This is a genomic window from Amycolatopsis sp. NPDC001319, assembly GCF_042896185.1.
In the GTDB taxonomy this organism is placed as follows: Bacteria; Actinomycetota; Actinomycetes; order Mycobacteriales; family Pseudonocardiaceae; genus Amycolatopsis.
The window spans coordinates 522,988-580,658 of record NZ_JBIAWY010000006.1; the positions used below are offsets into that span (position 1 = coordinate 522,988).

At 71.9% G+C, this 57,671-nt stretch carries 49 protein-coding genes and 1 pseudogene (1 of these 50 running past the window's edge); 18 read left to right on the top strand and 32 right to left on the bottom strand.

What is annotated here, in order from left to right:
• Both ACFY1H_RS25900 and ACFY1H_RS25905 read right to left on the bottom strand, forming a co-directional pair.
• Positions 1–620: the start of an LCP family protein gene (locus tag ACFY1H_RS25900; RefSeq protein ID WP_366582268.1), read on the bottom strand. 622 nt of this gene lie to the left of the window's left edge; 620 of the gene's 1,242 nt are visible here — the first part of the coding sequence; its start codon is at positions 618–620; its stop codon lies off the left edge, out of view.
• Positions 621–814: 194 nt separating this feature from the next.
• Positions 815–1,558, bottom strand: a complete 744-nt coding sequence (locus ACFY1H_RS25905) for an SDR family NAD(P)-dependent oxidoreductase (RefSeq protein ID WP_386950333.1) — start codon at positions 1,556–1,558, stop codon at positions 815–817.
• A gap of 101 nt (positions 1,559–1,659) precedes the next feature.
• Between ACFY1H_RS25905 and ACFY1H_RS25910 the strand changes: the two genes are divergently transcribed.
• The 3 genes from ACFY1H_RS25910 to ACFY1H_RS25920 all read left to right on the top strand — a co-directional run bounded on the left by ACFY1H_RS25910 (position 1,660) and on the right by ACFY1H_RS25920 (position 5,229).
• Complete coding sequence (locus ACFY1H_RS25910) at positions 1,660–2,268, top strand: TetR/AcrR family transcriptional regulator (protein ID WP_366582270.1); 609 nt, start codon at positions 1,660–1,662, stop codon at positions 2,266–2,268.
• A 408-nt stretch (positions 2,269–2,676) separates the two neighbouring features.
• Positions 2,677–4,233, top strand: a complete 1,557-nt coding sequence (locus ACFY1H_RS25915; RefSeq protein WP_386950337.1) for an MDR family MFS transporter — start codon at positions 2,677–2,679, stop codon at positions 4,231–4,233.
• Positions 4,234–4,248: 15 nt separating this feature from the next.
• Positions 4,249–5,229 (top strand): RNA polymerase subunit sigma-70, encoded by a 981-nt coding sequence (locus ACFY1H_RS25920; RefSeq protein WP_386950340.1) that lies wholly within the window; start codon positions 4,249–4,251, stop codon positions 5,227–5,229.
• A 128-nt stretch (positions 5,230–5,357) separates the two neighbouring features.
• Here the strand turns inward: ACFY1H_RS25920 and ACFY1H_RS25925 are convergent, their stop codons facing one another.
• On the bottom strand, positions 5,358–5,627 hold the full coding sequence (locus ACFY1H_RS25925; protein ID WP_285974314.1) for a WhiB family transcriptional regulator: 270 nt from the start codon (positions 5,625–5,627) through the stop codon (positions 5,358–5,360).
• 518 nt (positions 5,628–6,145) lie between these two features.
• Here ACFY1H_RS25925 and ACFY1H_RS25930 point away from each other — a divergent pair.
• A pseudogene (locus ACFY1H_RS25930) lies at positions 6,146–6,361 on the top strand (sigma factor-like helix-turn-helix DNA-binding protein); the annotation flags it as partial.
• A 222-nt stretch (positions 6,362–6,583) separates the two neighbouring features.
• Positions 6,584–7,108 (top strand): RNA polymerase sigma factor ShbA, encoded by a 525-nt coding sequence (gene shbA, locus ACFY1H_RS25935; RefSeq protein ID WP_386950541.1) that lies wholly within the window; start codon positions 6,584–6,586, stop codon positions 7,106–7,108.
• Between the two features lie 278 nt (positions 7,109–7,386).
• Here the strand turns inward: shbA and ACFY1H_RS25940 are convergent, their stop codons facing one another.
• Positions 7,387–8,235 carry a LysR substrate-binding domain-containing protein gene (locus ACFY1H_RS25940; protein ID WP_366582274.1) on the bottom strand — a complete coding sequence of 283 codons (849 nt, stop codon included), beginning with the start codon at positions 8,233–8,235 and terminating at the stop codon, positions 7,387–7,389.
• Between the two features lie 98 nt (positions 8,236–8,333).
• Here ACFY1H_RS25940 and ACFY1H_RS25945 point away from each other — a divergent pair, with 98 nt between their 5' ends.
• Positions 8,334–9,374 (top strand): bile acid:sodium symporter family protein, encoded by a 1,041-nt coding sequence (locus ACFY1H_RS25945; protein WP_366582275.1) that lies wholly within the window; start codon positions 8,334–8,336, stop codon positions 9,372–9,374.
• A 187-nt stretch (positions 9,375–9,561) separates the two neighbouring features.
• On the opposite strand, the gene ACFY1H_RS25950 is transcribed toward ACFY1H_RS25945, so the two are convergent.
• Positions 9,562–10,383 carry a hypothetical protein gene (locus ACFY1H_RS25950; protein ID WP_386950345.1) on the bottom strand — a complete coding sequence of 274 codons (822 nt, stop codon included), beginning with the start codon at positions 10,381–10,383 and terminating at the stop codon, positions 9,562–9,564.
• Between the two features lie 298 nt (positions 10,384–10,681).
• Between ACFY1H_RS25950 and ACFY1H_RS25955 the strand changes: the two genes are divergently transcribed.
• A complete protein-coding gene (locus tag ACFY1H_RS25955; RefSeq protein WP_386950348.1) occupies positions 10,682–15,091 on the top strand; it encodes a DUF6531 domain-containing protein in 4,410 nt (1,469 codons plus the stop codon).
• Between the two features lie 75 nt (positions 15,092–15,166).
• Here the strand turns inward: ACFY1H_RS25955 and ACFY1H_RS25960 are convergent, their stop codons facing one another.
• From ACFY1H_RS25960 to ACFY1H_RS25980, 5 genes are all read right to left on the bottom strand, one after another.
• Positions 15,167–16,321 carry an acyl-CoA dehydrogenase family protein gene (locus tag ACFY1H_RS25960; protein WP_386950351.1) on the bottom strand — a complete coding sequence of 385 codons (1,155 nt, stop codon included), beginning with the start codon at positions 16,319–16,321 and terminating at the stop codon, positions 15,167–15,169.
• Positions 16,291–18,357, bottom strand: a complete 2,067-nt coding sequence (locus tag ACFY1H_RS25965; protein ID WP_386950354.1) for an acetate--CoA ligase family protein — start codon at positions 18,355–18,357, stop codon at positions 16,291–16,293. Before ACFY1H_RS25965 ends, ACFY1H_RS25960 begins: the two co-directional genes overlap by 31 nt.
• A 205-nt stretch (positions 18,358–18,562) precedes the next feature.
• The gene (locus ACFY1H_RS25970; protein ID WP_366582279.1) at positions 18,563–19,156 is read right to left on the bottom strand and encodes a TetR family transcriptional regulator C-terminal domain-containing protein; all 594 of its coding nucleotides are present in this window, start codon (positions 19,154–19,156) and stop codon (positions 18,563–18,565) included.
• 30 nt (positions 19,157–19,186) lie between these two features.
• On the bottom strand, positions 19,187–20,053 hold the full coding sequence (locus ACFY1H_RS25975; protein ID WP_386950358.1) for a TetR family transcriptional regulator C-terminal domain-containing protein: 867 nt from the start codon (positions 20,051–20,053) through the stop codon (positions 19,187–19,189).
• Positions 20,054–20,083: 30 nt separating this feature from the next.
• Entirely contained in the window at positions 20,084–21,472 is a 1,389-nt protein-coding gene (locus tag ACFY1H_RS25980) for a flavin monoamine oxidase family protein (RefSeq protein ID WP_386950361.1), read from the bottom strand.
• Positions 21,473–21,632: 160 nt separating this feature from the next.
• On the opposite strand from ACFY1H_RS25980, the gene ACFY1H_RS25985 reads away from it, so the two are divergent.
• Positions 21,633–23,183 carry an APC family permease gene (locus ACFY1H_RS25985; RefSeq protein ID WP_386950364.1) on the top strand — a complete coding sequence of 517 codons (1,551 nt, stop codon included), beginning with the start codon at positions 21,633–21,635 and terminating at the stop codon, positions 23,181–23,183.
• 13 nt (positions 23,184–23,196) lie between these two features.
• A complete protein-coding gene (locus tag ACFY1H_RS25990) occupies positions 23,197–24,522 on the top strand; it encodes an NAD-dependent succinate-semialdehyde dehydrogenase (protein WP_386950367.1) in 1,326 nt (441 codons plus the stop codon).
• Here ACFY1H_RS25990 and ACFY1H_RS25995 read toward each other — a convergent pair.
• Together ACFY1H_RS25995 and ACFY1H_RS26000 are read right to left on the bottom strand one after the other, a co-directional pair.
• Positions 24,509–26,689 (bottom strand): heavy metal translocating P-type ATPase, encoded by a 2,181-nt coding sequence (locus ACFY1H_RS25995; RefSeq protein WP_386950370.1) that lies wholly within the window; start codon positions 26,687–26,689, stop codon positions 24,509–24,511. The genes ACFY1H_RS25990 and ACFY1H_RS25995 overlap by 14 nt on opposite strands.
• Positions 26,690–26,694: 5 nt before the next feature.
• Positions 26,695–26,973, bottom strand: coding sequence for a DUF1490 family protein (locus ACFY1H_RS26000; protein ID WP_364067701.1), 279 nt, complete (start codon positions 26,971–26,973; stop codon positions 26,695–26,697).
• A gap of 312 nt (positions 26,974–27,285) precedes the next feature.
• Between ACFY1H_RS26000 and ACFY1H_RS26005 the strand changes: the two genes are divergently transcribed.
• The 5 genes from ACFY1H_RS26005 to ACFY1H_RS26025 all read left to right on the top strand — a co-directional run bounded on the left by ACFY1H_RS26005 (position 27,286) and on the right by ACFY1H_RS26025 (position 32,025).
• Positions 27,286–28,638, top strand: coding sequence for an MFS transporter (locus ACFY1H_RS26005; protein ID WP_386950373.1), 1,353 nt, complete (start codon positions 27,286–27,288; stop codon positions 28,636–28,638).
• On the top strand, positions 28,638–29,657 hold the full coding sequence (locus ACFY1H_RS26010; protein WP_386950544.1) for an alcohol dehydrogenase catalytic domain-containing protein: 1,020 nt from the start codon (positions 28,638–28,640) through the stop codon (positions 29,655–29,657). The genes ACFY1H_RS26005 and ACFY1H_RS26010 overlap by 1 nt, the downstream gene beginning before the upstream one ends.
• Positions 29,654–30,622, top strand: a complete 969-nt coding sequence (locus ACFY1H_RS26015) for a CaiB/BaiF CoA transferase family protein (protein ID WP_386950376.1) — start codon at positions 29,654–29,656, stop codon at positions 30,620–30,622. Before ACFY1H_RS26010 ends, ACFY1H_RS26015 begins: the two co-directional genes overlap by 4 nt.
• A gap of 1 nt (position 30,623) precedes the next feature.
• Positions 30,624–31,151: a type II 3-dehydroquinate dehydratase gene (locus ACFY1H_RS26020; RefSeq protein WP_386950379.1), complete on the top strand. Its 528-nt coding sequence runs from the start codon at positions 30,624–30,626 to the stop codon at positions 31,149–31,151.
• 85 nt (positions 31,152–31,236) lie between these two features.
• Entirely contained in the window at positions 31,237–32,025 is a 789-nt protein-coding gene (locus ACFY1H_RS26025; protein WP_386950382.1) for an IclR family transcriptional regulator, read from the top strand.
• 7 nt (positions 32,026–32,032) lie between these two features.
• Here ACFY1H_RS26025 and ACFY1H_RS26030 read toward each other — a convergent pair whose 3' ends face one another.
• A complete protein-coding gene (locus tag ACFY1H_RS26030) occupies positions 32,033–32,467 on the bottom strand; it encodes a VOC family protein (RefSeq protein WP_366582289.1) in 435 nt (144 codons plus the stop codon).
• A gap of 217 nt (positions 32,468–32,684) precedes the next feature.
• Between ACFY1H_RS26030 and ACFY1H_RS26035 the strand changes: the two genes are divergently transcribed.
• On the top strand, positions 32,685–33,320 hold the full coding sequence (locus tag ACFY1H_RS26035) for a DUF1062 domain-containing protein (protein ID WP_386950387.1): 636 nt from the start codon (positions 32,685–32,687) through the stop codon (positions 33,318–33,320).
• Here the strand turns inward: ACFY1H_RS26035 and ACFY1H_RS26040 are convergent.
• The 8 genes from ACFY1H_RS26040 to ACFY1H_RS26075 form a co-directional block, all read right to left on the bottom strand.
• A complete protein-coding gene (locus ACFY1H_RS26040; protein ID WP_386950390.1) occupies positions 33,272–34,402 on the bottom strand; it encodes a hypothetical protein in 1,131 nt (376 codons plus the stop codon). The genes ACFY1H_RS26035 and ACFY1H_RS26040 overlap by 49 nt on opposite strands.
• Before the next feature lie 10 nt (positions 34,403–34,412).
• Positions 34,413–34,805 (bottom strand): hypothetical protein, encoded by a 393-nt coding sequence (locus tag ACFY1H_RS26045; RefSeq protein WP_366582292.1) that lies wholly within the window; start codon positions 34,803–34,805, stop codon positions 34,413–34,415.
• A 1-nt stretch (position 34,806) separates the two neighbouring features.
• Positions 34,807–35,790 carry a phosphotransferase family protein gene (locus tag ACFY1H_RS26050; RefSeq protein WP_386950393.1) on the bottom strand — a complete coding sequence of 328 codons (984 nt, stop codon included), beginning with the start codon at positions 35,788–35,790 and terminating at the stop codon, positions 34,807–34,809.
• On the bottom strand, positions 35,787–36,989 hold the full coding sequence (locus ACFY1H_RS26055) for an acetyl-CoA hydrolase/transferase family protein (protein ID WP_386950396.1): 1,203 nt from the start codon (positions 36,987–36,989) through the stop codon (positions 35,787–35,789). Before ACFY1H_RS26055 ends, ACFY1H_RS26050 begins: the two co-directional genes overlap by 4 nt.
• The gene (locus tag ACFY1H_RS26060) at positions 36,986–37,861 is read right to left on the bottom strand and encodes a cyclase family protein (RefSeq protein ID WP_366582295.1); all 876 of its coding nucleotides are present in this window, start codon (positions 37,859–37,861) and stop codon (positions 36,986–36,988) included. The genes ACFY1H_RS26055 and ACFY1H_RS26060 overlap by 4 nt, the downstream gene beginning before the upstream one ends.
• The gene (locus ACFY1H_RS26065; RefSeq protein ID WP_386950399.1) at positions 37,858–39,453 is read right to left on the bottom strand and encodes a class I adenylate-forming enzyme family protein; all 1,596 of its coding nucleotides are present in this window, start codon (positions 39,451–39,453) and stop codon (positions 37,858–37,860) included. The genes ACFY1H_RS26060 and ACFY1H_RS26065 overlap by 4 nt, the downstream gene beginning before the upstream one ends.
• Positions 39,454–39,651: 198 nt before the next feature.
• Positions 39,652–40,830 carry a CaiB/BaiF CoA-transferase family protein gene (locus tag ACFY1H_RS26070; protein ID WP_366582297.1) on the bottom strand — a complete coding sequence of 393 codons (1,179 nt, stop codon included), beginning with the start codon at positions 40,828–40,830 and terminating at the stop codon, positions 39,652–39,654.
• Positions 40,827–42,005, bottom strand: a complete 1,179-nt coding sequence (locus tag ACFY1H_RS26075; protein ID WP_386950402.1) for an acyl-CoA dehydrogenase family protein — start codon at positions 42,003–42,005, stop codon at positions 40,827–40,829. Before ACFY1H_RS26075 ends, ACFY1H_RS26070 begins: the two co-directional genes overlap by 4 nt.
• A gap of 138 nt (positions 42,006–42,143) precedes the next feature.
• On the opposite strand from ACFY1H_RS26075, the gene ACFY1H_RS26080 reads away from it, so the two are divergent.
• A complete protein-coding gene (locus ACFY1H_RS26080; protein ID WP_386950405.1) occupies positions 42,144–42,908 on the top strand; it encodes a methyltransferase domain-containing protein in 765 nt (254 codons plus the stop codon).
• A gap of 15 nt (positions 42,909–42,923) precedes the next feature.
• On the opposite strand, the gene ACFY1H_RS26085 is transcribed toward ACFY1H_RS26080, so the two are convergent.
• Positions 42,924–43,211, bottom strand: coding sequence for a hypothetical protein (locus ACFY1H_RS26085; protein ID WP_386950408.1), 288 nt, complete (start codon positions 43,209–43,211; stop codon positions 42,924–42,926).
• Positions 43,212–43,523: 312 nt separating this feature from the next.
• On the opposite strand from ACFY1H_RS26085, the gene ACFY1H_RS26090 reads away from it, so the two are divergent.
• Entirely contained in the window at positions 43,524–44,456 is a 933-nt protein-coding gene (locus ACFY1H_RS26090; protein ID WP_386950411.1) for a TIGR03619 family F420-dependent LLM class oxidoreductase, read from the top strand.
• A gap of 34 nt (positions 44,457–44,490) precedes the next feature.
• Here the strand turns inward: ACFY1H_RS26090 and ACFY1H_RS26095 are convergent, their stop codons facing one another.
• The 5 genes from ACFY1H_RS26095 to ACFY1H_RS26115 are packed head-to-tail and all read right to left on the bottom strand — an operon-like array spanning position 44,491 to position 49,626.
• Complete coding sequence (locus tag ACFY1H_RS26095) at positions 44,491–45,348, bottom strand: NAD(P)-dependent oxidoreductase (RefSeq protein ID WP_386950414.1); 858 nt, start codon at positions 45,346–45,348, stop codon at positions 44,491–44,493.
• Positions 45,345–46,409, bottom strand: coding sequence for a zinc-binding dehydrogenase (locus tag ACFY1H_RS26100; RefSeq protein WP_366582303.1), 1,065 nt, complete (start codon positions 46,407–46,409; stop codon positions 45,345–45,347). Before ACFY1H_RS26100 ends, ACFY1H_RS26095 begins: the two co-directional genes overlap by 4 nt.
• Positions 46,406–47,386 (bottom strand): zinc-binding dehydrogenase, encoded by a 981-nt coding sequence (locus tag ACFY1H_RS26105; RefSeq protein ID WP_366582304.1) that lies wholly within the window; start codon positions 47,384–47,386, stop codon positions 46,406–46,408. The genes ACFY1H_RS26100 and ACFY1H_RS26105 overlap by 4 nt, the downstream gene beginning before the upstream one ends.
• Before the next feature lie 14 nt (positions 47,387–47,400).
• Entirely contained in the window at positions 47,401–48,786 is a 1,386-nt protein-coding gene (locus tag ACFY1H_RS26110; RefSeq protein WP_366582305.1) for a Xaa-Pro peptidase family protein, read from the bottom strand.
• Positions 48,787–48,846: 60 nt separating this feature from the next.
• A complete protein-coding gene (locus ACFY1H_RS26115; protein ID WP_366582306.1) occupies positions 48,847–49,626 on the bottom strand; it encodes a glucose 1-dehydrogenase in 780 nt (259 codons plus the stop codon).
• A gap of 170 nt (positions 49,627–49,796) precedes the next feature.
• Between ACFY1H_RS26115 and ACFY1H_RS26120 the strand changes: the two genes are divergently transcribed.
• Entirely contained in the window at positions 49,797–50,495 is a 699-nt protein-coding gene (locus ACFY1H_RS26120; RefSeq protein ID WP_386950419.1) for a cupin domain-containing protein, read from the top strand.
• 105 nt (positions 50,496–50,600) lie between these two features.
• Here the strand turns inward: ACFY1H_RS26120 and ACFY1H_RS26125 are convergent, their stop codons facing one another.
• The 5 genes from ACFY1H_RS26125 to ACFY1H_RS26145 all read right to left on the bottom strand — a co-directional run bounded on the left by ACFY1H_RS26125 (position 50,601) and on the right by ACFY1H_RS26145 (position 57,617).
• The gene (locus ACFY1H_RS26125; protein WP_366582308.1) at positions 50,601–51,680 is read right to left on the bottom strand and encodes an SDR family oxidoreductase; all 1,080 of its coding nucleotides are present in this window, start codon (positions 51,678–51,680) and stop codon (positions 50,601–50,603) included.
• A gap of 34 nt (positions 51,681–51,714) precedes the next feature.
• Entirely contained in the window at positions 51,715–54,228 is a 2,514-nt protein-coding gene (locus ACFY1H_RS26130) for an ATP-binding cassette domain-containing protein (RefSeq protein ID WP_366582309.1), read from the bottom strand.
• Between the two features lie 11 nt (positions 54,229–54,239).
• On the bottom strand, positions 54,240–55,349 hold the full coding sequence (locus tag ACFY1H_RS26135; RefSeq protein ID WP_366582310.1) for a substrate-binding domain-containing protein: 1,110 nt from the start codon (positions 55,347–55,349) through the stop codon (positions 54,240–54,242).
• A gap of 12 nt (positions 55,350–55,361) precedes the next feature.
• Entirely contained in the window at positions 55,362–56,447 is a 1,086-nt protein-coding gene (locus tag ACFY1H_RS26140; RefSeq protein ID WP_366582311.1) for an ABC transporter permease, read from the bottom strand.
• Positions 56,448–56,555: 108 nt separating this feature from the next.
• Positions 56,556–57,617 (bottom strand): 2,3-butanediol dehydrogenase, encoded by a 1,062-nt coding sequence (locus ACFY1H_RS26145; protein WP_386950424.1) that lies wholly within the window; start codon positions 57,615–57,617, stop codon positions 56,556–56,558.
• Positions 57,618–57,671 lie beyond the last annotated feature (54 nt).

Sequence of the window (57,671 nt, forward strand, 5' to 3'; positions counted from 1 at the left end):
ACGGCCTGGCTCAGCGCCGCGAACCCGGCGAGGTTCACCGCCGCGTAGTGGTTGATCGTGAGCCCGGTGAGCTTCTCGACGGTGGCGATCGCGGACTTCGCGCCTTCGGCGTCGGCGGCGACCTCGAGCTGCGGCCCGCTGAGCCCCTGGCCCGACAGGTGCGAGCGCGCGGACGCCCGCGCCCGGCTGTAAGCCGAGTTGATCTTGTGCTTGCCGTAACCCGGGACGTCCACATAGGAGTCACGCGGGATGGAGATCGCCGTGGCGGCCGCGCCGCCCGCCGGCACGTGCACCACGATCATGGTGTCGGTGGTGCTGCCGCCGTCGTCGCTGCTGCCGGCGTGCAACGAGTCGAGCACGTTCTGTGGCAACGGGTTCCCGTTGGCGTCGGTGCGCGAGTCGAGCCCGACCAGGAGGATGTTCTGCGCCACCTGCAGCGGTTGTCCGGTCGGTGTCTCGGGAACCTGCGCGGCGGGCGGGATGACGTCGGCCGTGACGATCCCGGTGTCGAGCCGGTGCAGCTGCGACCACGCGTACCCGGTGGCACCCAGCACCAGCGTCGACACCACCCCCAGCACGACACGGCCGCCGATCCGGCGGCCCCGGGACGTGAGCAGCACGACAGAATCCCCTTGCTTCCCCGAAAGAGCCCGAGTGGGCCTGTCTTCGAGGATCACCGCGTTAGCTGGGAATAGCCTGAGAATCCTGTCGCAAAAATGTGATGATGCCCGTTCGGCCGACCGCCGCTGGGCCGAAAGTGAGCTGTGCCACGGAGTTTCGCGACACCGCGTGGCAGTTCGGGCACGGGGAGCGCTCAGCGCGGCATGCGCCGCCACACCGCGCGCGGCAGCAGGCGCATCACCGCGAAGACCGGACGGAGCACTCCTGGCACCCAGACGACTGCGCGCTGTCGCCGCAGCGCCGCGACGGTCGCGTCGGCCACCTGGTCGGGCGTGCTGGAGAACGGCGCCGGCGACATGCCCTCGGTCATCCGGCCGATCACGAAGCCGGGCCGCACGAGCAGCAGGTGCACGCCGGTGCCGTGCAGCGCGTCGGCCAGCCCGCAGGCGAAGCCGTCGAGGCCGGCCTTGGCCGAGCCGTAGACGTAGTTGGCGCGCCGCACGCGGACGCCGGCGACGGAGGAGAACACGACGAGGCTGCCCGAGCCCTGCGCGCGCAGCAGTTCCGCCGCGTGGGTGAGCACGGCCACCTGGGCGACGTAGTCGGTGTGCACGATGGCCGCTGCGTGCTCGGCGTCGGTCTCCGCGCGGGCCTGGTCGCCGAGGATGCCGAAGGCCAGCACGACGACGTCGAGCGGACCGTGCTCGGCGACCACGCGGTCGAGGAACGGCCGGTGCCCGGCCAGGTCGTCGGCGTCGAACCCGGCGGTCTCGACCACCTCGGCACCGGCCGTCCGCAGCGTCGCGACCTGCTCACCCAGGTCGGCCCCCGGGCGGGCGGCCAGCACGAACCGCTTCGCCCCGCCCGCGGCGAGCCGCTGCGCGACCGCCGTCCCGATCTCGCTGCGTCCGCCCAGCACCAGCACCGTTCCGCTCACGCGCGGCAGTCTGCCAGCCCGGCGCCGGGGCCGCCCGGGGTGGCCTGTTTCACAAACTGCAACTTTGCAGATTGTGAAAGTTTCGCGTTACGCTCTTCAGCGTGTCCTCTCCTGGCCTGCGCGAGCGGAAGAAGCTCGAAACCCACCGCACGCTCTCGACGGTCGCCGTGCGCCTCGTCGGCGAACGCGGTCTGGACCACGTGACGGTGGAGGACATCGCCGCGGAGGCCGGGGTTTCCGCGCGCACCTTCTTCAACTACTTCGCGTCCAAAGAGGACGCCGTGGTCATCGCCCACGCCGACCGGGCCGAGCGCAGCCGGCGCCTCATCGACCGGCTCACCGCGATGCCGCCGGAGCTGAGCACGCTCGAGGCCGTGGTCGCCGCCGCGCGCGACGACCTCGCCGAGATCGACGAGAACCGCGACGAGTGGCTCACGCGAATCCGGATCATCAAGGAAAACCCGGGCCTCACACTGCGCGCCCTGTCCCTCGGCACCGACGTCGTCGAACCCACCGTCGCCGCGATCGCCCGCCGCAGCGGCACCGACCCGGCGACGGACCTCTTCCCGTCACTGCTGTTCTCCGCCTTCGGCTCCGCGATCAACGCCTCCCTCATGCTCTGGCGCGACCTCGGCGGCTCGCGCCCACTGCTCGACCTCGTCGACGAAGCGGTGGCCACGCTGGCCACCGGACTCGCCGATCCGCACTGACTCGAAACCGCACTGCCCCGAACCGCCACGACCGCGATCGCAACACCCGCCACTCGACCCGCCCGCCACTCCGCCGCATCACCTGGCAAGCCGCAGTACATCCAGCACCAACCAACGCGCACCACTCCGCCGCATCCGACCACGACACCCGACACCGCCTGATCAAGCCGGCCTGACCCCAGACCGCGTCGACCCGCATTGACCGCTCCGAACCGCCAGGCATGGCATGCCACCGCACCGCACACCACACCCGATGCCGCGCTTCACCCCTGGCCCAAGCCGGCCCGACCGCAGACCGGGCCGGGCGCGCTGAACCGCACGCCACCGTTCTCCACCGAACCCGCGCTCGACCCGAACCGGGCCGAGCCGACCACCCCACCCACCCGAGTACTCCGAGGGGATCTCTCCATGACCGTGTCCGAAACCGAGGCGCCCGCCGCCTCGGGGGCGATGAGCCGGCAGCAGGTGCTGCAGGCGATGTCGGGGCTGATGATGGGCATCTTCGTCGCCATCCTCGCCTCCACTGTGGTGGCCAACGCGCTGCCGCGGATCGTGTCCGAGCTGGGTGGTTCGCAGTCGTCCTACACGTGGGTGGTGACCACGGAGCTGCTCGCGATGACGGCGACGGTTCCGTTGTGGGGCAAGCTGTCCGACCTTTACAACAAGAAGCTGCTGATCCAGCTGTCGCTCGGGTTGTTCGTGGTGGGCTCGCTGGTGGCGGGCTTCGCGCCGAACATCGAGCTGCTCATCGTGAGCCGCGTGGCGCAGGGTATCGGCGGTGGCGGCCTGACGGCGCTGGCGCAGGTGATCATGGCGGCGATCGTGTCGCCGCGGGAGCTGGGCAAGTTCTCCGGCATCTTCGGCGCCGTGTTCGCCGTGGGCACCGTGGCCGGGCCGCTGATCGGCGGCGTGCTCGTGGACACCTCGTGGCTCGGCTGGCGCTGGTGCTTCTTCCTCGGCGTGCCGTTCGCGCTCGCCGCGATCCTGCTGCTGCAGCGCACGCTGAAGCTGCCGACGATCCGGCGCGAGGCGCACGTGGACTGGCTCGGGGCGTTCCTGATCATGCTCGGGGTGTCCACTTTGCTCGTGTGGTCGTCGCTGGCCGGCTCGACGTTCGCGTGGGGCTCCTGGCAGACCGGCGTGCTCGTGCCGGTGGGTGTCGTGGTGCTGGCGCTCGCGGTGTTCGTGGAGACGAAGGTCCGCGAGCCGATCATCCCGCTGCGCCTGTTCCGCAACCGCACGGTCTCGCTGACCACGATCGCCAGCTTCTTCGTGGGTGTCGCGATGTTCGGCGGCACGGTGTTCCTCTCGCAGTACTTCCAGCTCTCGCTCGGCAAGTCGCCGACGGTCGCCGGCCTGATGAGCCTGCCGATGATCTTCGGGCTGCTGGTGTCCTCGACCGTGTCGGGTCAGCTGATCAGCCGCACCGGGCGGTGGAAGGGGCACCTGATCCTGGGTGCCGTGCTGCTGACCGCGGGCCTGGGGCTGCTCGGGCTCATCGACGCGCACACCAGCGTGCTGGAGCTGAGCCTGTTCATGCTCGTGCTGGGCGTCGGCGTCGGCATGCTCATGCAGAACCTGGTGCTGGTGACGCAGAACGACGTGCCTGCCACCGACCTCGGCGCGGCGACCTCCACGCTGTCGTTCTTCCGCAGCCTGGGCGGCTCGATCGGCGTGAGCGCGCTGGGCGCGGTGCTGGCCAACCGGGTCACGGCGCTGATCACCGAGGGCCTCGGCCCGATGCCGGGGATGAGCAGCAGCGGCAGCGAGAAGGTGCCGAACCTGGCCGACCTGCCCGCGCCGATCGCGAACGTGATCCGCGAGGCCTACGGCACCGCGACGAGCGACCTGTTCCTCATCGCCGCGCCGATCGCGCTGCTCGTGGTAGTGGCGGTGGCGTTCCTCAAGCACCTGCCGCTGAAGACCCAGAGCGGTCTCGAGCGGCTCGCGGAAGAGGCCGCCTGAGCTACGGTTCTCCGCGTGGACGACGACTTCGGCACGCTCCTCGAACGGCACCGGCGCGAGATCCGGGTGCACTGCTACCGGATGAGCGGCTCGTTCGCCGACGCCGAGGACCTCACGCAGGAGGCGTTCCTGCGGGCGTGGAAGGGCCGGAGCGGGTTCGAGGGCCGGGCGAGCGTGCGGACGTGGCTGTACCGCATCGCCACCAACGTGTGCCTCGACGCCCTGGCCCGCCGGCCCCGTCGCGTCCTGCCGGACGAGCTGGGCGCGGCCGCCGACCCGGCCGGCACCCCGGCCGCGCTCGACGTGCCGTGGCTCGGCCCGATCTCCGACAACCTGCTGGACGTCGCGGCGCCGGACGACACCGGCGCCGCGGTGGTCGAGCGCGAGACGATCGAGCTCGCGTTCCTCGCCGCCATCCAGCACCTGCCGCCCCGGCAGCGGGCGGCGCTGGTCCTGCGTGACGTGCTGGACTGGTCGGCCAAGGACACGGCGGCGGTGCTGGAGACGTCGGTGGCCTCGGCGAACAGCGCGCTGCAACGGGCCCGCGAAACGCTGCGTACGCACTTGCCCGCGCGCCGTGCCGAGTGGGCTTCCGCCGGGACGACCACGGCTGAAGAAGCCGAGCTGCTGCGCCGGCTCATCGCCGCGTACGAAGCGGGCGACCCGAACGCGGTGGCGGAGCTGCTGCGCGAGGACGCGCGCGCCGTGATGCCGCCCTACGCGCTCTGGTTCGACAGCCGGGAGCGGATCATCGCCGCGCTGCGCACGAGCATGGACGAGCGGTCGCCGTACTTCACGGGCTGGTTCCGGATGGTCGCGGTGCGTGCGAATCGGCAGCCCGCGGTTGCCACGTGGGTGCGCCGGCCCGGGGAGAGCGGATTCCGCCGGTTCGGCATCAGCGTGCTCACGGTGGAGCACGGATTGGTCACGGCGATGGCGGCGTTCGAAACGGCGTCGTTCGAGCCGTACGGATTACCGGAGACGCTCCCGGAATGACCGCCGGGCAAAAAAAGCGCCCGGGTGGGTGACCTCGATCAGGTCGCCCACCCGGGCGCAAGCCGGTCCCCGTGGGGATTTCCGGGAAAGTCTCGCCTTCGCCTCCGGGAATGGTCACCGGCACGCGGTCAGGCGGCTTGATGCCGTTCGGCGGCGGAGCGGGTGCGGACCAGCTTGCGGCGCTCCAGCTCGGTGGTTCCCCCGAAGATGCCGTTGTCCAGCCCGTTGTCCAGGGCGTAGGAAAGGCACGCTTCGCGAACCGGGCAGCGCGCGCAGACCGCCTTGGCCTCGCCGACCTGACGGGCTCCGGGGCCGACGTCCGAAATCGGGAAGAACAGTTCCGGATCCTCGTCCTGGCAGGCTGCGCGGGACAGCCAGCCGGTGCTCGTGAGTTCCATTGTTGCGTTTCACCTCCTGTCGAACATTGTCTTTTCTCGGTCAACCGACTTCTCCGGGCGCACGGCGCAGCACAACTCGCAAGGAGCTGTACAGCTCGGGTGACGCTCAGTGGGCTTCCGGCCGACCCGCAGGCGCCCCACATTCAGGGGCCAGCGGACGACCGAAGTTCCAACTTACCACCGACGGCGGTTGTTCCTCAGCGTTACGGGCCCAGCTCACACTGATCTTTTTGGCGCTCGGGGAGAGGTACCCGCGCGATCGCGTCGTCACACGTGGTGCCGACATCGAATCGTTACACCTGGCGCCGTCCTCACCGCACCTGTCCTACGGCAGCGCGGACCGGACGGGGGTGGGAGTGGACGAGTTCGACGGGTTCTTCCGCGCCGAGTTCCCGCCTCTGGTGGCCTTCGGCTGCAAGCTGGGCCTCGACCCGGCAGTGGCGCGCGAGGCCGCCGTGGACGCGCTGTCGCACGAGGCGCAGGTGTGGCCGACGGGCGATCCGCGCGCGCGGGTGCGGGTGGCCGTCCAGGGGTTCGCCGGGGAGCACGTCCCGGCGGACGACGGTCTGACCGCGCTCGTCGAGCGGAACGCCCTGGGGGTCGAGCTGCTCGCGACGCTGCCGGACACGCAGCGCACCGTGCTGGCGTGGTCGCTCGACGGGTTCGCCCCGGCCGCCATCGGGACGGCCCTCGGGATGCCGGCCAGCACGGTGCGCTCGAACCTGCGCCACGCGCGCGAACGGCTCAACCGCCGCGTGTCGTCGTGGCCCGATTTGCCGGCCTTGCCGGATGGGGAGGACGCCCTCGTGACCCTGCTGCTGGAAGCCGACGCGACGCTGACCGGAGCCCTGCGGCGGGGCCTCGACGTCGAAGCGACGCTCCGGCACGTGAAGTCCCGCACCGGCCCGCGCTTCCCCGACCACTGGCACCACCTCGACGGCCCGGTCGCCGCCGCCATGGCGGGCGACCGGCTCGCCGCGGCGCAGCTGCTGGAAACCGTCCGCCCCCTGGTCGTCCGCTACTGCCGCGGCCGCCTCGGCGGCCCCGACCGCGCCTACGTCTCCGCCGACGACGTGGCCCAGGACGTGTGCGCCGCGCTGCTCGCCGCCCTCCCCACCTACCGCGACCAGGGCCGTCCCTTCCTGGCCTTCGTGTACGGCATCGCGCAGCACAAGGTCGCCGACGCCCACCGCGCGGCCGCCCGCAACCGCACCGACCCGGTCCCCGACCCGCCCGACCGCACGGACACCGCCGACGGCCCCGAGCAACACGCCCTGCGCACCGAACTCACCACCCGCCTGGCGCGCCTGCTGGACGTGCTGCCGGACCGCCAGCGCGAGATCGTCCTGCTGCGCGTGGTGGTCGGCCTGACCGCGGAGGAGACGGCCGAAGCGGTGGGCTCCTCACCGGGCGCCGTGCGCGTCTCCCAGCACCGCGCCTTGCTGCGGCTGCGGAACCTGCTCAACGGCAGGCAGGGGTGACCTGCCTGCCGCAGCGGTGGGTCAGAAACTCCCACGCGCCGAGCGAATGCGGCGGCGCGGTCACCCACGCCTGTTCGAAGAGGGGCGCGATCTTCCCTGCTCCGAGCACCGACGGGCGGGTGCGTCACCCATATCGGTGACCTTGAACGGTCCCTGGCACTAGTGGTCCCGCCACCCGCTGGACGCGCACGCGCAAGTCCGAGCCGGCGGTCCCGACACCGCTCAGTTGCGGCGGGCGACGAAGACAGCTCCCTAAAGCCAGTCCGCGGCCGAATCGATCACTCCTCCCCGAGCTTCGCCACCACGAAATCCGCCAGTGCCGCCGCCGGGCCTTCCGTCGCGTCGCGGAGCAGGAGCATGAACTCCACCGGGCCCGGGTCCGGGAGGCCGAGGTGGGCCGGGAGTTCGAGCAGGCCGTCGGGGACGAGGCTGCGGGCGTGGACGGTGATGCCGAGGCCGGCGGCCGCCGCGGCGCGAAGGCCGGTGAGGCTGGAGGTGAGGCAGGCGGCGCGCCATTCGAGGCCGGCGCGTTCGAGGGCCTCGACGGCGAGCTGGCGGGTCACCGAGGGCATGGGGTACTGCACGAGCGGCACGGGCTGGCCCGGTTCGAGCACCGTGGCCGTCGAGCCGATCCACACCAGGGGTTCGCGCCGGAGGACGCGGCCGGGGCCGGGGGCGCCGGGGCGGCGTTTGCCGAGCACGAGGTCGAGGCGGCCCTCGGCGAGGCGGCGGGCGAGCACATCGGACAGTTCGACGTGGAGCTCCACGTCCACGAGCGGGTGGCTGCGGCGCAGCCGGCGCAGGATCTCGGGCACCTCGTCGAGCACGAAGTCCTCGGACACTCCGAAGCGGACGCGCCCGCGCACCTGGGTGCCGCGGAAGTGACGGGAGGCGCGCTCCTCGGTGTCCACAATGGTCTGGGCGAAGCCCAGCATCGCCTGCCCGCGCGCGGTGAGGTCGACGGCGTGGGTGTCGCGTTGGAACAGCAGCCCGCCGGCTTCCTTTTCGAGGCGCCGGATGTGCTGGCTGACTGTGGGCTGGCCCACACCCAGCCTCCGGGCCGCTGCGGTGAAGCTGCGGGTTTCGGCCACCGCGAGGAAGGAGCGGCACAGGCGCGAATCCAGCATGCGTCACATCTTATCGGCGCCCACAATGACAGTGAGTACGGTGATCGGGGTTCCGAATGACCGTGCCGCACCGGAGAATCGGGTGGGAAAGGAGTTCCATGACGACCGTGTTCGCCCCGCTGACCCGCCCCGTTTCCGCACTGCTGGCCAAGCTGCGGATCGACCCGTTCATCGCCGCCATCCTGCTGACGGTGGGCGTCGCGTCGCTCCTGCCCGCCTCGGGCGGCACCGCCACCGGCTTCGGGATCGCGGCGAACATCGCGGTGGGACTGTTGTTCTTCCTCTACGGCGCAAGGCTTTCGAGCCAGGAAGCCATCGACGGCCTGAAACACTGGCGCCTGCACGTCACTGTGCTGTCCGCCACATTCGTGCTGTTCCCCTTGCTGGGCCTCGCCGCCTCGTTCCTCTCCCCCGGGCTGCTCACCTCGCCGCTCTACACCGGCGTGCTGTTCCTGTGCCTGCTGCCGTCCACGGTGCAGTCGTCGATCGCGTTCACCTCGATCGCGAAGGGCAACGTCGCGGCCGCCATCTGCAGCGCGTCGGTGTCGAACCTGCTCGGCATCGTGCTGACGCCGCTGCTCGTCGCGCTGCTGCTCTCGACCGACGGCCCCGGCGTGAGCGGGCAGGCGGTGCTGGACATCGTGCTGCAGCTGCTCGTGCCGTTCGTGGCCGGCCAGCTCGCGCGCCGCTGGATCGGCGGCTGGGTCAGCCGCCACTCGGCGCCGCTGAAGCTCGTGGACCGCGGCTCGATCCTGCTCGTCGTCTACACCGCCTTCAGCGCGGGCATGACCGAGGGCATCTGGCACCAGCTCAACCTCGGCCCGCTGTTCGTGCTGCTGGGCGTGTGCGTGGTGCTGCTCGCCGCCGTGCTGACGACCACGAGCGTCGGCGCGCGCCTGCTCGGTTTCGACCGCGCCGACCGCATCACGATCGTGTTCTGCGGCTCCAAGAAGAGCCTGGCCAGTGGCCTGCCGATGGCCACCGTGCTCTTCGGCCACGGCCAGGTCGGCCTGATCGTGCTGCCGCTGATGCTGTTCCACCAGATCCAGCTGATCGTGTGCGCCGCGATGGCCCGCCGCTACGCCCGCCAGGCGGCGGCCGACGAGCCGAGTGAGGTCGTTCCCGCCGAAGTCGGCTGATCCCCGGAACGGGTCACCCGATCGTGGCGTCTCCGGACAATTGTGCACGGTCGGCTCAGGGACCCGGGACTATCAGGCAACCGCGCAGTTCGGGGCCAGGCTGACGGCTCGGCGCTGCTAGCGTGCCAATGTGAGTAATCCGTTGATCGCGCAGACCCAGGACTCGACGAAGGCCTATTCCGGGATTTCACTCCTGGAATAGGCCAACGACCTTTCCACCGCCATCGAGTCGGGCGACTGGGCGTCGGTCGCCATGGGCGCGGTCGGCACGGCGCTGGACGCGTTGTCCGTGGCGATGGATCCGTTCGGCGCGATTCTCGCGGCGGGCGTCTCCTGGCTGATGGAACACGTCGGCCCGCTCAAGGACGCGCTCAACGGGCTCACCGGCAACGCGGATCAGATCAAAGCCCAATCGGAGACCTGGGCCAACGTCGCCAAAGAACTCGGCAGCGTCTCCTCGGACCTGACCGACGCGATCAACGCCGACCTGCAGTCCTGGTCCGGATCCGCCTCGGACGCCTACCGGCAGCGGGGACAGGACCTGGCGACGTCGCTGCAGGCGGCGCAGAAGGGCTGCGAAGGTGCCTCGTCCGGGGTGAAGACCGCCGGTGAAGTCGTCGCCGCGGTCCGCACGCTGGTGCGCGACATCATCTCCGAGCTCATCGGCCACATGATCAGCTGGGCCCTGCAGGTCGTGTTCACCCTCGGCATCGGCCTCGCCTGGGTCGTCCCGCAGGTCGTCAGCGCCGTCGCGAAAACGGCCTCGCAAATCACCGGACTGGTCACCAAACTGGTCAAAGCCCTCAAAGCACTCGTGCCGCTGCTGAAGAAAGCCGGCACGCTGTTCGAAGACGCGGGGAAGGCGTTCAAGGGTCTCAAGGGCGGCAAGGTCGCCCCGCCGCCCAAGACCAAAGACCTGAGCGGCACGCCGAAGGCCCCGCCTGTGAAAACGCCCGGCGGCGACGGGGGCGGCACTCCCAAGGGCGGCGGCTACGAAGGCACCCCCCAAGGACTACACCCCACCCCCGGGCAAATCGGGTGCGGACGACTCCACGAAAAGCTCCGGATACGAGGGCAATCCGAAGGACTACACACCGCCGCCCGGCAAATCGAGCGGCGACGACAGCACCTCCGCCTCCGGGTACTCCGGCGACGCCAAGGACTACACCCCACCACCGGCGTCGAAGGGCGGGGACGACGCCACCCACGCGTCGAGTTCCGGCGGCGGCTCCACCGGCGGTGGTGGCACCCCGCCACCGCTGAAGAGCGACCCGCCCCCGCTCAAGACCGACCCCGAACCGCCTCCGGTGCAGACGCCGAAGGGGCTGGGGGACGACAAGACGGTCACCTCGAGCTCGGGTGGTTCCGGCAGCGGCGGCAAGAGCATCAAGGACAGCAACGCGAACCCGGACGAGAACGGCACCCCGCCGCCGGACCGGTCGGTGTGCGGCGACCCGATCGACGTGGCCACCGGGTGGATGCTGCTGACGCAGACGGACCTGGAGATCCCCGGCGCATTGCCGCTGGAGGTGTCGCGCACGCACATCTCGTCCTACCGCGCGGGCCGCTTCTTCGGCCCGTCGTGGGCGTCCACTGTGGACCAGCGGCTCGAGGTCGAGGACGACGGCCTGCACGTCGCGCTCGCCGACGGCAGCCTGCAGAGCTACCCCGTGCCGGTGAGCTCCCCCGTGCTGCCGGTCGCGGGCCCGGCACGGCCGCTGCGGCGCGTCGAGGACGGCTACCTGGTCGAGGACCCGGAACAGCAGCACACGTTGTTCTTCGAGCAGTCCGCCGACGGTGTGTTCCCGCTGCGGACGATCTTCGACGGCGACGGCAACCGCATCGACGTGGTGCCCGGCGTGAACGAGGTGCCGGCGGAGCTGGTGCACTCCTCCGGCGCCCGGGTGCTGTTCGACAGCGCGGGCGGCCGGATCACCGCGCTGCGGGCCGCCGACGGCACGGTGGTCGCGAGCTACGCCTACGACGCGCGCGGCCGGCTCGCCGAGGTCGTCGACGCCGCCGGCACACCGACCCGCTTCACCTACGACGCCGACGGCCGGATCGTGCGCTGGGAAGACGTCAACGGCCGCTGGTACGGCTACGGGTTCGACGCGGCGGGCCGGGTCGTGCAGGCGCGCGGCACCGACGGGTACCTCGACTGCACGATCGACTACGACCGCGAGAACCTCGTCACGAGTGTCACCGACTCGCTCGGCGCCGTGCGCCGGTTCCACCTCGACGACCGGCTGCGGGTGATCGCCGAGACCGACGCGCTGGGCCACACCACCAGCCTCGCCTACGACGAGCACGGCCGGTTGCTCACCCGGACCGATCCGCTGGGCCGCCAGGTCCGCTACGAGCGGGACGAGGCCGGCCGGGTCGTCGCGATCACCGCGCCGGACGGGACACGGTCGCTGACCGAGTACAACGAGCAGGGCCGCCCGGTCGCCGCGATCGGCCCGGACGGCGCGACGTGGCATTACGAGTACGACGCGCGCGGCAAGGTCACCGGTGTCGTCGACCCGCTCGGTGCCCGGACCTCCTACGCCTACGACGAGCGCGGCAACGTCGCCGTGGTCACCGACGCGCTCGGTGGCACCACCCGGATCCAGTCCGACGCGGCGGGCCGGCCGCTGAGCGTGGAGGACGAGGACGGCGCCGTCACCCGCTACACCTACGACCTGCTCGGCCGCACCACGTCGATGACCGACGAGCTGGGCGGCCTCACCCGGCTCGCGTGGGCGGCGGGCGACCAGCTCGCCGAACGGATCGAGCCGGACGGCGCGACGTGGCGGTGGAAGGACTCCGCCCTCGGGAACACCGACGAGAGCACCGACGCGCGCGGCAACACCACGCGCACGGAGTACGCGCAGTTCGACCTGCCGGTGGCCGAAACCGGCCCGGACGGCGAGCGGCTCGCCTACGCCTACGACACCGAGCTGCGCCTGGTGTCGGTGACCAACGAGCAAGGCCTGGTCTGGCACTACCGCTACGACCCCGCCGGGAACCTCACCGGCGAGACCGACTTCAACGGCCGCACCCTGCACTACCGCTACGACGCGGCCGGGCAGCTGATCGGCCGCACCAACGGCGCCGGGGAGACCACGACGCTGGAGCGCGACGTGATGGGCCAGGTGGTCCGCCGCGTCACCGGCGAAGACGTCGCGACCTTCGCCTACGACGAGGCAGGCCGCATGGTGGCCGCGCGCAACGCCGACGCCGAGGTCACCTTCGCCTACGACGCGCTGGGCCGTGTGGTCGCCGAGACTGTGGACGGTCGCGTGGTGCGCTCGGAGTACGACGAGCTCGGCCGGCGCCGCGTGCGCCACACGCCTTCGGGCGCGGCGTCGCGCTTCGAGTACGGGCCGGCCGGCACGCTGGCCGCGCTGCACGTCGGCAACCGCTCGCTGAGCTTCGAGCACGACCTCGCCGGCCACGAGCGGGTCCGCCGCTTCGGTGCCGCGGAACTGCGCCAGGGCTGGGCCCCGGGCGACCGGCTGGTGGCCCAGACGGTCGTCGCCGGCGCCCGCACGACCCAGCACCGCGAGTACGGCTACCTCGCCGACGGTTACCTGGCTTCGGTGACCGACGCGATCACCGGCCCCCGCACGCTGACCGTGGACCGCGCGGGCCGCGTCCGGGCCGTCGTCGGTCAGGGCTGGCAGGAGAGCTACGCCTACCACCAGACCGGTGTCATCGCCCAGGCGCAGACGCCGGGTGCGCCGACTGCCGGGCCGCGCGAGTGCCGCGGCACGCTGCTCACCGCCGCGGGAGCGGTCCGCTACGCCCACGACCCCGAAGGCCGCACCACCCTGCGCGGTGCCGGGCCGGCGAGCCCGCAGTGGCAGTTCCGGTGGAACGCCGAGAGCCGGCTGACCTCGGTGCTCACGCCCCAAGGGGAGCACTGGCGCTACCGCTACGACGCGCTGGGCCGCCGCGTCGCCAAGCAGCGCCTCACGCCGGACGGCCGGGTGGCCGAGCAGGTGCAGTTCGCGTGGGACGGGGACACGCTCGCCGAGCAGGTGCGCACCGAACCGGGCCAGCCTCAGGTCGCCACCGTGTGGGAGTGGGAACCGGGCACCGGCCGCGCCCTCACCCAGACCGAACGCGTCCTCGGCACGCCGGACGAGCGGTTCCACACCATCGTCACCGACCTCGTCGGCACGCCGAGCGAGCTGCTGGAGGAATCCGGGGAGGTCGCGTGGCACCGCCAGGCCACGCTCTGGGGCAAGGTCCTCGACGGACCGGGCCGCACCACCACACCGTTGCGGTTCCCCGGGCAGTACCACGACGCCGAGACCGGGCTGCACTACAACCTCAACCGCTACTACGACCCCGAGGTCGGCCGCTACCTCTCCCACGACCCGCTGGGCCTCGACCCCGGCCCGGACTCCCAGGCCTACGCCCTCAACCCGACCGCATTGGCCGACCCGCTCGGTCTCGCTCCGACCGTCACCCCGTGTGCGGCGAAGAAGAAGCAGCAGGCAGCGGCCACCGGCCCGTCGAAGTCAAAGGTGAGCAAGGCGAAGCAGCAGCTGACCGGCAACAACCCCGGGCCGAGCAAGAAGGCGCCGAAGGTGAAGACCAAGCCGGACGGCAACCCGGCCAAGTCCGACGGCAGCTACGGCACCACCAAACACGAACAGGCCCGCACCTGGGAGAAGTACCAGAACGAGATCAAGAACGACTCGACCTGGAAGGACCCCAACAAGCTCGTCAGCGGCAAGACGCACGAGTCCGAACACCCGATCGGGTACAAGGCCATCGGCGGCGACGAGTTCCAGCGGGCGAACGCGCACGAGACCCAGATCCGCGACGGCGTCAAGGCCGGCGATCGCGGGCCGAAGACCCCGGACGAGGCGGCCAACATCAAGGACGCCAGGCGCATGGAGGACGACGCGCCCGCCTACCAGGAGTCGGCGCAGGCGCACCGCGACAACATCGGCACCGGCGTGCGCGGTGAGAAGGACGGCTCGGGGTTCAACGCCGACACCTACCGCGAATCCCTCGGCAACACCTTGCGGGAGGGCCGGCCGAGCGATGGCGTCCAGCTCAACCAACTCACCTACGCCCACCAGCACAAGGACGGGGGCATGATCGACAACCCCGCTTACGTCAGCGAAACCAAGACTCCCGGCGTGCCCAAGAGGATCCAGGACTGGGAGCCGAACCCGCACTACAAGAACGACATGGAGACCCCGCACGAGCCGCAGATGACCCACGCGGAGCATCCCGCGCCCAACCGCGACTCCTTCCGCCCGACCGCCGGCACGACCCAGGGCAAGGTCGCCGACGACTCCTACCACCACATGGTGGACAAGATGGAGGGCAAGTCGATCGAGTACAGCGACGGCACCGGTGGTGTCGGCGTCCCGGGCGGCACCACCCACACCCCGCCGGTCTCGCACGACGACGTCATCGAAATGCACACGGCGCGCGACGTCGTGCGGGACGGCGCCAACGTGTCCAAAGAGGACATGCCGATGTTCCTCCACGGAAACGAGATGGGCCACCGCGTCAAGCCGCCTACCGACGAGCAGCTCAAGGAAGCAGACGACTACGTCAAGGACGACCCCAAGGTCGACATGTCCGACCAGGCGATCAAGGACCGGATCCGGCAGCAGCAGGAACGCATGCAGCAAATGGCGAGCCAGCAGCGCGCCGGCCGCGAACCGGGCTGGGCCGCCGACCCGGACGCCATGGAGATCGACGGATGACCGGCGCGAAAACCGCACGGGTGGCGTACTGAGCACCGGCTCGGACCGGGTCGGGGGACCCGGTCCGAGCCGGGTTCACAGCTGGCGCGAGATCACCAGCCGCATGATGTCCGAGGTGCCTTCTTCGAGTTCTTCGAGCTTTGCGTCGCGCATCCACTGTTCGACGGGGAACTCGCGGGAATAGCCCCAGCCGCCGAGGGTCTGGACGGCGGCCCAGGTGCAGAACATGGCGGTCTCCGAGGCCTGGAGTTTCGCCATGGCCGCGTTTTTCGTGGCGAGCTCGCCGGCGTCGATGCGGCGGGCGGCGTTGAGGGTGAGCAGCCACGCGGACTCGATGCGCGTGGCCATGTCGGCCAGCCGGAAAGCCACGGCCTGGTGCTCGATAATCGGCTTGCCGAACTGGGTGCGTTCGCGGGCGTAGTCGCGCGCGTATTCGTAGGCGGCGCGCGCGGCGCCCGTCGCGGCGGCGGCGAGCACGATGCGGGAGATGTCGAACGTCTTCATCAGCCCGTGGAAGCCGCGGCCCTCGTCGCCGAGGCGGTGCGCTTCGGGGACGAAGACGTGGTCGAAGAAGATCTCCCGGCACACGATGGCGCGCTGGCCCATCTTCTTCATCGGCTCGCCGAAGGTCATGCCCTCGGTTCCCTTGCGCAGCAGGAAAGCCGTGACTCCCGAAGACCGTTGCGCCGGATCCGTCTTGGCGAAGACGACGTACTGGTCGGCCAGGCCTGCATTGGAGATCCAGGCTTTCTGGCCCGTGATCTCGTACCCGCCCTCGACGCGGCGCGCGGTCGTGGTGATCGACGCGGCGTCGGAGCCCGAGCCCGGTTCGGTGGTGGCGAGCGCGGTGTAGAGCGGTTCCGGGCCGGTGAGCGGCCGCAGCCACTCCTCCTTCTGCTCGGCGGTGCCCAGCTCCAGCACCGGATCGGCGAAGAACCCGTTGGAGCACAGGAAGTTCCCGATGCCCGGGTCGCCCCAGCACAGCTGTTCCTGCACCAGGCACTGGGTCACGACATCGGTGAACCCGCCGCCGCCGAACTCCTCCGGCAGCATGAAATCGGTGATCCCCGCCTTCGCGGCGGAGCGGAAGATGTCCAGGGGCGACTCGACGTCGCGCTCGTCCACCTCGCGCCCGCGCGGGCGGATCTCGTTGACGGCGAACTGCCGGCAGAGCTCGACGATGTCGCGCTGCTCGTCGGTCAGGGGCCAGGGTTCGGCTGCCTGGGGCATGGTTCCTCCTCGGGGAAGTGGTCGGGCTCGTGCAGGATCAGCGCGTCGACGGCGAGCACCCCGCCGGCGGCGACCCGGATCGGGTTGAGCTCCAGGTCGGTGAGGCCGGGATCGGCCGCGATGGCTCGGGAGACCAGGACGATCACGTCGGCGAGCGCGCCGACGGCCACCGCCGGTCTGCCCCGCCAGCCCGCCAGCAGCGGGCGGCAGCGCAGCCCGTCGAGCATGGCCAGCGCCGTGGCCCGGTCGACCGGGGCCAGCTCGACCCGCGCGTCTCGCCACAGCTCGGCTTCGACGCCGCCGAAGCCGACCGTGATCGTCGGCCCGAAGTCGCGGTCGCGGCGCGCGCCGACGAGCAGTTCGACGACACCGGCTCGGGTGTCCTGCTCTTCCAGGACGTACTCCCCCGGCCCGAGCCGCGCGGACATCTCGGTGAACGCCGCCACGGCCGCACCTGCGTCGGCCAGCCCCGCCCGGACACCGCCGTGCTCGCTCTTGTGCTCCAGCCAGCCGGCCTTCAGCACGGCCGGGGCCCGCAGGTCCGCGAACGCCCGCCTGACGGCGGCGGCGTCGTCGACCCGCACAGCCCGGGGCACCGGAATGCCCAGCGACACCAGGGTTTCCCGCGCGTGCCAGTAGCCCGTGGCCCGGCTCAGCCCGGACCGGCCGTCGGCGGCGAGGTCGCGGCCCGGGCCGAGCGAAGCGGCGTTGGCCAGCGCGCCGAGCGCGGACTCGATCGCCGGATACGCCGGGAGCCGCCGCTGCGCCATCCGCGCGACCGCGGCCGACCGCTCGCTCATGCTGTGCACCACCACCGGCACCTCGCCGCCGGCCAGCTGGCCGAGCCGGTCGACGACGGCGTTCTCCGCGTCCACCAGCACCGGCGCGTCCTCGCCGTAGCAACCGAAGTAGCCCGACAACGCGACCGCGTCGGCCTCGCCCGAAGCGGCCACGGCCTCGCTCACCGCCGCGTAGACGGTGAGGTCCGCTTCGCCGGCACCGGCCAGGTCGACGGGGTTCGAGACGGCCGCCGCGGCGGGCAGGAGGTCGCCGAGTTTGCGTTGCAGCTCAGGGGAAAACACCGGCACGGACAGTCCCAGCGAGGCGGCCACGTCGGCCGCGAGCCCGCCCTGGCCACCGCTGTCGCTGACGATCGCCACGCGGCGGCCGCGGGGCGGCGTGGCCGAGGACAGGTACCGCGCGGTGCCGACGAGCTCCTGTGCCGTCGCGACCCGCAGCGCCCCCGCCGTCCGGCAGGCGGCCTCGACCACGGCGACGGCCGAGGTCAGCGAGCCCGTGTGCGAACGCGCGAGCCGGCGGCTGCCGTCGCTCGCCCCGGTGCTCAGGACCAGCGCGTGCTTGCCCGCGCGGCGCAGTGCCCGAAGCGCGGCGACCACCCGCGGCCCTTCGGTGAATCCCTCCAGGTACAGCGCGACGGTGGTGGTCCGTTCGTCCTCGACCAGCGCTTCCAGCAGGTCCGCCGCCGTGACGCTGAGCTGGTTGCCGACCGAGTAGAACCGCGAGACGCCGAGCCCGGACCGTGCGGCGAGGGTCGCGATCTCCAGGCCGAGCTGGCCGCTCTGCGACACGATCGCGAGCGGGCCCGGTGTGAAGTTGCCCCACGCGAGCTGCAGGTCGGCGTCCGCGTCGTAGAGCCCGAGGCTGTTCGGGCCGAGCAGGTGCGCGTCCGCGTCGCGCAGCATCCGCGCCAGCTCCGGTTCGTCGGCACCGAGGCCCGCGGTGATCGCGAGGAACGCCCGGGAGCCACGCTCGAGTGCTTGTGCCACAACGGGTTTCACGTGCGGCGCCGGCACACACAGCACCACGAGCTCCGGCACCTGCGGCACGGTCTCCACCGAACGGTGGCTGTCGCGGCCGAACAGCGGCCGGGCCTGGCGGTTGACGAGCCACACGGCCCGCCGGTGGGCACCCCGCAGGGCGCCCGTGGCGAGCCAGTAGCCCCATTTGGCACGGTCGTCGGTCGCCCCGACGACGGCGATCGAAGCGGGGTCGAGAAAAGCGTCGGGCACGGACACGGGTCGCCCTCCGGGGCTCTCGCGGCTGCGGTGAAAGGGGGTTCGGACGAGACGTCCCTATAGCTGACTGGCTCGTCAGTTATACCTTGCGATCCGATCGCGGACAAGCCCGTCTCCGAGCAGTTTCCGTTACTTGGCAGTGCCTATGAGTCGATCGGGCCCCGTTCGGAGCAGCCTCAGCAGCCGCAGTTTCGCAACGCGCAACTCAGGCGGCGACGCAGCTGTCCAGGAAGTGCAGCACGGTCGCGTTCATCCGGTCGGCGGTCATCTCCCGCGACCCGGCGAGCACCTGCACGGCGAGGCCGTCGATCATCGCGACGAGCATGTTCGCGAGCGCGGCCGGGTCCCCCGCGCGCGCCGAACCGTCGGCCTGGGCCTGCGTGATCAAGTCCGTGACTAGGCGCCGCCACTGCCCGTAGAGGGTCTCGTTGATGGCCTGGAACTGCTCGTCACGCATCGCCTCGGCCCACAGCTCCGCCCAGACGCGCCACGCGGTGAGCGCTTCGGCGGGGCGCGGCAGGAACGACTCGACGAGCTCCCGCAACGCGGGCAGCGGCGGGCCCCCGGCCGCCAGCAGCGTCCGGCGCAGCGAGATCGACAGGCGGTAGTTGTGCTCGAACGCCGCGCTGAGCACCGCGCGTTTGCCGTCGAAGTAGTAGTGGATGGTGCCGGAGCTGACGCCGGCGCGGCGCGCCACGTCGGCCAGCCGGAAGTCGTGCAGACCGCGCTCGGCGAGGACCTCGCACGCCGCGTCGAGGATCTGCTCGCGGCGCTCCGCCTCGACGTTCGGGCGTGGCACGGGGGCTCCTGTTCGTCGGGGCGCGGCCGGTCAGCCGAGGACCAGGTGCGGCTCGAACGCCTGCAGCAGCAACGTCCGCATCCGGTCCGGGGTCAGGTCGGTGGAGCCCACGAGGATCTGGATCGCCAGCCCGTCGACCATCGCGGTGAACCGGTCGGCGAGCGCCTCGACGTCCGCCTCCGGCGCGAGTCCCTCGCGGCGGCACTCCCGCAGCAGGTCGACGACGAGCCGGCGCCAGCTGGAGTAGATGCGCCGCTGCGCGGGCCGCAGCTCGGGTTCGAGCATGGCCTGGTTCCAGAACTGGATCCACACCGACCACTCGTCGACGTCGTCCGGCGTGAGGGTCAGCTGCACCTCGATCAGCCGCCGCAGCTTTTCGCGCGCGGAACTGGCCTGGCCGAACTCCTCGTCGAGCCGCTCGCGGAAGCGCCGCGCGTAGAACTCCAGCGCGGCGTGCAGCGCGGCTTCCTTGCTCGGGAAGTGGTAGTGCACGGTCGCGGTGCTGGTACCGCAGTAGCGCGCGATGTCGGAGACGCGCACGTTGTGGTAGCCGCGGCGGGCGATGAGCACGGTCGCGGCCTCGAGGATCTGGTCGCGCCGCTCCTGCGCGGTCACCGGCTGCGCCCGGTCGCGCCGTCCGTCCGGTGCGGCGACGGGCGCGGGGCCGGCGCCGGAAGCCAGGTAGCGCACGGATACGCCGGAGGCCTTGGCGATCGCGGCCAGCTCCTCGTCGCGAAGCCGCCGCGTGCCGCGCAACGCCTTGGACAACGCGGTGGGATCCATCCCGATCCGCTGCGCCAGCTCGCGCTGCGAGAGCCCGGCGGAGCGCAGCGCGGTGCGCACCCGCTCCCCCGGCTCGACCGCGGCGGTGTCCGGCCGATCGTCTGTACTGGTCATGGCCAGGCCAGTATGCCAGGGCACGGCGCGTCAGCCCGGCTGCTCGACGACTTCGAGCGCGCTGATCACCTCACCCGCGGCGCGCTCGCCCGACGAGATCGCGCCGTCGATGTAGCCGTTCCACACCGACGCCGTCTCCGTGCCGGCCCAGTGCACGCGCCCGGCCGGCGCCCGCCAGCCGTCGCGGCCGTGGGCCGTCCAGCCCCCCGGCGTCACGAAACACTCGTAGCCGCCGACGGTCCACCCCTCGTGCGGCCAGATCTTCTCCACGTACTCGATCGGCTCGCCGGGACCGGCCACTTCGGACAGTGCCGCCAGGACGGCGGACCGGCGCGTGGCCTCGTCGCAAGCGGCCCACCGGTCGAGCCGGTCGCCGTAGACGAACGCGACCAGCACGCCGCGCGACGCGTCCTCGGGCGAGTTGTCGAACACCACGCCGACCGGGCTTTCGCCGTACAGCGTGGCGATTCCGGACCGTCCGGCCGCCCGCCAGAACGGCGTGTCGTAGACCGCGTGTACCTTCGCGACCCGGCCCATCGGCGAATGACGCGCCCACCCGAGCCGGTCGGACGGCAGCACCGGGTCGAACGCGATCCGCTCCAGCACCGCGGGCGGCACGGCGACCACGACGCGGGCCGCGCGCACGACGGTGCGGCCGGTGGTCACCTCGACCCCGTCCGCGGTCTGGCGGATCGAGCGCACGGGATCACCCAGCCGGACGCGGTCGCCGAGCGCCGCGGCCATCGCGCGGGCCACCGCGTCGGCGCCGTCGGTGAACCGGGCGTCCTGCGCGCAGCCGCGGGTTTCCATCAGCTGCTCGTAACCGCCCGCCGAGGCGAGGTAGAACAGCACGTGGAACAGGGAGATCTCGCGTGGTTCGGCGCACCAGACGCCCTGGACGGCCAGCGCCAGGCGCCGCAGCGCGTCCTCGTCGCGGGTCTGCGAACGGAAGAACTCCCGGGCGGACAATGCGTCGAACTCGCCGAACCGCGGCGTGGCCCAGGGTTCGGCGAGGTCGACGGTGCGGGCGAGCTCGTCGAGCAGCGTGGTGACGCGTTCGTACTCCGCGATCCCGGGCCCCGTGTCGGGGGCGGCGCCGGAGTAGCCGACGCTCGTGCCGTCGTGCCAGACCTCGACGTGGCGGCCGGTCTCCCAGGTCGGGAACGTCGTGCAGCCGAAGCGGGCCGCGAGCGCGTGGAACCGGCGCTGTGTCGGCCCGATCCACTGCCCGCCGTGGTCGACGCGCACGCCCGAGGCGGTCACCTCACTGACCACGCGGCCGCCCACGCGGTCGCCGGCCTCCAGCACGACGACGTCGATCCCGGCGTCGGCCAGCCGCGACGCGGTGGTCAGCCCGGCGTACCCGGCACCCACGACCACCACACCCGGGTCGCCGTCCGGTCGTTCTCGTGTAGTCACACCGACCACTGTGGCGCAACATTGACTCACCGGTCAACTGAAGTCCAGAAAGTTGCGATCGAAGTCTTGACAGTGACCGGCGCCACGTCCAGGCTGACTCGTCAATCAGTCGTTGCGTTCGGCTGCCAGTACCTGGGAAACCGGAGAAACAGGAGTGGCGATGACCGGAAAGCCGCAATCCTCGCAGGCACTCACGGCCGCCCAGCTGCGCACCGACGTCGCGGCCGGCGGCGAGTTCGCCGACAAGGGCCTGCGCTCCGGCGCGCTCGGCATGGCCGCCAGCCTGATCCTCGCCGTCGCCTCCGCGGCCCCCGCCTACAGCCTCGCCGCGACGCTCGCGTTCATCGTCGGTTACGTCGGCTTCCAGGCGCCGGCCGTGGTACTGGTTGCGTTCATCCCGATCCTGTTCGTCTCCTTCGGCTACGCGGCGCTCAACCGCCGTGATCCCGACTGCGGCACGATCTTCACGTGGGCCTCTCGGGTGCTCAGCCCGAGCCTCGGGTTCCTGGGCGGCTGGGCGATCATCGCGTCGTTCGTCCTCGTGGTCGGCAGCCTCGCGCAGGTCGCCGGGCAGTACGTGTTCCTGCTGTTCGGCGCCGACGGGATCGGGTCGGACCCGGCCAACCCGTGGGTACTGCTGGCCGGGCTCGGGTGGCTCGCGCTGATGACGCTGATCTGCTACCGCGGCATCGAGATCGCCACCGCGGTGCAGCGGGCGTTGCTGTTCCTCGAGTTCGGGATGCTGCTGGTGCTTTCGGTGGTCGCGCTCGTGCGCGTGTACACGGGCACGGCGCCGGCCGGGATGCAGCGGCCGCGGCTGTCGTGGCTCAACCCGTTCTCGGGCGCGTCGCCGAGTGCGTTCGTCAGCGGTGTGGTGCTCATGCTGTTCATCTACTGGGGCTGGGAAACCGCGATCACGGTCAACGAGGAGACGGCCGACCGCCGCCGCACGCCCGGCCGCTCCGCGACCTACTCCACCTTGTTGCTGCTGGGTGTGTACCTGCTGGCGACGTTCGCCGCGGTGTCGTTCGCCGGCATCGGCGACAGCGGCATCGGCCTGACCAACCCGGACAACTCCGGTGACGTCTTCTACGCGTTCGGCACCGCGGTGTTCGGCGCCGGCGGCTTCGGTTCGGTGCTGTGGCACCTGCTGATCCTGATGGTGCTGACCTCGGCGGCCGCGTCGACCGAGACGACCGTGCTCACGCTCAGCCGCACCGTGCTGTCGATGGCCGACCAGGGCGCCCTGCCCCGCGCGCTGGCCCGCGTGCACCCGCGCTTCCGCATCCCGCACGTCGGCACGATCGCGGTCGGGGTCGTCGGCGCGATCGTCTACATCGCCCTGAACTTCCTCGGCCACGGGCTCGTCATCGGCGACGCGGTGTCGGCCTGCGGGGTGATGATCGCGTTCTACTACGGGCTCACCGGGCTGACGTCCGCCTGGGCCCACCGCGCCGAATGGCGCACGAGTGCCGCGGATCTGTGGCTGCGCACGGTTTTCCCGGCGATCGGCGGGGTTGTGCTGCTCGCCGCGGGGACGTGGAGCCTCGTCCACGCGTGGGACCCGTCGTCGAGCGGCACGAGCTGGCCGCTGCCGTTCACCGGCGTCGAGGTCGGCGGCACGTTCGTGATCGGCGCGGGTTCGCTGGTGCTCGGCCTGGTCGTGCTGCTGGTGTGCCGCCGCGTCTACCCCGCCTTCTTCCGCCGCTGAGGAGCGTTTCGCCGTGGCCCGTCCCTATGCCGTGACCGAACCGGCCACCCGGCAGGTGCTGGAGCTCTTCGCGCCCGCCACCGACGCCCGGGTGCAGTCGGCACTGTCCACTGCGGACAAACTCTTCGCGGACTGGCGCGCGGTCCCCGTGACCGAGCGCGCAGCCGTCCTGCGCCGGATCGCCCGCGCGTTCGCCGGCCACGCCGAGGAACTGGCGGCGACGATGGCGCTGGAGATGGGCAAGACCCACGCGGAAGGCTTGGAGGAGGCCGATTCCTGCCGCGAGATCTTCGAGTACTACGCCACCGAAGGCCCCGGCCTGCTGGCCGACGAGCCGCTGCCGACCCCCGGCGCGGTGCTGCAGAAACGCCCGATCGGCGCCCTGCTCGGCATCATGCCGTGGAACTTCCCCTGCTACCAGGTCGCCCGCTTCGCCGCGCCGAACCTCATGGCCGGCAACGCGATCGTCCTCAAGCACGCCGAGTCCGTGCCCCGCTCGGCCCTGGCCCTCGAACGCCTGATCACCGACGCCTGCGCCCCGTACGTGAACCTCTTCGCCACCCACCCCCAGGTCGAGACGATCATCGCCGACCCGCGGATCCAGGGCGTCTCCTTCACCGGCTCCGAACGCGCCGGCTCCGCGGTGGCCGCCCTCGCGGGACAGCACCTGAAGAAGTGCGTCCTGGAACTGGGCGGCTCGGACCCGTTCGTCGTCCTGGACACCGACGACGTCGAGGCGCTCGCCGCCACCGCGTGGTCGTTCCGGATGTACAACAAGGGCCAGGCCTGCAACTCCAACAAGCGCATCATCGTGCTGGCCGGCCACTACGACGCCTTCGTCACCGCCTTGGTCGCGCGGGCGGAAGAGCAGACGCCGCCGGGCCCGCTCGCCTCCCGCGCCGCCGCGGAAACCGTGGCCGCCCTCGTGGACGACGCCGTGGCGCGCGGCGCCACCCTCCACACCGGCGGCGTGCTCGGCCCCGGTGCCTTCTACTCCCCCACCGTGCTCACCGGCGTCACCGACCAGATGCGCGCGTTCCACGAAGAACTGTTCGGCCCGGTCGCCGTCGTCTACCGCGTCGGCAGCGAACAGGAGGCCGTCGACCTCGCCAACCGCAGTGCCTTCGGCCTCGGCGCCTCCGTCTTCAGCGCCGACCCGGCCCGCGCGGCCCGCGTCGCCGACCTCCTGGACGCCGGCATGGTCAACGTCAACACCCCCGCCGCCACGTCCGCCGCCCTCCCCTTCGGCGGCACGAAACGCTCCGGCTTCGGCCGTGAGCTGGGCCCGCTGGGCATCACCGAATTCGTGAACCAGCGGCTGTTCTTCACCGCGGGCTGACCTTGCTGACCTCGCTGACCTTGCCGGCCAGCCGGTAGCGGATCAGCCGCGAGCTGTTGCCCACGACGGCGACCGACGAGGCGTTGTGCAGGATCGCCGCGGCCACCGGCGACAGCGCGCCGACGGCGGACACCCCGAGCCCCACCGCGTTGACGGCGATGGACATCCCGTAGTTCTGCCGCACCAGTGTGATCGCGCGGCGGCCGAGATCACGCAGGTCGAGCAACGCCCGCAGGTCGTCGGTCGCGAGCGCGACGTCGGCGGTCTCCACGGCGACATCGGTGCCGCCGACGCCCATCGCGATGCCGATGTCGGCCAGCGCGAGCGCCGGCGCGTCGTTGGTGCCGTCGCCGACGACGGCGACCGTGTGGCCCTCGGCCTGCAGCTGCCGGACGACGTCCTGCTTGTCCTCGGGCAGCGCCTGGGCGCGGAACTCCTCGATGCCCAGCTCGTCGGCCACCGCCTTGGCGGTGACCGGGTGGTCGCCGGTGAGCAGCACGATCCGGCGCACGCCGTCGGCGCGCAGCGCGGCGAGCACCTCCCGCGACTCGGCGCGCACGGTGTCGCGCAGGGACACCAGGCCGGTCAGCGTGCCGTCGACCGCCAGCAGCAACGGCGTCTCCGCGGCCTGCTGGAGCTTGCGCACCCAGCGTTCGGCGTCGGCGGACATCGCGATGTCCTGCTGCCGCACCAGATCGACGTTGCCGATGAGCATCGTGCGCCCGTCGGTGCGGACCCGCATGCCCTGGCCGAGCAGCACCGCGCACTCCTCGTGCGGCGGGATCTCGATCCGCCGCTCCTCGGTCGAGCGGATGACCGCCTGCGCGAGCGGGTGCCGCGAATGGATCTCCGAGCTCGCGGCGTAGGCCAGGACCTGCTCGGGCGACCACGCGTCGTCGAACGAGATCACGTTCGTCACCACCGGCCGGCCCAGCGTCAGCGTGCCGGTCTTGTCGAACACGATGGCGTCGACGCGACCCGCCGCCTCCAGGTGCGCGCCACCCTTGATCAGGATTCCACGACGAGCCCCGTTGCCGATCGCCGCGCTGATCGCCGTCGGCGTGGCCAGCCCCACCGCGCACGGGCACGCGACCAGCAACATCGTCATCGCCCGCCGGACATCGCGGGTGACCAGCAAAGTGAGCAGGGACAAGGCGAACGACGCGGGCACGAACCGGCGCGAGAACGTGTCGCCGACCGTCTGGATCGGCGCCCGATCCTCCTGCGCCTGCTCGACGCGCGTGATGATCCGGCCGATCGCGGTGTCGGGACCCACCGCCGTGGCCCGCACGACGATCCGGCCGCGCAGCAGCACCGAACCCGCGGGCAGCGCGGTGCCCGGTGCGACCGTGACCGGCAGCTGCTCACCGGTGACCGCCGCCTGGTCGACGATGCCCTCGCCCTCGGCGACCACGCCGTCCACGGGCAGCACCACGTGCTCGTGGACCACGACCTCGTCGCCGACCACCAGATCGGCGATGTCCGTCTCGAACTCGACACCTTCCGGCGTGCGCACCCAGGTCCGCGTCCGCGTGCCGGTGAGCAGCTCCGAGATCGCCCGCCGGCTGCGCCGCAACGTCAGGTCCTGCAGGTACTCGCCGATGTTCAGCAGCCACAGCACGGTGAGCGCGACGACGTTCTCCCGCAGCACGAGACTCGCCACGGTCGCCGCGGACACCAGCGCGTCGGTACCGGCGCCCCGTCCGCCGGACAACGACCTCAACGCGCCCCGCAGGAACGGGTACCCGGTGAAGATCGTGACCGCGGTGGCCGCCGTGCGGCTCGCCGGGCCGAGCATCGGCGGCCGGCGCAGCCCGTAGCGCCGCACGCCGAGCAGCACCAGGGCCACCCCGCCGGCGACCATCCGCAGCATGTCGCCGGTGCGCACGTCGGCGGAGCGCGGCGACCGCGTGACCACCGCCGCCGCGTCCGTGCGCAGCGCGGCTTCGACCGCCGCCACCAGCTCGCCGTGGTCGCACCGCCGGTGGTCGTACCAGACGACCACGCTGCCGGTGCGCGGATAGGCGTGCACCTGACGCACCCCGGGCACGTGGTCGACCGCGTCCTCGACCGCGACCGCGCGGGCCCGGCTGCCCCGCAGGGCGGCCGCGACGAAGCGGACCCGGCCGGCGGCGTCCGAGACGACGTTCAGCGCTGCGTCCGGCACGGCACTCAGTGCTCGTGTCCGTGCCCGGCCGAACCGGCGACGGGCGCCTGTTCGCCGATCCGTTCGCGCGCCTCGCTGACCACGTCGGCCGTCGCCAGCCGGACCTTCTCCGCGCCCGTCTCGGCCGCGCGCGCACCCTTGAGGCCCCACGCGGTCACCGCGACGGTCGCCGACCGGAATGCACCCGACCGGGCGACCTTCTTGGCGCCGTCGTAAACCGCGGCCCCGGCGACCCCGGTCACCACCACACCCACCGCTTTCGCGGCGAACCCGCTCAGCACCACCAAGCCTCCTCAGCCATCCGGCCCGTCACCGCCCGCGCCCGCGACGGCACCGCATCGGCGACGAGAAAGGCGCGAGCCTAACCCCGCCGATGATCACTGTCCTGTCGGCACAGCGTAGCCGATAACGATTGTCGTTGTCGTCAAGGGCGGAACGGTACACGCCAGGCGCCCAGGAGCAGACTGCCCACGGTTCACGACCCCGCCCTGAGCCTTGTGGCGGAGCTCCCGACGAAGTACCGTCGCTTCATTCGAGTTTAAGAAAGATCTTTCGGTATTTCGAATCGAAGGGACTCGGGGTCAATGGCGACAACGATGAGGGCCACCACGGCGATGGGCAGACGGCGGGTCGCCGTCGCCTGCATCATCGGGAACTTCCTGGAGTACTTCGACTTCGGCGTGTACGGCTTCCTCGCCGTGGCCATCGGGCACGAGTTCTTCCCCGGCGGGTCGAGCGCGGTGGGACTGCTGAAGTCCCTGGCGGTGTTCGGGGTGGCGTTCGCGGTGCGGCCGCTGGGCGGGGTCGTGTTCGGGCTCATCGGGGACCGGGCGGGGCGCAAGGTGTCGTTGTCGGCGAGTGTGGCGCTGATGGGCGTCGCGACGACGTTGATCGGGGTGCTGCCGTCCTACGCGGCGATCGGGATCGCCGCGCCGGTGCTGCTGGTGTTCCTGCGGTGCCTGCAGGGGCTGGCCGTGGGCGGCGAGTGGGGCGCGAGCTCGGCCTACCTGATCGAGACGGCGCCGGCGGACCGGCGCGGGATCCCCGGCAGCTTCCCGTCCATGGCGGCGGCGCTGGGGCTCATCTTCGGTGCCCTGCTGTCGCTGGCCTTCCAGCTCTCCCTCAGCGCCGCCGCCCTCGACAGCTGGGGCTGGCGCGTGCCGTTCTTCGTCGCCGCGCCGCTGGCCGCCGTCGGCCTCTACGTGCGCCAGCGGCTGGAGGACACGCCGGTCTTCCAGGAGCTCGCGAAGAGCGACGCGCCGCGAGCCCGGCTGAAGGACGCGCTGCGCCGCGACCAGGCGAAGGCGATCTTCGTGACCTTCGGGTTCTCCTGGATCTGCGGGGTGGGCCTGTACTTCCTCGGCACCTACGTCGTGAACTACCTGACCGCGACCGCGCACGTCGGCGGCACCCGCGCCACGGTCCTGACCTCGATCGGCCTGGCCGTCTACTGCGCGCTGTGCCCGCTCGCCGGCCGGTTGTCCGACCGGCTGGGCCGGCGCAGCACGCTGCTGTTCGGCTGCCTCGGCCACGTCGTGTTCGGCATCCCCGTGTTCATGGCGCTGGGGACCGGGTCGACGCCGGTGGTGATCGTCGCGCTGATCGTGTTCGCGATCTTCCAGGCACCGATCAACGCCAACACCTCGCTGGTGCTCATCGAGATGTTCCCCGCCTCGACGCGGCTCACCAGCGGGGCGCTCGGCTTCAACCTCGGCGTCGGCGCGCCCTCGGGCTTCGCGCCGCTGGTCGCCGCGGCGCTGGTCGTGTCGACCGGGCTGAGCTACGCACCGGGCCTCCTGCTGGTCGGCGTCGCGCTGATCTGCGGGCTGATCCTGCTGTTCTGGCTGCCGGAGACGGCCGGGCGCGACCTCACGCTCGACGTCGACGCGACCAAGTCCGGCCCCGCCCCGACGATCGCGGGCAAGGTGACCGAGGTCGTGTCGCCGTGATGCGAGCCGCGGTGCTGACGGCGCCGGACCGCTTCGAGGTGCACGACCGGCCGGTCCCCGAACCCACGGCCGACCAGCTGCTCGTGCGGGTGGCCGCGTGCGGGATCTGCGGCCACGACGTGCTGGCGCGCAAGGGTTTGCTGGCCGCCAAACCCGGCCAGGTGCTCGGACACGAGATCGCCGGACGCGTCGAGGCCGTCGGTCCCGCCGGCGACACCTCGTGGGTCGGCCGCCGGGTCGCGCTCGTGCAACGGTTCCCGTGCGGGACCTGCGCCGAGTGCGTGGCCGGGCACACCAACACCTGCCGCGGCGGGCCGGGTTTCTACGGCGAGGACCTCCCCGGCGGTTACGCCGAATACGTCCTCGCCGGGCCGCTCAACGCGGTCGCCCTCCCGGACACCATCGACGACGTCTCCGGCGCGATCCTGTCCTGCGCCCTCGGCACCGGCCTCCACGCGCTGCGCCGCACCCGGACCGCGGCAGGCGACGTCGTGCTCGTGACCGGCGCGAGCGGCGGCGTCGGTGTCCACACCGTCCGGATCGCCGCCGCACTCGGCGCCGCCGTGATCGCCGTGACGAGCAGTGAGAGCAAGAAACAGGCGCTGCTCGACTCCGGTGCCCATGCCGTGGTCACCGTCGCGGAAGGCGCACCGGCCGTGCGCGCGGCCGCCGCGGACCTCGGCCGGCCGCGCGGAGCCGACGTCGCGATCGAGACCACCGGCACCCCGACCTTCGGGCTGTCGCTGAAGGCCCTGGCGCCGCACGGAAGGCTGGCCGTCGTCGGCAACACCGATCCCGGCGCCGTCGAAGTCCACTTGGGACTCCTGATCGTCAAGGAGCTGGAGATCGTCGGCTCGGCCCACGCGAACCGCCGGGAGCTGCTCGACGTCGTCGACCTCGTCTCGAGTGGCCAGGTCACCCCGGTGCCCCCGCGGGTCTGGTCCCTCGACGACGTCGCGGCCGCCCACGCCGCCGTAGAGTCCGGCGCGCTCGTCGGCCGGGCGGTGGTCCGGCCGTGACCGCCCCGCTGCACGGCATGACCGTGCTCGACCTGAGCCAGCAGCTGCCCGGGCCGTACGCGACGTTCCTGCTCGCGTCGCTCGGCGCCGATGTCCTCAAGGTGGAGCCGCCCGCCGGCGACCCCGCCCGGCGGTTCGACGCGCCGATGTTCGAGCGCGTGAACGCCGGCAAGCGCAGCGTTTTCCTCGACCTGAAGTCTCCCGCCGACCGCGAGCGGTTGCTGGAACTGGCGGCCGGGTGCGCGGTGTTCGTCGAGGGCTTCCGCCCCGGTGTCACCGCCCGCCTCGGCTGCGACGAGAAGGCCGTGCGCGCGGTGCGCCCGGACGTCGTCTACTGCTCCATCAGCGGCATGGGCCAGACCGGACCGCTGTCGGGCCATCCCACGCACGACCTGTCGCTGCAGGCCATGGCCGGAATCCTCGGCGACACGGGAAAGTCCGACCGCATCGGCGTGCCGTGGGTCGACCTCGGCACCGCGACCACGGCCGCGCTCGCGATCACCGCGGCGTGGCACGCGGGCGGCGACACCTTCCTCGACCTGGCGATGCTCGACGTCGCGACGGCCTGGAGCTCGGTCAAACCCCTCGCCGTGACCGAGCCGGAGGCGACCTACGGCGTCGTGCCGGCCAAGGACGGCTCTGTCGCGATCGCCCTGCTCGAAGACCACATGTGGCTGCGCCTGTGCACGGCGCTGGGCTGGCCCGACGACGCGGCCCTGGCCACCTACGCCGACCGGCGCGGCCACGCGGCGGAGATCCGCGCCCGGCTGGAGACCGCGTTCGCGCAGTACACCGTCGCGGAGCTCATCGCGCTGGCCCACAAGCACGACCTGCCGCTCGGCCCCACCGACGCCACGGGCGACCCGGACACCCTCGCCCAGCTGCGCGCCCGGGGCCGCGACGCCGGTCCGGCCGCGCGCCACACCCCGTTGCCGCTCGGCCTGATCGCACCGCAGGAGTCCTGACATGCCCCTCTCGCGCTTTCGCGGACCCGACGCGACGCCGTGGCGCATCGGCGTGATCGACGGCCCGAACATGCCCAACCTCGGCCACCGCTCCGAGACGATCTACGGCCCGATCAAGTCCCTGGCCGACCTGCAGCAGCTCGTGGCCGAGATGGCCGACGAGCTCGGCGTGTCCGTCGTCCCGTTCGCCTCCAACCACGAAGGCGAGATCCTCGACTTCATCCACCGCACCGCGCGGGAGGTCGACGGCTATGTGATCAACCCCGCGGGGCTCACCACCTACGGCGAAGCCACGCGCCACGCCCTCGACGACACGACCAAACCCGTCGTCGAATGCCACTTCGCCAACACCGCGCGGCACTTCGCCGAGGTGACGCCACCGCAGCTCGTGCAGCAGTCGCGGTTCACCTACACGGCGACCGGCCTGGTCATGGGCCTGCGGCAGTACAGCTACCTCGGTGCGCTGCTCGCCCTGACGCTGGCGCTCGACGACGCGGATTTCCTCGCCGGCGGGACCCGCCGGCACTGATCGTCCCCGGCCGTCTCGCCGCCGGGGACGGCCGCGGATCGGCTAGGCTTTTTGGCGGATGACCAGCGACGAAAGGCAGGGGTGCGTGGCAGCCGACGGAGGGGCGGAGCGGTTCTCGCGGGTGTTCGACACGCTCGAGCTGCTCGTCGGGCACCCGGAGGGCATGACGCTCACCGAGATCGTGAAACGGCTCGGCATGCCGGCGAGCAGCGCCCACAACCTGCTGCAGCGCATGGCCGCCACCGACGTCATCGTGGTCTCCGACGACCTGCGCTACTCACTCGGCTCCCGCGCGGTGCGCCTGGGCATCCGGATCGTCGACGGCCTGGAGGTGCGCGACGTCGCCCGCCGCCCCCTGCAGGAGCTGACGCGCGCGACCGGCGAGGACGTGTACCTCGCGGTGCGCCTGGGCACGCGCGTGTCCTACATCGACCGGTTCCCCGGCACGCGCCCGATCGCGGTCGACATCCGGCTGGGCCAGTCGCTGTTCCTGCACGCCACGGCCGTCGGCAAGCTGTTCGCCGCGTTCCACCCGCCGCTGCACCGGCGGCTGATGGGCGAACCACGCCCGCAGCTGACCGAGCACACGCTCACCGAAGAGGCCGACCTCGAGCGCGAACTGGAGACGATCCGGCGCGCCGGCTACTCCGTGAGCCGCGAGGAAGCGATCCCCGGCGTCGTCGGGTACGGGTTCCCGATCCGCGACGCGTACGGCGAGATCACCGCCGCGATCCACATCTCCGTGCCGCTGGCCCAGATCGACGAGGCGCACGAGAAGCTGTTGCTGGACAAGGCTTTCGAGGCCGCCGCGGCCATCGAGGCCGACCTGGGCCGTGGCGGCGCGGACCTGTCGCGCCGCGGCCGCCGGGCCTAGCACCGCCTCAGTCGAGGCAGAACTCGTTGCCCTCGACGTCCTGCATCACCAGGCACGACTCGTTCTCCTCGTCGGCGACCAGCAGCTGTACGCGCGTGGCGCCGAGCGGGAGCAACCGCGCGCACTCGGCCTCGAGTGCGGCGACGCGCTCCGCTCCCACCAGCCCCGTGCCGACCCGCACGTCGAGGTGCACCCGGTTCTTGACGACCTTGCCTTCGGGCACCCGCTGGAAGTACATCCGCGGGCCTGCGCCGGTGGGGTCACTGCAGACGAACCCCGCATCGCGCTTCTCCGGCGGCAGCGACCGGGTGAACTCGTCCCAGGTGGCGAACCCGTCCGGCGGCGGCGGGACGACGTAACCGAGCACCTCGCACCAGAACCGCGCGACGCGCTCCGGCGACGCACAGTCGAAGGTGATCTGGACCTGCCTGACTGACCCCATCGGCCCACCCTAGCGGGACGCCCGACGCTCCCGCACGCGAAAACCGGTGGAGCCGCGCCGCCGTGCGCAGTTACCGTGCTGCCGAACCACGTTGCCCACGAAAGGGCGTGCCGTTGTCCACGCTGTGAGACCTCCCGAGAGCTGATTCGTCGCGCGTCGCCCCTGTGCGCCGCGCTGACTCGTGCTGCGGACTTCTCACAGAAACCGGTACCCCTGCGTGCTCACGCATTGGGTGGTCGAACCCACCCGTTTTCCCGTCCTTATCCGTCGCTGCACGGCCTGCGGTCACGACCGTTTCCGGCCCAGTGGCAAATTCCGCGTCAACGCGCACCACAAGCTCCTCGAAGCCTGGCTCCTCGTGCTCTGCACCTCGTGCGGGGACACGGTGAAGCTCTCGGTCCTGGAGCGGATCAAGGTGCGGGCCATTCGTCCCGATGTGCTGGAACGCTTGCACACCAACGATCCCGGCCTGGTCGCCGAGCTGCTCCAGGACCCGCTCGTGCTGCACCGCAACCGGGTCGCGCTCGACTGGGCCGGCGCCTGGCGGCTCGACACCGGCGGCTCGGATCATCTCGACCAGGAGGTGATCGACGTTTCAGTGCGCTTCGCCGCGCGCATTCCGGTCCGGCCCGTGCGCTTGATCGCCGAAGGGTGCGCGCTTTCCCGCGCCGAAGTCGAAAGACTGCTCACCGAAGGGAACCTCGTTTCCGCCACTCGGCTGAGCGGCAAGCTCTCCGGCGACTTCACCTTCACGCTGTGTTGTCTGCCCCGGCTCCGCCGGGGCGTGCGAGATCGCGCCGGTGTTCAGTCCAGAAAAGCCCAGCCCGGGCGGCCCGACTTGCAGGTTTCGTAGGCCACCGGGTCGATGGTCTGGTAGATGCCGATCACCGTCTCGCCGTCGCAGGTGACGCGGCACAGGTGTTCGTCCAGACCACGCAATCCGATGCGAGTCCGCGGGTCGGTCAGGTCGTAGGTCTCGCCCTCGGTGAAGGCCGGGCCGTCGTAGGAGCCTTGGTGGATGCCGCTTTCCGGGGTGCCGCCGTACATGCCGCAGCGCAGGAACGCCGTCTGCAGGCCCAGGTGCTCGTAGTGCAGCTGCTTGACCTCGCCGGTGCCGAGCCGGTAGTCGACGATGCCCTCGGCGAAGATGTCGGTGTCGGGGTCGAAGCGCAGCCGCCGCGTCGGCTTGGCCACGCGCGTGGCGCCCGGGCGGCTGTCGCCGAACGGGTAGTACACGCGGTCGCCCCACAGCGTCCAATCGGAGAACGGCACGAACGCGTTGCCGGACACGCCGACGTGGAGCCGGCCGCCGAGCGACATCGCCGGCCCGCCCACGCCGCGGCCCGTGCCCCAGTGCCGGTCGCGGGTGCCCGCGGAGCCGGGGCCGAGCTCGACGCGGGTGCCGTCGACCTCGACCCAGCCCTCGACCGTGCCGAAGCCCTCGAACCCGGCGGTGACGTCGTTGCGCCGGCCCGGTGGCGTGCCGTGGGCCGAGTCGGACAGCGGCTCGCGGAACACCTGGCGGGTGGTGTCCCGGAAGGTCAGGTCGTAGCTGATGCCGTGCTCGTTGGGTTCGAGCACGTACCGCCATTCCCGCAGGCCGCGGACGATCTCCGGGGCGATCGGGCCGATGCGCAGGTCGGCGCGGTCCACGCCCAGCGCGCGGAAGCTGCGCACGGAGGTGTGCCGGCCGCGGAAGTTGACGATCGCGTAGGCCTCGGCGCGGTCGAGGTTCGGGTAGAAACTGCCGCCGGTCGCGACCATCACCTCGCCGGTGGGGTCGTGGCAGATCATCCAGTACCGCTCGTAGGCGCGCGGGTCGCCGGTCGCCATCACGCGGATCGGGTCCGGCGTCTGGTGGATGAGGTAATCGTCCAACGGGGACAGGGGGAACTGCTCGGCGAAGTGCTCGTCGCCGACGGTCAGGTCGCTCATCGCCACCTCCTCAGCTCGGGTCGGCTTCGATCCGACGGACCAGGTACTCGGTGATCTCCCGCCGGGCGGCGGTGCCGTCCGGGGTGTCGGGCAGGTTCGTGATGACACCGGACAGCAACGCCCGCAGCTCGGCGTTGCGCCGCGCGGCTTCGGCGACGTCGTAGCCGCCGGGTTCGGCCGCCGCGGGAAGCTCGACGTCGTGGCGGGTGAGCAACTGCGCCAGCGTCGCGTTGTCGTTGAGGTAGAAGGGAAGCAGCTCGGACCACGACCGGCCGATCTGCTTGAGCAGCCGCCGCACGTTGGCCAGGTTCTCGTGGGAGTCGCGGCTCAGCTCGGGGTCGGTGGCGACGTCGTCCAGCAGGCGCTGCGCACCGTGCAGCTGGTCCTCGATGGTCGGGCGCACGTCAGCTCCTTTCGGCGATCGCGGTCAGCAGGGTCCGCAGCACGCGTTTCGTCGGGCGGTACGGTTCGTCGCTGCGCTCGTCCAGGAACGCCCGCAGCCCGCTGACCTGCATGACCACGGTTTTGAACGTCGAGAAGACCACCCACCACTGCAGCGCCGTGTCGTCGACGTCGAGGCCGGTGGTCTCGCGGTAGTGGCGGACCAGGTCCTCGCGCTCCCACGCGCCCTCGATGAGGTGCTCGCGGTGGCGCAGGGGCTGCACGACCCAGCCGAGATCTTCCAGCGGGTCGCCGAGGTGCGCGAGCTCCCAGTCGAGCAGCGCGGAAACGCGGTCGCCCTGCAGCAGGATGTTGCCGGGCTTGAAGTCCGCGTGCACGAGCACGGTGCGCGGCGACGCGGGCGCGTGCTCGCGCAGCCACGCGAGCGCGAGGTCCACTTCGGGCAGTGCTTCGAGCTGGTCTTGGCGCAGCACGGTTTCCCAGCGCTCCAGCTCGGCGAGCGCCGCCCGCTCCCCCGGATCTTCGAGCACGGCGCCGAGTCCGGTGGCGCGCCAGTCGACGGAGTGGACGTCCGCCATCAGCTCGCAGAACCGCCGCGCCAGGTCGGTGCGCTCGGCCAGCGGGCGGTCGCCGTTGACCGCCCGGTAGTCGCAGTCGCCGGGTTCGCGGCGCATGATCAGCGACGGTTTGCCGAGCCACCGGCCGTCCGAGTCCAGCCAGCGGGCCCGCGGCGCGGGGAGCCCGCTCGGTTCCAGAGCGCGCAGGACGGCGAACTCCGTGCCGCGGTCGGTGTCGACCAGCCCGCCTTCGGGGTCGCGGCGCAGGATCAGCGGCTCGCGCTCGCCCGTGGCGGGATCGACGAGGTCGAACACCCAGTTCTCCCGCGAGCGGCCGACGCCGACGCGGTTCAGGTCGACGATCTTCGGGACCGAGCCGAGCTGCGCCGAGAGGAACTCGTGCAGCTGCTCGTCGAGCGTGCTGGTCATGGCGTCTCCCGCAGTGAGGAACGGTGGCCGGGGGCCGCGATGGCGATGAGGGCTTCGGCGCGCTCGGCGAGGCTTTTGCCGCGCAGGTCGGCGATCCCGTGCTCGGTGACGACGACGTCCACGTGGGACCGCGGGGTGGTGACGGCGCCGGCGTGCAGGCCGCGCACGATCCGGGACCGGGTGCCGTCGCCCGTCGTGGCGGGCAGCATCACGACCGAGCAGCCGTCCCGCGACTGCTGGGCCGCGCGCAGGTAGTCGGGCTGGCCGCCGATCCCGCCGACGTAGCCGGAGCCGAGCTCCTCCGCGTTGACCTGGCCGGTGAGATCCACCTGCAGCGCGGAGTTCATCGCCACGAACCGGTCGGCGACCGCGCCCGGCCGCGACAGCTCCGAGACGGGACGCACCAGCACGCCGGCCTCGACCACCCAGTCGTAGAGCTCCGGGGAACCGGCGGCCTCGCAGATCGTCACGGCGCCGGGCTCGTCGCTCAGCGCGCCGGATCGGGCGAGGTCGAGCAGCCAGGTCCCGGCGAGCGTCGAGTGCACCCGAAGGTCGCGCCGGGACTCCAGCGCCCGGCCGACCGCCGACGGCAGCGTGCCGACGCCGAGCTGGATCGTCGCCGCGTCGGGCACCAGGCCGGCGACGTGCCGCGCGATCGTCTCGTGGACCGGCCCGGTCGTGCCGGCCGTGATCGTCGGCATCGGCCGCGAACTGGGCACGGTCGCGGTCAGCTGCGCCGAGTGCACGCGCGGCGCGGTCGTGTGCGGCAGGCGGTCGTTGACCTCGGCGACCACGGCGCGGGCGCGGCCGAGCAGGTCGTAGGTGTAGTCGACGGACAGGCCCAGGCTGTGGTGACCGGTCTCGTCGGCGCCCGACACCTGCAGCGCCACCACGATCTGCTCGGGGTTGCGGCTCGCGAGCGCGCGCGGGACGTCGCGGAAGTGGCACGGGATCACGGAAACGGTGCCGTTCGCGGCGAGCCGGCCGAGCGGGCCCAGCGCGCCGAACGACACCAGCGGCCGCGCGCGGGCGGCCGGGCCGGTGAGCGCGGTGCTGTGGCTGAGCCCGACGAACACCTCCACGTCGGGCGGCGCCGCGTGCACCAGCTGTTCGAGCAACGGCGTCGGCTCGCCGGTGCCCTGCGCGACCACGACGAGGTCACCGGGTTTAAGGACGCTCGTGAGCCAGTCCGCGGTCACAGGACGACCACCGGCGTGACCGGGGTGGCCGTCGAGCCGACGAGCGGGATCGGGGCGAAGACGAACAGGAACGTCGACCGCGACTCGGCCGCCAGCGCGGCGCCGAGCTCGGCCAGCTCGAGGTTTTCCAGCAACGGCACGCCGTGCCGGTGCAGGAGCAGCAGGTGCGCGGGGAACCCGCTCGCCGCCGACTGCTGCTCCACGGCGTAGTTGTCGGCGCCGACGAGCGCGACGTCGCGGTCGGCGAGGTAGCGCGCGGCTTCCTCGGTGATGCCGGGCTCGTCCGCGAAGTAGTCCCCGCCGCGGCCCTGGGTTTCGAGCCAGCCGGTGCGGATCAGCACGGCGTCGCCGGGTTCGGGCGTGACCCCGGTTTCCGCGATGCCCCGGCGCAGCTCGTCGACCCCGACGGGGGCGCTCGGCTCCAGCGGGCCGCCGGTCGCGGCCACCAGATCCACCAGCACCCCGCGCGTCACGACCGGGGGCAGCTTTTCGGCGCCGCAGCGCTGCGCACCGCGCGTGGTCCGCGTCGAAGCCTGTGAGTGTCCATTGTAGATCTCCTCGCCCGTCCAGGCGTGGGACAGCGAGTCGACGTGGGTGCCGCTGTGCGTCGGGAACTGCACGGTGTCCTCGGCGAACCGGAACCCGCCCGGCGTGCGCGCGCCCAGGGCGTAGTCGCCGGCGTCGCGGTTCATGAACCGCATCGGACCCGGCCGGTGGCGCGGCGACGCGGTGGCCGGCCCCAGCGGCTGGGCGAGGCTCAGCGTCCGGCCCGACCGCACGAGCCCGGCCGCGCGGAGGGTGACGTCGGGGGTGACGAGGTTCAGCGCGCCGGCCTCGTCGTCGGTGCCCCAGCGGCCCCAGTTGCCCGTCATGGCGTGCCTGCTTTCAGCTTGTCCTGCACGAGTTTCTCCGCGTCGGCGCGCAACGTCCGGCGGACGAGCTTGCCGGTGCCGGTCTTCGGCAGCTCGTCGACGATCGCGACCGCCCACGGCACCTTGTACCCGGCGATGCGTTCCTTGCAGTGGGCGATCACGTCCTGCGCGGTGAGCATTCCGGCCCGCGCCACGACGAACGCCACCACGACCTCGTCGCGGCTCGGGTGCGGCGCGCCGAGCACCACGGCCTCGGCGACGTCCGGGTGGCCGGACAGGAAGCTCTCGACCTCGGCCGGCGAGACGTTGATGCCGGAGGTCTTGATCATGTCGGTGATCCGGCCGACGAACGAGACGGTGCCGTCGGCGTTGAGGACTCCGCGGTCGCCGGTGCGGAACCAGCCGTCGCCGGTGAACGCGTCCGCGTTGGCCTCGTCGTCGCCGAGGTAGCCCGGCGTCAGGCGGCCGCGCACCTGCAGCTCCCCCGGCTCGCCGGCCGCCAGCAGCGTGCCGGTTTCCTGGTCGGCCACCCGGATCTCGACGCCGGTCAGCGGCTCGCCCTGTGTGTTCAGGCGCGTGGCGAGCGGCATGCGGTGGTCGGTGACGCAGCAGTTGCCGTAGGTCTCGGTCGAGCCGTAGACGTTGCACATCCCGGTGATGCCCAGCTGCGTGATCGCGCGCCCGACCTCCTCGGGCCGGCCGATGGTCAGCCCGGTGCGCAACGACTCCACCGCCCGCACGCGCTCGGCCGGCCCGTTGGCGAGCGCGTCGACCATGGCGGGCAACAGGTAGGCGGCCGTCACGCGCTCCGCCGCCATCAGCTCGGCCGCGGCTTCGGGCTCGAACTGTTCCTGCAGCACGAAACAGGCCTGGTGCGTCATCGTGGCCATGAGCGCGTTGGCGCAGCCGAAGCTCCAGAACAACGGGGAGCCGAACCACACGCGGTCGTCGGCGGACAGGCCCATGCGCTCGCCGATGTGGAAGCCGTTGAGGATCAGGTCGCGGTGGCACAGCGGGACGGCCTTGGGGTTCTTCGTCGAGCCCGACGTGTAGAGGACGAACGCGGGTTCTGCGGGATCGGGCTTCGCCGGGATGGCCGGCGGCTTCGGCAGCTCCCGCCACGCCAGCGCCCCTTCGGGCGCGTCCTCCCCGAGCACGACGACGTGCTTCAGCTCCGGGAAGACGTCTTGCGGCCGCCCCAGGTCCGGCACCAGCTTCCGCAGCTCGCCGACGAGGTCGTTGCCCCGCACCCGGTCCACCATGACCAGCACCGACGCCTTCGAGCTCGTCAGCAGGTACTCGATGTCGTAGGCCTTGACCCAGGTGTTGAACGCGTCGACCCGCGCCCCGGCCGCCATCGCCCCGAACGCCACCGGCACCCACGCGGCGTCGTTCGGCGCCAGCAGCGCGACGACGTCCCCTTCCCCGACCCCGATCCCTTGCAACGCCCTGCGTGCGTCGTCCATCCGCTCGGCCAGCTGCGCGTACGTCAGCCGCACCCCGCCGACCACGAGGGCCTCGCGCCCCGGCACGGCCGCGGCACACGCGCGCAGCAGGTCGGGCAGGGTCTCGGCAGCAGGCGTCGTGGTCATCGCGACATCATCGTCACTTTCGTAATATCGAATCTAAATTCGTATATCCGTAAGCTACCGGCCGCGCGGCGAGGGAGTCAAGGTGATCGGCGGCCGTCACAGGGCCGCGCCGCGGGCACGACAACGCCGGCCCCGGAACCACCGCTGCCGGCAACGGGTTCCGCGAGGCCACGGCAAAGTCCGGCGACCGCCGGGAGCTCACCCCCGGGGTGGCCCTGCGATTCCGCGGGCGATGACGTCGTCGGCGTCCACACCGGACTCGGCGAGCAGGGCGCGAGTGTGCTGGCCCAGCGCGGGGACGTCGCCCATGCGGGCTTCGACGTCGGCGAAGGTCGCGGGCGGCAGGAGGGCGTCGATCTCGGCGAACTCGGTGCCGACCTTGCGCCAGCGGTCACGCGCGCGCAGCTGGGGGTGGTCGACGACCTGGCCGACTTCCTTGAGCTGCGCGGCGGGAACGCCGGCCGCGGCGAGGCGCTCGTCGAGCTCGGCGTTGGTCCAGAGGACAGTGCGGGTGGCGACCGCGGCGTCGCACTCGGCGCGGTGGGCCACGCGGGCGACGTTGGTGGCGAAGCGCGGGTCGTCGGCGAGTTCGGGGGCGTCGAGCACCGCGGTGACCAGGGTGCGCCAGCCGGTGTCGTTCTGCACGCCGATGAGCATCTGGCCGTCGCGCGTCGGGAAGGCGTCGTACGGGGCGATCGAGGCGTGGCTCAGGCCCATGCGGGCGGGCTGGGTGCCGGCGTACATCTGCGTGTAGAGCGCGTAGCCCATCCACTCGACGGTGGCCTCCAGCATCGAGACCTCGATGGTGGCGCCCTCGCCGGTGCGCCAGCGGCGCAGCAGCGCGGCCAGCACCGCCTGCGAGCAGTACATGCCCGACGCGATGTCGGAGGTCGGGATGCCGGTCTTCACCGGCGTCTCGGGAGTGCCGGTGATGGCAATCAACCCGGCCTCGGCCTGGATGAGCATGTCGTAGGCCTTGCGCTGCTCCATCGGCCCGCCGGCGCCGAAGCCGGACACGTTCACCACGACCAGCTCCGGGTGCTCGGCGCGCAGATCACCGAACCCGAGGCGGTCGGCGGCACCGGGGGCGAGGTTCTGCACGAACACGTCCGCGTTCGCGACGAGCCGGCGCGCGATGTCGCGGCCCTCCGGCACTTTCAGGTCGAGCGCGATCGACTCCTTGCCCCGGTTGAGCCACACGAAATGCGCCCCGGTGCCGTGGACGACGTGGTCGTAACCGCGCGCGAAGTCGCCGCCGTCGATGCGCTCGATCTTGATCACGCGAGCACCGAGGTCGGCGAGGTTGCGGGTGGCCAGCGGGGCGGCGACGGCCTGCTCGACGGCGACGACGGTGACCCCTTCGAGCGGGCGCGTCACGACTGCTTCTTCTTCTCGGCCCGCACGAGCCCACCGCCGACGATGAGCCGCTGGATCTCGCTCGTGCCCTCGTACAGCCGCATCAGCCGCACGTCGCGGTAGATGCGCTCGACCGGGACCTCGCGCAGGTAGCCGCTGCCGCCGTGGATCTGCACCGCCAGGTCGGCGGTCTTGCCGGCCATCTCGGTGCAGAACAGCTTCGCCGCCGACGGCGCGATCCGGCGGTCCTCCCCCGTCACGTACAGCCGCGCGGCCTCCCGGGCCAGCGCCCGCCCGGCGAGCACGCCCGTCTGCTGGTCGGCGATCATCGCCTGCACCAGCTGGAAGTCCCCGATCACCGTGCCGCCCTGGGTCGCGGTGGCGGCGTAGGAGACCGACTCGTCGAGCGCCCGTTGCGCGGCGCCGACGGCCAGCCCGGCCATGTGGACGCGGCCACGCGCCAGCGACGTCATCGCGGCCTTGTACCCGACCTCGCCGTCCCCGCCGACCAGCGCCTCCGGGCCGACGCGGACCCCGGTGAAGGTGACCTCCGCGGTGCGCGAGCCCTCCTGCCCCATCTTGGCGTCCTTCGGGCCCACCGTGATCCCCGGCGCGTCGGCCGGCACGAGGAACACCGCGATGCCGGTGCCGGACTCCGACGCCGGCCGCGTGCGGGCGAACACCACGAACAGGCCCGCCTCGGTGGCGTTGGTGATGAACTGCTTGCCCCCGTCGATGACCCAGCCGTCGCCGTCCGGCTTCGCGGTGGTGCGCAGGCCCGCCGGGTTCGACCCCGCGCCGGGCTCGGTGAGCGCGAACGAGGCGACGATCTCGCCCGAGGCGATGCCCGGCAGCCAGCGCGCCCGCTGCTCCTCGGTGCCGAACCCGACCAGGACCTGGCCCGCGATGCCGTTGTTGGTGCCGAACATCGAGCGCAAGGACAACGACGTGTACCCCAGCGCCATCGCGACCTCGACGTCCTGCACCAGATCGAGGCCGAGCCCGCCCCACTCCTGCGGGATCGCGTACCCGAACAACCCCATCTCGGCCGCCTGCGCCCGAAGGTCGGCCGGTATGGCGTCCGTGGTCATGATCTCGACCTCGCGCGGCATCACGCGGGTGCGGACGAAGTCGTCGATCTGGTCGAGAACGGCGGCGAACACGTCATCAGGGACGTCGGGGTTGCCTGAGTACATGGCTATCACTATCGAGCCATGGTCGACATCAGTCCAGGGCTCCGCGCGTGCCCGGATGCCGGGAACATCGTCCCGATCACTGAGAAGCTGAGCTACGCTCACGATGTGTCGTCCTACACGCATGGCCATCAGGAATCCGTGCTCCGCTCACACCGCTGGCGGACCGCCGAGAACTCGTGCGCGTACCTCCTGCCCCGCCTCGCGCCCGGGCAGGCGCTGCTCGACATCGGCAGCGGGCCCGGGACGATCACCGCCGACCTCGCCGCGCTGGTGGCCCCCGGCCGGATCACCGGCGTCGAGATCACCGAGGCCGCCCGCCGGCTCGGCGAAGCGGAGGTGGCCCGGCGCGGCCTGGACAACGTCGAGTTCGTGGTGGGCGACGTGCACGCGCTCGACTTCCCCGACGACAGCTTCGACGTCGTCCACGCCCACCAGGTGCTGCAGCACGTCGCGGACCCGGTGCTGGCCCTGCGGGAAATGCGCCGCGTCTGCCGCCCGGGCGGCCTCGTCGCCGCGCGCGACGCCGACTACGCGGCCTTCACCTGGCACCCCGCGGACGCGGCGCTCGACCGCTGGCTCGAGGTCTACCGCCAAGCCTTCCGCGCCAACGGCAGCGAACCCGACGCGGGCCGCCGGCTGCTCACCTGGGCCCACGCCGCGGGCTTCACCGACGTCGCGCCGTCGTCGGCCACGTGGTGCTTCGCGACCCCCGACGACCGCGCCTACTGGGGCGGCATGTGGGCCGACCGCGTGCTGAACTCCGACACCACCACCCAGATCCTGCGCGACGGCCTGGCGCAGCCGGCCGAGCTCGAAGAGATCTCCACCGCGTGGCGCCGCTGGGTCGACGATCCCGACGGCTGGTTTTCCGTGCTGCACGGTGAAATCGTGGCCGTCGCGTAAAGCCCAGGCGGAAAATCAGATTTCGTCGACCTGATACGCGACCACACTCGCGGGCGCGAGCAGCGCGCCAGTGCATTCCGCGGTCGCCGGGCCGAATCCGTACGGAACGAAATCGCCCGCCGCGAACCAGAACGCGTTGCCGCTCGCGCAGTGGGCGATCACGCGGTAACCGTGGCCTTCCCCGGGCAGGCACGAGACGCTGATGCCCTGTCCAAGAAAGATGCTGTAGCGCTCCCCGAAACAGCCCGCCGGCGCGAACTGGTCACCACTCGCCGCCGCGGGGACAGCGGACAGACCGAGCAAAGAAGCCGACACCGCGGCAAGAACGAAAAGCTTTCGACGCACAATTCCTCCCGGACCCGAGAAGCTCGACCTTTTCAGCGTAGAAGCGCGGGAGAATCACCGGCAATTCATCGGGCGAGTGAGCGAATGCCAGCGGAAAGTCACAGCGCTGCTCCATTGGAGCCGGCCCGGCCCGCCCGCCGGACACGTCCGCGCGACGGCCCGGCACACCACGCAGAACTCCTGTGTCCGAGCCGACATTGACCTTCACATCGATGTCAACGTTCAGACTCGGTCCGGTCAGGACAATCACGACTCGCTCGGAGAACTCCCATGAAGCTCGGACTCCGCCTGCCCCAACGGCTCGGCGTGGACCTGCGGCACGACGTCGTCGAGGCGGCCCGCACGGCGGAAGCGGCCGGCTACACCAGCCTGTGGACCTACGAACGGCTGCTCTTCCCCGAGCAGCCCCTCGAACCGTACGCGCCGCCGAACTTGCCGTGGCCGGCCGCGTCGCGGCAGGCCGCCGACCCCCTGGCCCTGCTCGCAGCCGCCGCGGTGGTGACCAACACCGTGCGCCTGGGCACGTCCGTCCTGGTCGCGCCGCTGCACCTGCCCATCCAGTTGGCGAAGGAGCTGGCCACGATCGACCAGCTCAGCGGCGGCCGCGTGATCGCCGGCCTGAGCACCGGCTGGTCCACCGACGAGCTCCAGGCCGCCGGCACCACCCGCGCCGGCCGCGGCCGCATCCTCGACGAGACCCTCGACGTCTTCGACGCCGCGTGGGGCCCGGACCCGGTGACCTTCCGCGGCAGCCGCACGGTCATCGAGAACGCGGCCGTCCTGCCCAAGCCCGTGTCGAAGATCCCGGTGATGCTCGGCGGCGGTGGCGACTCCCGTGCCCAGCGGCGCATCGCCGAGCGAGCGGACGGCTGGCTGCCGCTGCTCACCACGCCCGGCCCCGCCGGCGCCGCCGAGCTGCGCACCGGCTGGGACCGCATCCGGGGACTGGCCACCGGCTACGGCCGCGACGCGAGCCGCATGGAGATGGTGGTGGTCGGCAACGTCACCTTCACCGACCGCCCGGCCGGCCCCGGCCGCACCGCGTTCGTCGGCACCCTCGACGAGATCCTGGAAGACATCCACACCGCCGCCGAGGCGGGTGCCGACGAGCTCATCGTCGACCTGAACCTGCAGGACTGGTTCACCAGCACGCGCCAGATGCTCGAGACCGCCGTGGAGATCCGCGAGCGGGCCGACGTCTGAGCACCGCCGGCCCGCAACCGGTTCCGGGACGGGCTCAGCTCCCGTCGTAGAGCCGCGCGAGCGTCGCCATGTCCTCCTGTCCGAGACCGGCCGACTGGGCCCGTTCCACGACGTCGACGGCGGTCCGCACCGTCGGGCTCAGCCGCGCGGGGTCCGGAACCGCGTCGAGGAACAGTTCGAGGTCCTTGCGCACCAGGTCCACCGCGAAGGCCACCGGAGGGGCGGTCTCGGACAGGAAGGCGTCGCGCTTGTAGCGCACGAACGGGGCCGCGATCGCGGACTCGCCGATCGTGTCGTACGCCGTGCGCAGGTCGATACCCGCGCGCGTCGCGGTGCCGAGGACCTCGCCGAGGGTGGCGTTGAAAGTGTGCAGCAGCGCGTTGACGCACAGCTTCAGCGTCGACGCGGCGCCGATCGGTCCGATGTGGATGGTCCGCCCGCCCAGGAAATGCAGCACCGGTTCCGCCGCGGCCAGGTCCTCGGCCGTACCGCCGAACATGATCGTCAGCGACCCGGCGCGGGCCGCGCCGACCGACCCGGACACCGGGGCCTCGGCGAAGCGGATCCCGTGCCGGGCCAGCATTTCCGCCACTTCACGCGACAGCTGCGGCCCGGACGTGCCCATGTCGAGGACCAGCGTGTTCTCGCCGAGCAGGTCGACGACTCCGGTCAGCACGGCCCGCAACGCCGGCCCGTCGGCGAGCATGGCGATCACCACGTCGGCCCCGGTCACGGCGTCGGCCGCCGACGACGCGACCCGCTCCGGCGCGATCCCGGCCCGCCGCGCGCGTCCGGGATCGCGGTTCCAGCCGACGACGTCGACGCCGCTGTCGGCCAGCCGCAGGAGCAGCTGCGAGCCCATCGCGCCCAGGCCCAGCACCGCGACCTTCACGAGCGCCTCCCCGGGTCGATGAGAACCTTCCCGTCCACGCCCCCGGCGGCCAGCCGCGCGAGGCCGCGGTCGGTGAGCTCGTCGAGCCCGATCACGGAGTCGAGCAGCTCGGCACCGAGCACCCCGGCGGACAGGATCTCCAACGCCGGCACCAGATCCGCGCCGCACACGTGCGCGACCGTCGACTCGACGGTGATCTCGCGCAGCACCAGGCCGAACAGGTCGACGACGGGCGCCTGCTTGGGCAGGCCGACGGCGAGGATCCGCCCGCCGTCGGTGACCATCCGCAGCGCGTTCTCGAACTGCCCCGGCGCGCCGCTGGCCTCGATGACCACGTCGGCGCCACGCCCACCGGTCAGCTCCCGCACGGCCTCGACGACGTCGCCCGCCGCGTCCACGGTCCGGGTGGCGCCCAGCCGGGCGGCCCGGTCCAGCTTGTCGCCGGCGAAGTCGACCACGGTGACGTCGGCGTCGTCCAGGTGCCGCAGCCCGGCCAGCACGAAGGAGCCGATGGCGCCGGCCCCGATGACCACCACGGAGTCCCCCGGCCGGACCCCCGCCCGCCGCGCGGCGTGCAGGCCGACGGCCAGCGGCTGCGCCAGCCCGGCGTGGTCGAGGGACACCCCGGCCGGGATCGGGCGCAGCATGCCGGCCGGCGCGGCCACGTACTCGGCGAGCCCGCCGGGGGCGTTGAGGCCCAGCGTGTAGTAGCGGCGGCACAGGTTGGTGCGGCCCTCGCCGCAGCGATCGCACTGTCCACACGAGACACCGGCGCCGGCGGCGACCAGATCGCCCGCGGCGAAGCCCTCACCGCCGTCCACGATCTCGCCGACGAACTCGTGGCCGATGATCATCGGGCCGAGGTGCCCGCTGCCGGGGTGGCGCCGGGTGAGCGGCACCATCTTCGGGCCGGCCGCCCACTCCGTGGCGTCCGAGCCGCAGATCCCGCTGCGCCGCACGGCGACGAGCACCTCGCCGTCGCGCAGCCGGGGCAGCGGCACCTCTTCGATCCGGACGTCCTGGCGGCCGTGGTAGACGGCCGCGCGCATGGTCGCGGTCACCGCGTGGCCCCGAACTCGAGGTGCACCTTGATGTTCTTCGCCGTGTCGCGCGAGGCGGTGATCGCCTCCACGGCCCGCTCCACGGGGAACCGGCCGGTCACCAGGTCGGACAGGTCGACCCCGGCGCGCGCGAGGAACCGCAGCGTCTCCGGCCACACCCCCGGCGAGCCGATGATGCCACGGATGCTCAGCTCCTTCGACTGGATCAGGCCCAGCTTCGCCGGCGCGCTGCCGCCCACGTCGATGCCGACGTACACCACCCGCGCGCCGTGCGCGGCGACGTCGAGCACGTCGGCCATCACCGGCGGCAGCCCCGTCGCCTCGATCACCACCGTGCCCCCGGCACCGCCGGTCACCTCGGCCACCTGCTCCGCGATCGGCCCGGCCGTCGGGTCGAGCACGACCTCGGCGCCGAGCTTGCGCGCCGCCTCCGCGCGCCCGGCCGCCGGCTCGACGGTGATGGTGCGCGCGCCCAGCGCCGCGGCACCGGCCGTGACACCGAGACCGATCGGGCCGGCACCGAACACCACCACCGTGTCGCTCGCGTTGACGTTGCCCGCCTTCATCAGCGCGTGGTACCCGCAGCTGAACGGCTCCACGAGCGCGCCGTCGGTGAAGGACAGCGAATCCGGCAGCCGGTGCAGCCACGCGGGTTTGGCGACGAAGAACTCCGCCGCCGCGCCGCTGATCGAGAAGCCGAAGTGGTCGTCGCCGATCACGCACTCGCCCACCACGCGGTCGCCGGGCGCGAACCGGGTGACGTCGGCACCGGTTTCGACGATCTCGCCGGACCACTCGTGGCCCGGGATCACCGGGTAGGAGAACGGGATGATGTAGCGGCCTTCGAGCAGCTCGATGTCGGAGTGGCAGATGCCGACCGAGCGGGCCGCGACGAGCACCTCGTCCGCGGCGATCCGCGGTACGGCCAGCTCGTCGACGGACACGGTGTCCGCCGCGGTGAACCTCAGGGCTTTCATCGTCTCGCTCCTTCTCAGGCGGTGGCTTCGCCGCGGCCGGCGGGCGTGTTGAGGTGCGACTGGGACTCGCGCGCCGTGGAGAGCGGGCCGTTCACGGCGATGTAGCGGGGGCCGGCGACCAGCAGGTCCTCGGCGGGGAACTTGGTGATCACCTCGCAACCCTCGGGGGTCACCACGAGCTCTTCCTCGATGCGGGCCGCGCCGATGCCGTCGGCCGAGGGCCAGTACGTCTCGAGCGCGAACACGTTCCCGACCTCCAGCACCTCGGGGTGCTCCAGCGAGACCAGGCGCGAGAAGATCGGCTTCTCCCAGATGGACAGCCCGACACCGTGCCCGTACTGCAGCGCGAACGCGGCTTCCTCGTCGGCGAACCCGAACTCCTGCGCGGTGGGCCACACCGACACGATGTCCGCCGTGGTGGCGCCCGGGCGCACCAGCGCGATGGCGTGGTCCATGTACTCGCGGGCCCGCACGTAGGCGTCACGCTGCGCGCGGCTGGCCGAACCGACCGCGAACGTGCGGTAGTAGCACGTGCGGTAACCCTGGTGGCTGTGCAGGATGTCGAAGAACGCGGGGTCCCCGGGCCGGATCAGCCGGTCGGAGAACACGTGCGGGTGCGGCGAGCAGCGCTCGCCGGAGATCGCGTTCACGCCCTCGACGTACTCCGAGCCGAGGTCGTAGAGCGACTTCGAGACCAGCCCCACGCACTCGTTCTCCCGGACACCCGGGCGCAGGAACTGGTACAGGTCGTCGTAGGCGGCGTCGACCATCGAGGCCGCCTGGGTCAGCAGCGAGATCTCGTCGGCGGTCTTCACGCGCCGGGCCTCCATGAAGACCTGCTGCCCGTCGGTGACCGTGATGCCCGCGCGCTGCAGGGCGGCGAGGATCGGCAGCTCGATCACGTCGACGCCGAGCGGTTCGCCGAGCAGCCCGAACTTCTCCAGCTCGCGCTTGATCTTCGCGGCGACGTCGTCGGCGATGCCCGCGTCCGGGTGGAACGCGCCGCGCAGCGTGGAGATCCCCGCGCGGGCCCCGGACTCGGCGCGCGGCCGGACCGCGCCGTGGTGCGGCGCGTGCGGGTCGGCGTCGGCCTCGGCGGTCGTGGTGGCGAGCCACGGGTTGTAGAGCTCGTGGTGCTTGGCCGCGGACCCGAAGTCCCACACGATGGGGTCGGTGGCGCGGGTCAGCAGGGAGAACCGGATGAGCTTGTCCATGGCCCACGTGCCGATGTGGGTGGCGGACATGTAGCGGATGTTGGCGAAGTCGAACGCGAGGACGGCGCCGAGGCTCGACTTGTCCAGCTGCTCGCGCAGGCGCTGCAGGCGCTGGGTGCGCAGGCGTTCGTGGTCGATCCGGGTCTCCCAGTCGACGGCGTTGGGCCCGAACGTGGCGATCGGCATGAGTTTTCCTTTCCCCCGCGGCGGTGGACCGCCGGGAACGTGTGACGGGCGGGGCAGGCCTCAGACGAGGACCATCCCGCCCTCGATCGGGATCACCTGCCCGGTGATGTAGTCGGAGTCGGGGCCGGCGAGGAACACGGCCGTGGGAACCAGGTCTTCGGGTTCGGCCGGGCGGCCGAGGATGATGTCGTCGGCCATCGCGGCGAAGCCGGCGTCGCCCTCCCCGATGCGTTCGAGGTCGCTGTCGAGCTTGTCCCACAACGGGGTCCGCACCACGCCGGGCGCGAACGCGTTGACGGTGATGCCGTGCTCCGCGAGCGAGCGGGCGCCGGACTGGGTCAGCGAGATCACCGCGGCCTTGCTGGCGCAGTAGGGCGCGAAGCTCGGAAAGCCCTGGCGGCCGGCGATCGAGGCCGTGTTCACGATCTTGCCGCCACCGCCCTGCCGGATGAACTGGCGCGCGGCCTCCTGGCTGCCGAGCACGACCCCGAACGCGTTGACGCGGAAGATGCGTTCCCACACGGCTTCGGTGATGTCGAGGAACTTCTCCGGCTCGTTGAACCCCGCGTTGTTGAAGTACGCGTCGAGCCGGCCGAACTCGCTCACGGCGAGGTCGATCGCGGCGCGCACGTCTTCGCGGTCGACGACGTCGACGCGCCGGTGCACGGCGCGTCCGCCACTGTCACGAATGGACTGCGCCACCGCGGCGGCTTCGGGTTCGTCGCGGTCGGTGACGACCAGCGCCGCGCCCTCCGCCGCCATCCCACGGGCGAGGGCGGCGCCGATTCCCCGGCCCGCGCCGGTCACCACCACGGTCCTGTCGGTCAGCCGAGCCGGCATGGCCGGGCTCCTTTCGTCGACCCGGTAGGCGTTCGCTCCCGCTGAACGAGACGCCGTGAATCCGGGATGTTGCGCAGGTCGCACCCGGGCGTGTGTACAGCCACAACGCACGAACGTATGATCGAGTGAACAGTCGGCGATGGCGCCGTGAACGGAACGGGAGCGGCACCGTGGACGACCGGATCGGCCCTGCCCTGCGCGAAGCGCGGATCAGGCAGAAGCGCACCCTGCGCGGCGTGGCGCTGGCCACGGGGCTCTCGGCGAGCCTGCTGTCGCAGGTCGAGACCGGAAAGTCGCAACCGTCCGTGAGCACGCTCTACACGCTGGTCAGCCACCTCGGCCTGTCCCTGGACGAAGTGCTCGGCCTCGAGGTCGCCGGCCATCGCGGGAAGGCCGAGCCCGGCCGCCGCCCGGCCGTCCTCGAACCCGACGAAGCCGGCACCACCATCCAGCGCGCCGCCGACAACCCGGTGCTGGACATGGACAACGGCGTGCGCTGGGAACGCCTCGCCATCGACGGCTCGCGGTCGGTGGAGCCGCTGCTGGTGACGTACGAGCCCGGCGCGAGCAGTTCCGTCGACGGCGGGCTGATGCGCCACCCGGGCACGGAGCACGCCTACCTCCTCGACGGCGAGCTCACGCTGCGGTTCGAGTCCGACGAGCACGTGCTGCGCGCCGGCGACTCGTTCTCCTTCCGCTCCGACCGCGCGCACCTGTACGTCAACCACACCGCCGCGCCCGCGCGGGGACTGTGGTTCGTCGTCGGGCGCACCGCCTCCCGCCGGGCGCGCGACTGGCTCGCCGAGCCGCCGGCCGAACTGTTCGAGCTGCTCGCCCGTCCGCTCCCGGCGACGAGCGACGAGCGCTGACCGCGCGCCGGTCCGGCTCGTAACGTCCACTGTGGTCATTCCGCTGTGCTCATTCCGCTGTGTCTGTTCGGTCGTGTCTGTTCGGTCGTGCCTGTTCGGTCGTGCCTATTCGGTCGCGGCGGGCGGGATGATCCGCTCCGCGCGCAAGGTCTCGAAGAGCCGGGCGAAGGAGTCCAGCGTGCTGGTGTAGCCCGTGAACCCGGCCTTGCGGCTCTTGCTCATGTCGGTGAGGCACTCGATGGGCCGGCCGAGGTCGCTGTCGGTGTGCCACCACGACGCGACCCGGGTGAGGTCCGCTTCGCGCAGCCCGTGGCGCTCGGCGATCCGGCGCCAGACCGGGCCGGCGTCGGCCATCTGCTCCTCCAGCGGCGCGGGCTTGCCGTCGAACCCGGCCGGCGTCACGCCGAGCAGCTTCGCGAGGCGCGGCCACATCCAGCGCCAGCGGAACACGTCGCCGTTCGCGATGTTGAACGCCTCGTCGCGCCCGTTCCCGTCGGTGGCCGCCCACACCATCTGGTCGGCCAGCAGCCCGGCGTCGGTCATGTCGGTGACGCCGTTCCACTGGACCTCCGAGCCGGGGAACCGGAAGTCCCGCCCGGTCTCCCGGCACACGGCCGCGTAGACCGCCAGCGTCATCCCCATGTTCATGGCGTTGCCGACGGCGTGGCCGATCACGGTGTGCGCCCGGTGCACGCTCCAGGTGAAGCCGTGGCGCTCGGCAGCCGCGAAGAGCTCGTCCTCCTGCGCGTAGTAGAAGTTCGGCACGTCGAGCCGCGCCTCGTCCTCGTGGAACGGCGTGTCCGGCGTGACCCCGGCGGCGTAGGCCTCGAACGGCCCGAGGTAGTGCTTCAGCCCGGTCATCAGCGCGACGTGCCGCACGGCGCCGCCCGCGGTGGCCGCCGCCAGCACGTTGCGCACGATGCCGGCGTTGACGTCGATGTTCTCCGCTTCGGTGGGGCGGCGCGACCACGCGGTGAGGAAGACGTGAGTCGGTTTCGTGTCCGCGAGCGCGGCGCTCAGCGCGGCCGCGTCCTCGAGGTCGGCGCGAACCGAGCGGACCCCGGGCACGCCGGACTCGCTGCGGCGGGACACCCCGGTCACCGCCCAGCCGCGCTCGACCAGCCGGGTGGCCACCGCGGCCCCGGCGATGCCGGTGACCCCGACGACGAGTGCTGTTTCGCTCACTGTCTCCTCTTTCTGCTGTGCGTACGGCGAAAGCTCAGACCAGGGCCGGCGTCCGGCGGCGCACGCGGGTGTAGATCGCCGCGGCGACGAGGATGAGGATTCCCTGGAAGAAGTACTGCCAGCTCTGGCTCAGGTTCAGGAACGTCGTCGCGTTGAGCACTTCCTGGATCAGCGCGGCGCCCAGCAGCGTCCCGATGAACGACCCGCGCCCGCCGGCGAGGCTCGCCCCGCCGAGCACGACCGCGGTGATGCTGGAGAGCGTGTAGCTCACGCCTTGCGTCGGGTCACCGACGCCGATCTGGGCCATCAGCAGGAGCGCGCCGAAGAACGTCAGGACCGCGCAGCCGAGGTAGGCCAGCACGTGGACCCGGTTCACCTTCACGCCCAGGCGCCGCGCGGACCCCTCGTTCGAGCCGGCCGCCCGCAGGCCGCGGCCCCAGGCGGTGAACCGCAACGCCAGCTCCAGCCCGACGGCGACCACCACCGCCACGAGGAACGCGATCGGCACGAACCCGACCGTCGCGGTGATCGCGTCGGTGACCGACGTGCTGATGAACCCGCCCTGGAACGGCCGCAGCAGCAAGGAGACGCCCTGCAGTCCGATGTAGAGGGTCAGGGTCGCGGCCACCGCGGTGAACCCGCCGAAGCGGATCAGCACCCCGTTGAGCACCCCGGACGCGACGGCCACCGCGAGCATGACCACGAACGCGAGTGCCACGAGCAGCGGCGAGTGGCCGTCGGTGACGAAGAACGACGCGATCACCACCAGCAGCCCGGCGAGTGGCCCGACCGACAGGTCGATCCCGCCGGTCATGATCACGATGGTCTGGCCCAGGCTGATGAACGCGAGCGCCGTGAGCAGCGTGAGCAGCGAGGTGACGTTGAACGGCGCGAGGAACCGCACGTTGTGGGCGAAGGTGTAGCCGCCGAGCGCGAGGATGACCAGTGCGAGCACGATGCTCGGCGCGTAGTCGCCCTTGGCCAGGTCACGCAGGCGCTCGGCCATCGGGGGCCGGCGGGTCGACGGAACCGGTTTCGCCGGTCCGGCCTTCTTCGCCGCCGGCGCGTCGCGGCGCAGCGTGGTGGCGTTGACGACCGAGCCGGTGATCTTCTCCTCGGTGACGTCCTCGCCGGTGAGCTCGGCGACGACGTGGCCGCGCGAGAACACCACGACCCGGTCGCAGAGCCCTTCCAGCTCCTTGGCGTCGGAAGACACCACGACCACCGGCACCCCGGACGCGGCCACGTCGCGCATGATCGTGTAGATCTCCGACCGGGCGCCGACGTCGACGCCCTGGGTCGGCTCGTCGGCCAGCAGCAGCCGCGGTGCGGCGAGCAGAGCGCGCGCCATCACCACCTTCTGCTGGTTGCCGCCCGAAAGCGCCATCACGTTCGTCTCGCGCGAAGCGGTCTTGACCGACAGCTTGGCCAGCTCGGCGTCCACTCCGGCCCGTTCGCGTTCCGCGGAGACCACTCCCCCGCCGGCGAAGGAGGGCAACGAGGCGACGGCCGCGTTCTCCCGCACCGACATCGCCGGCAGCAGGCTTTCCCGGTGGCGGTCGGCCGGCATGTACGCCGTCGAGCGGACCAGGGCCCGGCCCCGCAGCGGCACGCCGTCGAGCACGATCCGGCCCGTCGACGGGCGCAGCCCGGCCAGCGCGCGCAGGAACTCGCTCTGGCCGTTGCCGACGATGCCCGCGAGCCCGACGATCTCCCCGTGGTGCGCGACGAGCCGCGCGTCGTGGAAACCCTCGCCGGAGAGGCCTTCGACCTCCAGCGCGACCTTCGCGTCGGCGAGATCGGTGTACTTCTCCGGGAACGCCGAGGCGAGCTCGCGCCCGACGATCAGCCGCAGCATCTCGTCGTCGGTGAGGTCGGCGACGGCCGAGTGCCCACGCGCCCGGCCGTCGCGCAGCACCGTCACCTCGTCGGCGATCTCACGCACCTCGGCGAGCCGGTGGGTGATGTAGACGACCGCCGTGCCGCGGGCGGTGGCCTGGCGCACCTGGTCGAACAGGATCTCGGTCTGCTCCGCGCCCAGCGGCGCGGTCGGCTCGTCGAGGATCAGCACCTTCGGCTCCAGCGCGACCGCCTTCGCCAGCTCCAGCAGCTGCTTCTGCGCGACGCCGAGATCGGCCACCCGGTCCTGCAGCCGCAGGTCCGAGCCGACGCTCCGCAGCAGTTCGACCATCCACACACGCGGGTTGCCGGCCGGCATCCGCTCGGCGGGCACCGCGAGGCGGATGTTCTCCGCGACCGTCATGTCGGCCAGCACGGCCGGGTGCTGGTGCACGATCGCGATGCCGAGCCGGCTCGCCCGGTCGGTGGTCAGGGCCGCAATCGGCTCGCCGGCCACCGTGATCGTGCCCGCGTCGGGCCGGGTGGAGCCCGACGCGATGCCCATCAGCGTCGACTTGCCCGCGCCGTTCTCGCCGAGCAGCGCGTGCACCCGGCCGCCGAAGACGTCGAGCGACACCTCCGACAGGGCGCGCACGGGCCCGTAGCTCTTCGACACCCCGGACAGGCTCAGTGCCGCAACTTCGGTCATGGTCGCCTCTCCTACTTCAGGGCCGCGGTCTGGTCCGCTTTGGACAGTGAGCTGGACACGAACGCGTCGCTCGGGAGGTCCTTGTCGCACGTGACGGGGTGCGGCTGCCCGGAGATCGAGTCCTCGAACGCCGATTGCGGGTAGACCAGGTCCTTCGGCACCACACCGCCGGTCGCCTTGGCCACCGCGACGTCGATCGCCAGGCGCGACATCGCGTTCTGCGAGGAGACGGTGAACAGCTGGAACGGGTTGCCGGCGTCCTTCTGCTGCTGCCAGTTGCAGGCGAGCTGGTTGGCGTCCTCGGTCGCGATCGCCGGGATCTTGCGCCCGGCCGAGGTGAAGGCGGAGAACGAGCTCGCCAGCGCGGCCCCGAAGTCGGTGGTGATCGCGTCGATCTCCGGGTTCTTGGCCAGCGCCGCGGTGATCACGCGCTGGGTCTGCGCGGCGTCCCAGTTGGTCACCTCGTACGGCGTGGTGCCGACGAACTGGATGCCCGGGTGGTCCTTGAGCACGCTCTGCATGCCCTTGTACTCGTCGAGGCTCTGCGAGTTCGCGGCCGGCCCGCCGAGGTTGAGCACCTTGCCCTTGCCGTTGAGCGCCTTCACGAGCCACTGGCCCCACAGCACACCGGCCTGCTCGAAGTTGGTGCTCACGAACGCGTCGTAGTCCTGGCCGGGCGTCCCGCCCGGGTTGACCCGGTACGGCACGGTGACCACGCCCGCCTTGTAGGCGCTGCGCAGGGCGGGCAGCACGGCCTGGCCCGCGTCCGGGAAGACGACGATCGCCTGTGTGCCCTTGGCGACGAGGCCCTGGATGTCCGAAATGGCCTTCTGGGTGTTGCCCTGCCCGTCGGTGTAGGTGAACGACGTGACGTTGGGGCACTTGGCGACCTCGGCCTTGGCCTCGGCCGTGGTGACCTTGCGCCAGTTGTTGTCGCCGAAGCCGTCGGCCAGGCCGAGGGTGATCTGCTTCGAACCGCACCAGGCCGGCACGTTCGCGTTGGCGGGCTTGCCGCCCTCCGCGCTGGTCGAGCCGCCGTCGTCCACCGTGCAGGCGGTGGTCACGAGGGCGAGGGAAGCCAAGCCGGCGAGCAACGACCGGCGAAGGGACTGGGGAGACATGGGAAACCCTTCCTACTGCTGGGTCCGGGGAGCGGGGACACGGCGGAACCAGCCGCGCACGGCGGCCCAGTTCACGGTGTAGACGGCGACACCCGCGGCGAGCGCGAGCGCCTGGACGATGTTGTTCGTCGCCGCGCTGACGCCGAGCGTCAGCACGAACTGGTCGAGCTGGGACAGGAACAGGGCGGCGATGGCGCTGGCGACCGGGCTGCCCTTGCCGCCGAGCAGCGAGGTGCCGCCCAGCACGACGGCCGCGACCGACGGCAGCAGCAGCGTGTCGCCCTGGAACGCGCCCGGCGTCGTCACGATGCCGGCCAGGAGGATGCCCGCCGTGCCGTAGAGCAGCGACGCCCAGACGTAGGCGGCGAGCTGGTGACGCCGCACGCGCAGGCCCGCCAGCCCCGCGGCCTCCGGGTTGTCGCCCACGGCCTCGAACCGGCGGCCCGGCACGGTGCGCTTCATCGCGAAGCCGGTCACCGCGACGAGGACGACGGCGATGTAGACCGCGTACGGCAGACCGAGGAAGCGGCCGGTGACGAGCGAGTGCAACGTGTCCGTGGTCGTCACCGGCGAGCCGCCCGAGACCCCGAGCACCACCGCGTACAGCAATGCGTTGGTGCCCAAGGAGGTGACGATCGCCGACATCCCGAGCCGGCTCACGACGAGGCCGTTGAGCAGGCCCGCCGCCAGCGCCGCGACGTAGGCGAGCAGCACCGCGGGAAGCAGCTTTCCGTTGTCCCCGGCGGGGTAGTGCGTCACGATGATCACGCTCAGGGACACGGTGCCGGGCACCGACAGGTCGATCCCCGCCTGCTGCACGACCAGCGTCTGCCCGAGCGCGACCACGGCGAGCACCGCGGCGAAGGGCAGCATCCCCTGCAACGAGCTGCGGCCCAGGCTCTCGGGCTGCAGCAGCAGGCTGACGAGGAACAGCAGCGCGGTCGCGACGAGGATCGTGACCAGTCCGCGCGAGGCGCGCTGTGCCGTCGTCTGCCGCCAGAGGCTCGGCCGGCCGGGCGGGTGGGCGGTCCCCGAAGCCGGGGCGGGCGACGGGGCCGACTGTGTGACGACCACGGAACCCCTTGTCGTGTCGCTCATCGGATCGCTCCTCGGGTGCAGGCGCACCGGGTCGCAGGGCAGGACGAAGTCTGTCCACAAAGGTCTCGTGGACAGCGGGAAACGGTTGGGTGGTGAAGGCGGTTCGGGTCAGCCGACCTTGACGAGCAGCTTCTGGGCGTCGCCTTCGGGGTCGAGCAGCCGGTCGAACCCGCCGGTGACGACGTCGTCGACCGCGATCACCTCGGTCAGCACGCGCTCCACCGGGAACCGGCCGGTCGCGACGAGCGAGATGATGCGGGGGAAGTCGAACACCGGGTAGCACCACGTGCCGACCAGGCTCAGATCGCGCTGCGACAGAGCCATCGGGTCGATCGTGGCGGGCCGGACGTGCAGGCCCACCTGCGTCGCGGTGCCGTGGGACCGGAGGCTGCCCAGTGCCGTGGCGAGGCCGGCCTCCGAGCCGGAGCACTCCGCGGCGACGTCGGCGCCGATCCCGCCGGTGAGCCCGCGGACCACCTCCGGCACGTCCTCGGCCATCGGGTCGAGCACGGTCGCGACCCCGAGCGCGTCGAGCAGGGCCCGGCGGCGCGCGTTGGGCTCGCTCACGAAGATCTGCGCCGCGCCCGAAGCGTGGGCGTACAGCGCGGCGAGCGCGCCGATCGGCCCCGCGCCGGTGATCAGGACGCTGTCACCGGAGGTGAAGCCGGTGCGGTCGACGCCGTACGCGGCGACCGCGGCCGGCTCGACCAGCGCGCCCTGCACGTCCGACACCGATTCCGGCAGCACCGAGATCTGGTGCTCCGGGACCACCACCTGCTCGCTGATCCCGCCGCCGTCCCAGCTCAGTCCCGTGCAGGCCATCTGCGGGCACAGGTGGTTGAGCCCGCGACGACAGTAGTAGCAGTGTCCACAGTAGATCAACGGCATCACCGAAACCCGGTCGCCGACGCGGACGCCGGTGACCTCGGCACCGATCTCCAGCACCTGCCCGGAGAACTCGTGCCCGAGCACCTGCGGCGCGGCGGCGTGCGAAAGCGGGTGCGGGCTGGTCGGGATGACGATCGGCCCGGCCGCGTACTCGTGCAGGTCGGTGCCGCAGATCCCGCACAGGTACGGCCGGACGCGCACTTGCCGCGCGCCGACCGCGGCCGGCTCCGGGATGTCCTCGACCCGGATGTCGTGCTTGTCGTGGAAGACCGCGGCGCGCATGCTCAACTCCTCGTAGGCTCTCCGGAAACCCGCGCAGCCGGGATCCGGGCGTGG

Excerpts from the sequence above, each read along its gene's own strand:
- ACFY1H_RS26020 (WP_386950379.1), top strand. The coding sequence starts at position 30,624 with ATGCCCCTCTCGCGCTTTCGCGGACCCGACGCGACGCCGTGGCGCATC.
- ACFY1H_RS26105 (WP_366582304.1), bottom strand. The coding sequence starts at position 47,386 with ATGAAAGCCCTGAGGTTCACCGCGGCGGACACCGTGTCCGTCGACGAG.
- ACFY1H_RS26090 (WP_386950411.1), top strand. The coding sequence starts at position 43,524 with ATGAAGCTCGGACTCCGCCTGCCCCAACGGCTCGGCGTGGACCTGCGG.
- ACFY1H_RS25975 (WP_386950358.1), bottom strand. The coding sequence starts at position 20,053 with ATGACCAGTACAGACGATCGGCCGGACACCGCCGCGGTCGAGCCGGGG.
- ACFY1H_RS25940 (WP_366582274.1), bottom strand. The coding sequence starts at position 8,235 with ATGCTGGATTCGCGCCTGTGCCGCTCCTTCCTCGCGGTGGCCGAAACC.
- ACFY1H_RS26065 (WP_386950399.1), bottom strand. The coding sequence starts at position 39,453 with ATGACCACGACGCCTGCTGCCGAGACCCTGCCCGACCTGCTGCGCGCG.
- ACFY1H_RS26005 (WP_386950373.1), top strand. The coding sequence starts at position 27,286 with ATGAGGGCCACCACGGCGATGGGCAGACGGCGGGTCGCCGTCGCCTGC.
- ACFY1H_RS26060 (WP_366582295.1), bottom strand. The coding sequence starts at position 37,861 with ATGACGGGCAACTGGGGCCGCTGGGGCACCGACGACGAGGCCGGCGCG.
- ACFY1H_RS26130 (WP_366582309.1), bottom strand. The coding sequence starts at position 54,228 with ATGACCGAAGTTGCGGCACTGAGCCTGTCCGGGGTGTCGAAGAGCTAC.
- ACFY1H_RS25925 (WP_285974314.1), bottom strand. The coding sequence starts at position 5,627 with ATGGAACTCACGAGCACCGGCTGGCTGTCCCGCGCAGCCTGCCAGGAC.
- ACFY1H_RS25960 (WP_386950351.1), bottom strand. The coding sequence starts at position 16,321 with ATGCCCCAGGCAGCCGAACCCTGGCCCCTGACCGACGAGCAGCGCGAC.
- ACFY1H_RS25945 (WP_366582275.1), top strand. The coding sequence starts at position 8,334 with ATGACGACCGTGTTCGCCCCGCTGACCCGCCCCGTTTCCGCACTGCTG.
- ACFY1H_RS25985 (WP_386950364.1), top strand. The coding sequence starts at position 21,633 with ATGACCGGAAAGCCGCAATCCTCGCAGGCACTCACGGCCGCCCAGCTG.
- ACFY1H_RS25915 (WP_386950337.1), top strand. The coding sequence starts at position 2,677 with ATGACCGTGTCCGAAACCGAGGCGCCCGCCGCCTCGGGGGCGATGAGC.
- ACFY1H_RS26075 (WP_386950402.1), bottom strand. The coding sequence starts at position 42,005 with ATGTACTCAGGCAACCCCGACGTCCCTGATGACGTGTTCGCCGCCGTT.
- ACFY1H_RS26145 (WP_386950424.1), bottom strand. The coding sequence starts at position 57,617 with ATGCGCGCCGCGGTCTTCCACGACAAGCACGACATCCGGGTCGAGGAC.
- ACFY1H_RS26115 (WP_366582306.1), bottom strand. The coding sequence starts at position 49,626 with ATGCCGGCTCGGCTGACCGACAGGACCGTGGTGGTGACCGGCGCGGGC.
- shbA (WP_386950541.1), top strand. The coding sequence starts at position 6,584 with ATGGCGGGCGACCGGCTCGCCGCGGCGCAGCTGCTGGAAACCGTCCGC.
- ACFY1H_RS26050 (WP_386950393.1), bottom strand. The coding sequence starts at position 35,790 with ATGACCAGCACGCTCGACGAGCAGCTGCACGAGTTCCTCTCGGCGCAG.
- ACFY1H_RS26040 (WP_386950390.1), bottom strand. The coding sequence starts at position 34,402 with ATGAGCGACCTGACCGTCGGCGACGAGCACTTCGCCGAGCAGTTCCCC.
- ACFY1H_RS26110 (WP_366582305.1), bottom strand. The coding sequence starts at position 48,786 with ATGCCGATCGCCACGTTCGGGCCCAACGCCGTCGACTGGGAGACCCGG.
- ACFY1H_RS26140 (WP_366582311.1), bottom strand. The coding sequence starts at position 56,447 with ATGAGCGACACGACAAGGGGTTCCGTGGTCGTCACACAGTCGGCCCCG.
- ACFY1H_RS26135 (WP_366582310.1), bottom strand. The coding sequence starts at position 55,349 with ATGTCTCCCCAGTCCCTTCGCCGGTCGTTGCTCGCCGGCTTGGCTTCC.
- ACFY1H_RS26010 (WP_386950544.1), top strand. The coding sequence starts at position 28,638 with ATGCGAGCCGCGGTGCTGACGGCGCCGGACCGCTTCGAGGTGCACGAC.
- ACFY1H_RS26030 (WP_366582289.1), bottom strand. The coding sequence starts at position 32,467 with ATGGGGTCAGTCAGGCAGGTCCAGATCACCTTCGACTGTGCGTCGCCG.